Source organism: Umezawaea sp. NPDC059074 (assembly GCF_042738955.1).
Taxonomy (GTDB): Bacteria; Actinomycetota; Actinomycetes; order Mycobacteriales; family Pseudonocardiaceae; genus Umezawaea.
Genome location: NZ_JBHYHC010000039.1, coordinates 1 through 57,671 on the forward strand (window position 1 = coordinate 1; position 57,671 = coordinate 57,671).

49 protein-coding genes and 2 tRNA genes (1 of these 51 running past the window's edge) are annotated in these 57,671 nt (G+C 70.2%); 23 read left to right on the plus strand and 28 right to left on the minus strand.

Going from position 1 to position 57,671, the window contains the following annotated elements; translation table 11 throughout:
• Positions 1-121 precede the first annotated feature (121 nt).
• The 5 genes from ACFWW9_RS19355 to ACFWW9_RS19375 all read right to left on the minus strand — a co-directional run bounded on the left by ACFWW9_RS19355 (position 122) and on the right by ACFWW9_RS19375 (position 9,429).
• A complete protein-coding gene (locus tag ACFWW9_RS19355) occupies positions 122-1,558 on the minus strand; it encodes a DHA2 family efflux MFS transporter permease subunit (RefSeq protein ID WP_390379257.1) in 1,437 nt (478 codons plus the stop codon).
• Positions 1,559-1,622: 64 nt separating this feature from the next.
• Positions 1,623-2,096, minus strand: coding sequence for a MarR family winged helix-turn-helix transcriptional regulator (locus tag ACFWW9_RS19360; protein ID WP_390379260.1), 474 nt, complete (start codon positions 2,094-2,096; stop codon positions 1,623-1,625).
• A gap of 84 nt (positions 2,097-2,180) precedes the next feature.
• Entirely contained in the window at positions 2,181-2,417 is a 237-nt protein-coding gene (locus ACFWW9_RS19365; RefSeq protein ID WP_390379263.1) for an AbrB/MazE/SpoVT family DNA-binding domain-containing protein, read from the minus strand.
• Between the two features lie 77 nt (positions 2,418-2,494).
• A complete protein-coding gene (gene pulA / locus ACFWW9_RS19370; RefSeq protein ID WP_390379266.1) occupies positions 2,495-8,041 on the minus strand; it encodes a pullulanase-type alpha-1,6-glucosidase in 5,547 nt (1,848 codons plus the stop codon).
• A 113-nt stretch (positions 8,042-8,154) separates the two neighbouring features.
• Positions 8,155-9,429, minus strand: coding sequence for a hypothetical protein (locus ACFWW9_RS19375; protein WP_390379268.1), 1,275 nt, complete (start codon positions 9,427-9,429; stop codon positions 8,155-8,157).
• 122 nt (positions 9,430-9,551) lie between these two features.
• Between ACFWW9_RS19375 and ACFWW9_RS19380 the strand changes: the two genes are divergently transcribed.
• Positions 9,552-10,175, plus strand: coding sequence for a hypothetical protein (locus ACFWW9_RS19380; RefSeq protein ID WP_390379271.1), 624 nt, complete (start codon positions 9,552-9,554; stop codon positions 10,173-10,175).
• A complete protein-coding gene (locus ACFWW9_RS19385) occupies positions 10,172-11,320 on the plus strand; it encodes a PrsW family intramembrane metalloprotease (RefSeq protein ID WP_390379273.1) in 1,149 nt (382 codons plus the stop codon). The genes ACFWW9_RS19380 and ACFWW9_RS19385 overlap by 4 nt, the downstream gene beginning before the upstream one ends.
• Here the strand turns inward: ACFWW9_RS19385 and ACFWW9_RS19390 are convergent, their stop codons facing one another.
• The 4 genes from ACFWW9_RS19390 to ACFWW9_RS19405 form a co-directional block, all read right to left on the minus strand.
• Positions 11,321-12,844: an alkaline phosphatase D family protein gene (locus ACFWW9_RS19390; RefSeq protein WP_390379276.1), complete on the minus strand. Its 1,524-nt coding sequence runs from the start codon at positions 12,842-12,844 to the stop codon at positions 11,321-11,323.
• A gap of 63 nt (positions 12,845-12,907) precedes the next feature.
• Positions 12,908-13,297, minus strand: a complete 390-nt coding sequence (locus tag ACFWW9_RS19395) for a DUF4233 domain-containing protein (RefSeq protein WP_390379279.1) — start codon at positions 13,295-13,297, stop codon at positions 12,908-12,910.
• Positions 13,294-14,658, minus strand: a complete 1,365-nt coding sequence (locus ACFWW9_RS19400; RefSeq protein ID WP_390379282.1) for a bifunctional folylpolyglutamate synthase/dihydrofolate synthase — start codon at positions 14,656-14,658, stop codon at positions 13,294-13,296. Before ACFWW9_RS19400 ends, ACFWW9_RS19395 begins: the two co-directional genes overlap by 4 nt.
• Positions 14,655-17,291 carry a valine--tRNA ligase gene (locus ACFWW9_RS19405; RefSeq protein ID WP_390379284.1) on the minus strand — a complete coding sequence of 879 codons (2,637 nt, stop codon included), beginning with the start codon at positions 17,289-17,291 and terminating at the stop codon, positions 14,655-14,657. Before ACFWW9_RS19405 ends, ACFWW9_RS19400 begins: the two co-directional genes overlap by 4 nt.
• A 107-nt stretch (positions 17,292-17,398) precedes the next feature.
• Here ACFWW9_RS19405 and ACFWW9_RS19410 point away from each other — a divergent pair, with 107 nt between their 5' ends.
• Together ACFWW9_RS19410 and ACFWW9_RS19415 are read left to right on the plus strand one after the other, a co-directional pair.
• Positions 17,399-18,340 carry a hypothetical protein gene (locus tag ACFWW9_RS19410; RefSeq protein ID WP_390379287.1) on the plus strand — a complete coding sequence of 314 codons (942 nt, stop codon included), beginning with the start codon at positions 17,399-17,401 and terminating at the stop codon, positions 18,338-18,340.
• Between the two features lie 283 nt (positions 18,341-18,623).
• On the plus strand, positions 18,624-20,915 hold the full coding sequence (locus tag ACFWW9_RS19415) for an FdhF/YdeP family oxidoreductase (RefSeq protein WP_390379290.1): 2,292 nt from the start codon (positions 18,624-18,626) through the stop codon (positions 20,913-20,915).
• A gap of 9 nt (positions 20,916-20,924) precedes the next feature.
• On the opposite strand, the gene ACFWW9_RS19420 is transcribed toward ACFWW9_RS19415, so the two are convergent.
• On the minus strand, positions 20,925-22,898 hold the full coding sequence (locus ACFWW9_RS19420; protein ID WP_390379293.1) for a tetratricopeptide repeat protein: 1,974 nt from the start codon (positions 22,896-22,898) through the stop codon (positions 20,925-20,927).
• 92 nt (positions 22,899-22,990) lie between these two features.
• Between ACFWW9_RS19420 and ACFWW9_RS19425 the strand changes: the two genes are divergently transcribed.
• From ACFWW9_RS19425 to ACFWW9_RS19435, 3 genes are read left to right on the plus strand one after another with little or no spacing between them, the layout of a single operon-like run.
• Positions 22,991-24,031: a hypothetical protein gene (locus ACFWW9_RS19425; protein WP_390379296.1), complete on the plus strand. Its 1,041-nt coding sequence runs from the start codon at positions 22,991-22,993 to the stop codon at positions 24,029-24,031.
• Positions 24,028-25,134, plus strand: a complete 1,107-nt coding sequence (locus tag ACFWW9_RS19430) for a hypothetical protein (RefSeq protein WP_390379299.1) — start codon at positions 24,028-24,030, stop codon at positions 25,132-25,134. The genes ACFWW9_RS19425 and ACFWW9_RS19430 overlap by 4 nt, the downstream gene beginning before the upstream one ends.
• 41 nt (positions 25,135-25,175) lie before the next feature.
• Complete coding sequence (locus ACFWW9_RS19435) at positions 25,176-25,829, plus strand: DUF2238 domain-containing protein (protein WP_390379301.1); 654 nt, start codon at positions 25,176-25,178, stop codon at positions 25,827-25,829.
• Between the two features lie 282 nt (positions 25,830-26,111).
• Here ACFWW9_RS19435 and ACFWW9_RS19440 read toward each other — a convergent pair whose 3' ends face one another.
• Positions 26,112-27,635 (minus strand): phytoene desaturase family protein, encoded by a 1,524-nt coding sequence (locus ACFWW9_RS19440; RefSeq protein WP_390379304.1) that lies wholly within the window; start codon positions 27,633-27,635, stop codon positions 26,112-26,114.
• 324 nt (positions 27,636-27,959) lie between these two features.
• On the minus strand, positions 27,960-29,303 hold the full coding sequence (locus ACFWW9_RS19445) for an OFA family MFS transporter (protein ID WP_390379307.1): 1,344 nt from the start codon (positions 29,301-29,303) through the stop codon (positions 27,960-27,962).
• A gap of 128 nt (positions 29,304-29,431) precedes the next feature.
• Here ACFWW9_RS19445 and fdhD point away from each other — a divergent pair, with 128 nt between their 5' ends.
• The gene (fdhD, locus tag ACFWW9_RS19450) at positions 29,432-30,256 is read left to right on the plus strand and encodes a formate dehydrogenase accessory sulfurtransferase FdhD (protein ID WP_390379310.1); all 825 of its coding nucleotides are present in this window, start codon (positions 29,432-29,434) and stop codon (positions 30,254-30,256) included.
• 136 nt (positions 30,257-30,392) lie between these two features.
• A complete protein-coding gene (locus tag ACFWW9_RS19455; protein ID WP_390379313.1) occupies positions 30,393-31,295 on the plus strand; it encodes an alpha/beta hydrolase in 903 nt (300 codons plus the stop codon).
• On the opposite strand, the gene ACFWW9_RS19460 is transcribed toward ACFWW9_RS19455, so the two are convergent.
• The 5 genes from ACFWW9_RS19460 to tig form a co-directional block, all read right to left on the minus strand.
• Positions 31,292-31,870, minus strand: coding sequence for an RBBP9/YdeN family alpha/beta hydrolase (locus ACFWW9_RS19460; protein WP_390379316.1), 579 nt, complete (start codon positions 31,868-31,870; stop codon positions 31,292-31,294). The genes ACFWW9_RS19455 and ACFWW9_RS19460 overlap by 4 nt on opposite strands.
• 72 nt (positions 31,871-31,942) lie before the next feature.
• Entirely contained in the window at positions 31,943-33,223 is a 1,281-nt protein-coding gene (gene clpX / locus ACFWW9_RS19465; protein ID WP_106192775.1) for an ATP-dependent Clp protease ATP-binding subunit ClpX, read from the minus strand.
• 191 nt (positions 33,224-33,414) lie between these two features.
• Complete coding sequence (locus ACFWW9_RS19470) at positions 33,415-34,044, minus strand: ATP-dependent Clp protease proteolytic subunit (protein WP_259621740.1); 630 nt, start codon at positions 34,042-34,044, stop codon at positions 33,415-33,417.
• Between the two features lie 26 nt (positions 34,045-34,070).
• Positions 34,071-34,649, minus strand: coding sequence for an ATP-dependent Clp protease proteolytic subunit (locus tag ACFWW9_RS19475; RefSeq protein ID WP_372506589.1), 579 nt, complete (start codon positions 34,647-34,649; stop codon positions 34,071-34,073).
• A 182-nt stretch (positions 34,650-34,831) separates the two neighbouring features.
• Positions 34,832-36,190 carry a trigger factor gene (gene tig, locus ACFWW9_RS19480; protein WP_390379321.1) on the minus strand — a complete coding sequence of 453 codons (1,359 nt, stop codon included), beginning with the start codon at positions 36,188-36,190 and terminating at the stop codon, positions 34,832-34,834.
• 184 nt (positions 36,191-36,374) lie between these two features.
• On the opposite strand from tig, the gene ACFWW9_RS19485 reads away from it, so the two are divergent.
• The 5 genes from ACFWW9_RS19485 (at position 36,375) to ACFWW9_RS19505 (ending at position 41,430) form a co-directional block, all read left to right on the plus strand.
• Complete coding sequence (locus tag ACFWW9_RS19485; RefSeq protein ID WP_390379324.1) at positions 36,375-36,944, plus strand: hypothetical protein; 570 nt, start codon at positions 36,375-36,377, stop codon at positions 36,942-36,944.
• Between the two features lie 902 nt (positions 36,945-37,846).
• Positions 37,847-38,752 (plus strand): LysR family transcriptional regulator, encoded by a 906-nt coding sequence (locus ACFWW9_RS19490; protein WP_259621736.1) that lies wholly within the window; start codon positions 37,847-37,849, stop codon positions 38,750-38,752.
• 102 nt (positions 38,753-38,854) lie between these two features.
• Complete coding sequence (locus tag ACFWW9_RS19495; protein ID WP_390379327.1) at positions 38,855-39,388, plus strand: CGNR zinc finger domain-containing protein; 534 nt, start codon at positions 38,855-38,857, stop codon at positions 39,386-39,388.
• Positions 39,389-39,407: 19 nt separating this feature from the next.
• Positions 39,408-40,625, plus strand: coding sequence for a threonine synthase (locus tag ACFWW9_RS19500; RefSeq protein WP_390379328.1), 1,218 nt, complete (start codon positions 39,408-39,410; stop codon positions 40,623-40,625).
• A 7-nt stretch (positions 40,626-40,632) separates the two neighbouring features.
• Complete coding sequence (locus ACFWW9_RS19505; RefSeq protein ID WP_390379331.1) at positions 40,633-41,430, plus strand: alpha/beta fold hydrolase; 798 nt, start codon at positions 40,633-40,635, stop codon at positions 41,428-41,430.
• Here ACFWW9_RS19505 and ACFWW9_RS19510 read toward each other — a convergent pair.
• Positions 41,427-42,440 carry a LacI family DNA-binding transcriptional regulator gene (locus tag ACFWW9_RS19510; protein WP_390379334.1) on the minus strand — a complete coding sequence of 338 codons (1,014 nt, stop codon included), beginning with the start codon at positions 42,438-42,440 and terminating at the stop codon, positions 41,427-41,429. The genes ACFWW9_RS19505 and ACFWW9_RS19510 overlap by 4 nt on opposite strands.
• 97 nt (positions 42,441-42,537) lie before the next feature.
• Here ACFWW9_RS19510 and ACFWW9_RS19515 point away from each other — a divergent pair, with 97 nt between their 5' ends.
• From ACFWW9_RS19515 to ACFWW9_RS19540, 6 genes are all read left to right on the plus strand, one after another.
• The gene (locus ACFWW9_RS19515; RefSeq protein WP_390379337.1) at positions 42,538-43,812 is read left to right on the plus strand and encodes an ABC transporter substrate-binding protein; all 1,275 of its coding nucleotides are present in this window, start codon (positions 42,538-42,540) and stop codon (positions 43,810-43,812) included.
• Positions 43,791-44,681 (plus strand): carbohydrate ABC transporter permease, encoded by an 891-nt coding sequence (locus ACFWW9_RS19520; RefSeq protein ID WP_390379340.1) that lies wholly within the window; start codon positions 43,791-43,793, stop codon positions 44,679-44,681. Before ACFWW9_RS19515 ends, ACFWW9_RS19520 begins: the two co-directional genes overlap by 22 nt.
• Entirely contained in the window at positions 44,678-45,484 is an 807-nt protein-coding gene (locus tag ACFWW9_RS19525; RefSeq protein WP_390379343.1) for a carbohydrate ABC transporter permease, read from the plus strand. Before ACFWW9_RS19520 ends, ACFWW9_RS19525 begins: the two co-directional genes overlap by 4 nt.
• A gap of 11 nt (positions 45,485-45,495) precedes the next feature.
• Complete coding sequence (locus ACFWW9_RS19530) at positions 45,496-46,629, plus strand: glycosyl hydrolase (RefSeq protein WP_390379346.1); 1,134 nt, start codon at positions 45,496-45,498, stop codon at positions 46,627-46,629.
• The gene (locus ACFWW9_RS19535; RefSeq protein ID WP_390379349.1) at positions 46,630-49,554 is read left to right on the plus strand and encodes an alpha-mannosidase; all 2,925 of its coding nucleotides are present in this window, start codon (positions 46,630-46,632) and stop codon (positions 49,552-49,554) included.
• A 136-nt stretch (positions 49,555-49,690) separates the two neighbouring features.
• Positions 49,691-49,822 carry a hypothetical protein gene (locus tag ACFWW9_RS19540; protein WP_390379351.1) on the plus strand — a complete coding sequence of 44 codons (132 nt, stop codon included), beginning with the start codon at positions 49,691-49,693 and terminating at the stop codon, positions 49,820-49,822.
• Positions 49,823-49,869: 47 nt separating this feature from the next.
• On the opposite strand, the gene ACFWW9_RS19545 is transcribed toward ACFWW9_RS19540, so the two are convergent.
• Positions 49,870-49,943 (minus strand) — tRNA-Pro (locus ACFWW9_RS19545).
• A gap of 61 nt (positions 49,944-50,004) precedes the next feature.
• Here ACFWW9_RS19545 and ACFWW9_RS19550 point away from each other — a divergent pair.
• Positions 50,005-50,075, plus strand: a tRNA-Gly gene (locus tag ACFWW9_RS19550).
• A 94-nt stretch (positions 50,076-50,169) separates the two neighbouring features.
• Here ACFWW9_RS19550 and ACFWW9_RS19555 read toward each other — a convergent pair.
• The 8 genes from ACFWW9_RS19555 to ACFWW9_RS19590 all read right to left on the minus strand — a co-directional run bounded on the left by ACFWW9_RS19555 (position 50,170) and on the right by ACFWW9_RS19590 (position 56,580).
• Positions 50,170-51,336, minus strand: coding sequence for a tyrosine-type recombinase/integrase (locus ACFWW9_RS19555; protein ID WP_390379354.1), 1,167 nt, complete (start codon positions 51,334-51,336; stop codon positions 50,170-50,172).
• Positions 51,336-51,530 carry an excisionase family DNA-binding protein gene (locus ACFWW9_RS19560; RefSeq protein ID WP_390379357.1) on the minus strand — a complete coding sequence of 65 codons (195 nt, stop codon included), beginning with the start codon at positions 51,528-51,530 and terminating at the stop codon, positions 51,336-51,338. The genes ACFWW9_RS19555 and ACFWW9_RS19560 overlap by 1 nt, the downstream gene beginning before the upstream one ends.
• Before the next feature lie 16 nt (positions 51,531-51,546).
• A complete protein-coding gene (locus ACFWW9_RS19565; RefSeq protein WP_390379360.1) occupies positions 51,547-53,160 on the minus strand; it encodes a replication initiator in 1,614 nt (537 codons plus the stop codon).
• A 71-nt stretch (positions 53,161-53,231) separates the two neighbouring features.
• A complete protein-coding gene (locus ACFWW9_RS19570; RefSeq protein ID WP_390379363.1) occupies positions 53,232-54,722 on the minus strand; it encodes an FtsK/SpoIIIE domain-containing protein in 1,491 nt (496 codons plus the stop codon).
• Positions 54,722-54,940 (minus strand): hypothetical protein, encoded by a 219-nt coding sequence (locus ACFWW9_RS19575; protein WP_390379366.1) that lies wholly within the window; start codon positions 54,938-54,940, stop codon positions 54,722-54,724. The genes ACFWW9_RS19570 and ACFWW9_RS19575 overlap by 1 nt, the downstream gene beginning before the upstream one ends.
• Before the next feature lie 497 nt (positions 54,941-55,437).
• Positions 55,438-55,833 (minus strand): helix-turn-helix domain-containing protein, encoded by a 396-nt coding sequence (locus ACFWW9_RS19580; protein ID WP_390379369.1) that lies wholly within the window; start codon positions 55,831-55,833, stop codon positions 55,438-55,440.
• Positions 55,830-56,156 carry a hypothetical protein gene (locus tag ACFWW9_RS19585; RefSeq protein WP_390379372.1) on the minus strand — a complete coding sequence of 109 codons (327 nt, stop codon included), beginning with the start codon at positions 56,154-56,156 and terminating at the stop codon, positions 55,830-55,832. The genes ACFWW9_RS19580 and ACFWW9_RS19585 overlap by 4 nt, the downstream gene beginning before the upstream one ends.
• Before the next feature lie 10 nt (positions 56,157-56,166).
• Positions 56,167-56,580, minus strand: coding sequence for a hypothetical protein (locus ACFWW9_RS19590; protein WP_390379375.1), 414 nt, complete (start codon positions 56,578-56,580; stop codon positions 56,167-56,169).
• A gap of 162 nt (positions 56,581-56,742) precedes the next feature.
• On the opposite strand from ACFWW9_RS19590, the gene ACFWW9_RS19595 reads away from it, so the two are divergent.
• Positions 56,743-57,186: a GntR family transcriptional regulator gene (locus ACFWW9_RS19595; protein ID WP_390379377.1), complete on the plus strand. Its 444-nt coding sequence runs from the start codon at positions 56,743-56,745 to the stop codon at positions 57,184-57,186.
• A 74-nt stretch (positions 57,187-57,260) separates the two neighbouring features.
• Here the strand turns inward: ACFWW9_RS19595 and ACFWW9_RS19600 are convergent, their stop codons facing one another.
• Entirely contained in the window at positions 57,261-57,518 is a 258-nt protein-coding gene (locus ACFWW9_RS19600; protein WP_390379380.1) for a hypothetical protein, read from the minus strand.
• 134 nt (positions 57,519-57,652) lie between these two features.
• Between ACFWW9_RS19600 and ACFWW9_RS19605 the strand changes: the two genes are divergently transcribed.
• A protein-coding gene (locus ACFWW9_RS19605) for a helix-turn-helix domain-containing protein (protein ID WP_390379383.1) crosses the window boundary here: on the plus strand, positions 57,653-57,671 show its 5' end (the start). Its footprint extends 1,187 nt past the window's final position; 19 of the gene's 1,206 nt are visible here — the first part of the coding sequence; it begins with the start codon at positions 57,653-57,655; its stop codon lies beyond the right edge, outside the window.

A 57,671-nucleotide genomic window follows, 5' to 3' on the forward strand; every position in this document is an offset into this window, starting at 1 on the left:
CGACTACTACGTCGTGGACACCCAGCCCGGCTTCCTGAAGGTGCTCGGGGCCGAGGACCGGAAGTTCGAGATCCTCCGCGACGACGAGGTCCGGTCGCGGGTGGAGCTGACCGAGCACTAGCTAGTGGAACGCCATCGGCCGGGGCGCGTCGGCGGTGACCGCGACCGGGCGGACGACCGTGACGGCCACGACCAGCGCGAGGGCAACGAGCCCGGCGGCGATGCCGAACGCGAGGTGGAAACCGCTGGTCAACGCCTGCGCCGTGGGCACGCCCTGCGCCAGCAGCGTGGACGTGCGCGAGGTGGACGTGGTCGCCAGCACCGCGAGCCCGAGCGCGCCGCCGACCTGCGCGGTGGTGTTGACCAGCCCGGACGCCAGGCCCGCGTCGCTCGGCGTCGCGCCGGACATGGCGAGCGTCATCAGCGCCGGGAACGACAGCCCCACGCCGATGCCGAGCGGCAGCATCACCGGCAGCAGGTGCTCCAGGTAGGTCCCGTCCACCGGCGCGCGCATGAACAGCAGCAGGCCGACGAACACCAGGCCCAGGCCGAACAGCAGCACGGTGCGCTCGCCGAAGCGGGCGTTGAGGCGGGCCGAGAAGCCGACGGACAGCGTGCCGATGGAGACCGCGACCGGCAGGAACGCCAGCCCGATGCGCAGGGCGTCGTAGTGCAGCACGAACTGCATGTACAGCGTGCCGAGGAAGAACATGCCGAACATGCCCGCGACCATCAGGACCTGCACGGCGTTCGCGCCGGTCACGTTGCGCGAGCGGAACACCCGCAACGGCAGCAGCGGGTTGGCCGCCGTCGCCTGGCGCACCACGAACCCGACCAGCAGCGCCACCGCGATCACGCCCTGCACGAGGGGGTTGCCGCCGGACTCGGAGCCGACGATCGTGAAGACGCCGAGCATCACCGCGCCCGTGACCAGCAACGCCCCGAGGATGTCCGCGCCCTCGCCGAGCCCGATGCCCGGTTCGGTGCGGATGAGCCGTAGCGCGAACAGGACCGCGACGACGCCGATCGGCACGTTGACGAAGAAGATCCAGTGCCAGGTGAGGGCCTGGGTCAGCACCCCGCCCAGCAGCAGCCCGATCGACGCGCCCGCGGCGGCGACGAAGCTGAAGACGCCGATCGCCTTCGCCTGCTCCTTGGGCTCGGGGAACATCTTCACGATCATGCCCAGCGTGACGGCCGTGGACAGCGCGCCGCCGACGCCCTGGACGAACCGCGCGCCGATCAGCAGTTCCGGGGTCGTGGACAGGCCGCAGAGCAGCGACGCGACGGTGAACCCGACCAGGCCGATCACGAACACGCGCTTGTGGCCGATCAGGTCGCCGAGCCGCCCGGCGAGCAGCAGCAGGCCGCCGAAGGCGATCAGGTAGGCGTTCACGATCCACGCGAGGCCCGCCTGGCTGAAGCCGAGGTCGGCCTGGATCGCGGGCAGTGCGACGTTCACGATCGTCTGGTCCAGCACGATCATCAGCATTCCGGCGCACAGGACCACGAGCGCGAGCCATCTCGAGTCCGCGGTCCGCCGGGTGGTGTCAGTCATCGGTCCCCCTGGTTCGTCGATACCAGAAGCGACCGTAGCAGATAGTTCCGAACGGGACTATCTATTACTGGACGACAGCCTTGACCGCACGGCGGCGCGGCGGGTGCTCGCACTCCACCTTCTCCGCCAACCGCCCGTTGAGCAGGCACGACAACCCGTCCACCAGACCTTGCGCGTCGGGCAACGACCCCAGGACCTCGCCGTACAACCCGTCGACCACCTGGCGGGCCTTCGCCACGACCTCGCGCCCCGCGTCGGTGACCACGATGATCCGCGCCCGCCGATCCGTGCTCGACAACCGCCGCTCGGCCAACCCGGCCTTCTCCAGGGCGTCCATGGTCACGACCATCGTGGTCTTGTCCAGGTTCGACAGCTCGGCCAACTCGCTCTGCGTCCGCTCGCCCCCGAGCGCGTTCGTCAGCACGCACTGCGCGCGCGGCGTGAGCCCGACCGCCGCGAGCCGCACCGACAACTCGGTCTCCAGCGCGTGGCCGGTCACCTTCAGCAGCATGAGGAGGTCGACGCTCTGCGGGGTCATGCGGTCCAGCATAGCGGAATAGTCCGGAGCGGAACTATTCTTTCGCGGAACGTTCCGATGACCATCGGTTTCAGCGCACGACGATCACGCGTCGGGCGCCTCGCAGCGGTGATTCCCGTCCGTCGCCAGGTCGACGTCTCCCTCACCCAGCAGGGACTCGGCGATCAGGCGGCCTCTCCCCAGCCCGCCGACGGACTTCGCAATCCGGATGCAGCCGGCTTTCCGGTCGACGACGAGGGCCACTTCGTCTCCGGGATGGAGGTCCAGCGAACGCCGGACATCGATCGGGATCGTCACTCGTCCCCTGCTGCTGATGCGCACGAGTCAGGAAAGATACGCACTCCCTTCCGGCTGGCCAACTCCGTCTCTACCGCGCTGGACCGCAGGTCAACGGCCTGTCAGCGCACCAGCACCACCACCGAACGGGCGGGCACGGTCGCCGTTCCGGTGGTGAGCAGGGTCGACTTGGCGTCGGTGCTGAGCGGGTGCGCCGACCAGCCCGTGCCGGGCAGGGTGATCGGCTTTGGCTGGGGGTACGGGTTGATGATGACCAGGAGGCCGCGGTGGGCCGGGTCCGTGTCGGGGCCGACCGTGTCGTCGAGGTGGGCCACCACGATGCCGGGTTCGGCGGCGGGGAACGTGAGCTTCTGCTGGACCAGAGCGGCGTTGTTCAGGGTGAACAGCGGTGAGGACTGGCGGATCCGCAGGAGTTCCAGAGTGCCGTCCAGGGCGGTGCGCTGGTCGGTGGACGACGGTCGTAGAGCCGGGTTGGCCAGCAGGGGTTGGGAGTAGGGCCACTTGGCCTGGTTGTCCGGGGCCGGGGGGAGGCCCGCGGCGAAGCCGTTGCCGCGCAGGGACGGGTCGTAGCGGTTGAACCAGTCGCCGGAGTCGTAGCTGTTGCGGTCCAACGACTTGGAGCGGAGGAACTCGGTGCCCGCCAGCAGGAACGGCTGGCCCTGGCCGAGGAGGACCGGGGCGAGGGCGACCTTCTGCATGCGGACGCGGTCGGCCATCGTCGTGGCGGGCGGGAGCTTGAACGCCTGGGCGTCGTACAGGGTCTCGTTGTCGTGGGCGTCGACGTACGTGATGGCCTCCGCGGGCGCGCCCGTGTAGCCCGCCGGGCTGCCGTTGTAGCCGACCTGGCGGCCGGTGGTGTCCGGGCCCGCGGTGGAGCGGAAGCGGAAGTCGGCCATGTTGCCCGCCATGCCGAGCTTCACCAGGTCCGAGTAGTTGAGCAGCCTGGCCTGCACGTCGCCGTTGTTCGGCGAGGCGTTCAGGTCGCCCGCGAGGCCGGAGCCGAGGCCCTGGACGCGCGGGTCGTCGTCGAACGGGCCGCCGCCGCGGACGGCGTCGCGCAGGCGGTCGCTGAACGTGCCCACGCCGGTGCCCGCCATGTTCGCCTGGGTGGCCTGCACGAACCGCGCGTTGCCCGCGACCTCGCCGAAGTCCCAGCCCTCGCCGTAGAGCCGGATCTTGGTGCCGTCCACGCCGTCGCGGGCGACGGTCAGGGCGTCCAGCGCGGCCCGCACGGCGAGGATGTTCGCCTTCGGGTGGTGGCCCATCAGGTCGAACCGGAAGCCGTCGACCTTGTACAGCCGCGCCCAGCGGACGACGGAGTCGACGACGAGCTTGCCCATCATCGCGTTCTCCGGCGCGGTGTTCGCGCAGCACGTGGAGTTCGCGATCGAGCCGTCGGCGTTGAGCCGCTGGTAGTAGCCGGGCACGACCTTGTCGAGCACGGACGTCGGCGCGTCGCCCGCGGCGGCCGTGTGGTTGTAGACGACGTCGACCACGACCCGGTTGCCGTTGTCGTGCAACGACTTCACCATCTCGCGGTACTGCTTCGACCGGGCCCAGCCGTTCTGGGCGTCGGCCGTCGCGTACGAGCCCTCCGGGACGTCGTAGTGGAACGGGTCGTAGCCCCAGTTGAAGCCGTCGCGGGCGGCGGTCGCGGCCACGCACTCCTGCTGCGCCGGGGAGTCCGGCGGCAGCGACGCCAGGTCGCAGGCCGGGACCTGCTGGTCGGCCCGGCGCTCGGGGATGGTGGCGATGTCGAACGTCGGCAGCAGGTGCACGGTGTCCAGCCCCGCCTTCGCCAGGTCGCGCAGGTGGGTCATGCCGGTCGACTGGGCGTAGGTGAACGCCTTGTACGTGCCGCGCGCGTCCGCGGGGACGGACTGGTCGCCGATGGAGAAGTCCCGCACGTGCAGCTCGGTGACGCCGTGCTCCGTCGGGTCGCCGTCCAGCCCCCGCGCCACGTCACGGCCCCAGTTCGCGGGCATCGTGCGCGGGTCGGCGAGGTCGGCGAACTGGGAGTGCGTCGAGTCCACCGACAGCGCCACGGAGTACGGGTCGGTCACCACGACCGTGCGGCGGGCGTCGGTGACCTCGAACTGGTAGTAGCGGTCCTTGAAGTCGCCCGACAGCGACCACGAGCCGGACGCGTCGTCGCGGCGCAGGTCCAGGACGCGGGTCGGCTCGCCGGACGGCGTGGTGAACAGCCGCAGCCGCACGGACTTCGCGGTGGGGGCCCACAGCCGGACGCTCGCGCGGCCACCCGTGAACGTCGGACCGTAGGTCAGCTTCGCCGCCTCCGCGGCGTACCGGTCGTCCAGCACGCCCGCGATCTGCACGCCGGTCCGGTGCCGGATCGCGCCGGACGAGTCCACGTGCACGGCCGACAGCTTCTCCCGCACGGCACTGTCCACATCGGACGACAGCACGCGGTACACCGGTTTCCCGGCCAGGTGCGGGAACTTCGCGGGCACGGGCGTCGAGTCGGGCACCATGCGGAACTGCCGGTCGCCGTAGCGGAGCTGGTAGCCGTCGGTCGACACCGCGGGCACGTCCCACACCACGAGGTCCTTGGTGATCCAGATCGCCTTGGACTTGGTCAGGTCGTCGTCCGCGGCGGGGGCGACCGAGGGCGGCAGCACGTAGGAGGCGGAGCCGTCCGCCTTGGCCGAGCCGGACACGAACCACACCTCGTTCCCGGTGCCCGCCACGTCCAGGAACTGGTCCGCGCCGGGGTCCTTGGTGTCACCGCGGTGGATGATGTTGCTCAGCCCCGGCGCTCCCGGAGCCAGCGGGACCGACCAGTACGCGCCGAACCCGTCCGACCCGTCCGGCACGCGCGACTGCGTCCAGCCCGGACTCGGTTCGAGCGACCCGGTCCAGTGGTAGAGCGTCCAGTCGGTGTAGTCGCCGTCCGGCCGGTGGTAGTGGATGACGGCCCGGTTCTCCGCCGCCGCGAGCGACGGGAACACCTTGCCGCCGTCGACCCACACGGACCCGGCGTTGCGCCCGGTCACCTCGGTCGTTCCCCCGCGCACCAGCGAGAACTCCACGGGCGCGGTCGCCGGGATGGCCGCCACTCCCCCGGAGAACGGCACGTCCACGCCGCCCGCGCGGGCCACGAGCCCGGTGGTGTCCCCGGCGTAGTGCACGACGGCCTGCCCGGTCGCCGCGACCTCGGACGCGAACACGGTCGTCTTCCCCTGCCCCAGCCACACCTGCGGCGTCACGCTCGGATCGACGAACCGGTCGCCGTCGGTGTCCTTCTCGTCGCCCTTGTGCGCGATGAACCCGACCGACCGCGCGCCCGGCTTGAGCTTCACCCACGCGAACCGGCCGTACCCGGTCTCCCCGGCGAACGGCAGGGGCGCGTCCCACGTCGGCGCGTCCACGACGTCGCCCCACACGTGCAGGCCCCAGCCGTCGTAGTCCCCAGCGGGGCGGTTGTAGTGCACGACCAGCCAGTCCGGGCTCTGCGCGCCACCGGGTTCCTCCACGGGCGGCGCGGCGGCCAGCGTCACGGTCGCGCCGTCGGCTCCGAGCCGACCGGCGGCGTCCTTGGCCACGACCCGCAGCTCCACCTTCTTGCCCACGGCCGCGCCGGGCAGCGTCGACAGGTCGGCGAACACCCGGTACGGCGCGGCGTCGTCCGTGCCGAGCGCCGTCCACTCCCGCGCGCCCTCGACCTTCGCCACGAAGCTGGCCTGCGCGAACGGCGAGGTGATCCCGTCGGCCCGCAGTTCCACGCGCTGGTCCAGCACCGTTCCCGCGGCCGGGGCCACCAACGTCGGGGTCGGCGCGCTCGCCGCGAGCTTCCCGGTCGCCTTCAGCACCAGCGCGGACAGCGGCGGCACGGTCACCCGCACCTTGCCGTCCACGCGCGTCGGACCAGGTCCGGCGGCGGGCCACACCGTGCGGAACGCCGACGCGGCCACCGGCACGTCCACGGTCGTCGCGGTCAGACCGGCGTTCGCGACCACCACGTGCTCGGTCTGCTCGGCCGCCCCGATCCGGCTGAACGCCACCACGTCACCCTCGGCGTACCGGAGCACCTGGTTGCCGTCGCGCCACACCGGGTCGGCGTCCACGAACTTCGCCAACGACGCCAACTGCCGGTAGAGCGGCGAATCCGTGCGGAAGTTGTCCTGCGCGCCCGTCCGGTCGCTGCCGATCAGGTCCTCGGCCGCGTACTCCGGCGTCTTGCTGGCGAACAGGTCCTGCCGCGCCAGCTTGTCCCCGCCGCCGCCCGCGAACCCCTGCTCGTCGCCGTAGTAGACGACCGGGTTGCCGCGCCACAGGTACAGCAGGGCGTTGCCCAGCTCGAGCCGGTTCAGCAGCTCGTCCTCGCCGACGCCGGGGCGTTCGGTGCGCAGCATCCACGCGACCCGCCCCATGTCGTGGTTGCCGAGGAACGTCGGCAGGGAGGACGCGTTGGAGTCGGCGTCGGTGTACCGGTCGTCGGCCAGCAGCACCTCGCCCAGGCGCGCGGAACCCTTGCCCGCCAGGAAGCCCAGCGCGCCGCTCTGGAACGGGAAGTCCAGGCTCGCCTGCATCCGCCCGGTCGTCGTGTACGAGGAGGTCAGCGCCGGGTCGGAGCTGAAGACCTCGCCGAACACGAAGAAGTCCTTCTTGCCCTTCCTGGCCGCGTACGCCTTCACGTGCGGCGCGAGCGCCTGCCAGAACTCCATGTTGACGTGCTTGACCGTGTCGACCCGGTAGCCGTCGATGTCGAGGGTGTCGATCCAGCTGGTGAAGATCCTCTCCATGCCCTCGACGACCTTGGGGTTCTCCGTCATGAGGTCGTCCAGGCCGGAGAAGTCGCCGTACTCGCTGGACTCGCCGCTGAACGTCGAGTCGCCGCGGTTGTGGTAGAGCGTCGGGTCGTTGAGCCAGTCCGGCGTCTTGCGCACACCCGACTTCACGACCGGCGTGTACGGGAACGACTTCGCCGCGTCCAGCTTCGGGAAGTCCGCCTTGCCCGCCAACGCCTTGATGTCGACCGGCTTGCCGGAGGCGTCCAGGTAGGGCACGGCCCCGGTGCTCACGTACTCGTGCTTGCCCTCGGCGTAGTCGATGACGTCGGCCGTGTGGTTGGCGACGATGTCGAAGAACACCTTGATGCCGCGGCGGTGCGCGTCGGAGATGAGCCGCCGCATGTCCTGCGTGGTGCCGAAGTGCGGGTCGAGCCGGGTGAAGTCGGTGGTCCAGTAGCCGTGGTAGCCGGCGGAGGCGTCGGCCCCGCTGCCCTGCACCCACTGGTTGGCGAACACCGGGGTCATCCAGATCGCGGTGATCCCCATGTCGTCGAGGTAGCCGAGCTTGTCGCGCAGTCCGGCGAGGTCACCACCGTGGTAGAAGCCCTTGTCCGTCGGGTCGAACCCGGACTTCATCCGGTCGTCGGACTGCCCGGCGCGGTCGTTGCGCGGGTCGCCGTTGGCGAAGCGGTCGGGCATGACGAAGTAGAACCGCTCGCCGGACAGGTCGTCCCGCAAGGCGTTGCGCGCCAACCGCACGTCGCCGCTCCGCACCCCCGGCGCGATGTCCCCCACTGCTCCGATCGCCAACCGGGACACCGCCGGGGCGGCGGCCGAAACCAGTGGCGTCAACGGGATGAGCAGCAACGACACCAGCGCAACGAAAACCCGGCGCACGGCGACCTCCTTGTCGCAAGAACTTGCAGCCAAACCCGCACAGAGTCAGGCGAAAGCACCACACCACGACAGGATTGGGCCGACAAGCGCCGACGGGCTGCAAATACTTGCGACTACGGGATCGCCTGCGGGTTCGGGCCGAAGGACAGGCACAGCCTCGACGGGTGCAGGTCCCACGTCGTCGTCGCGTACATGGCGAGCAGACCACCGCCGCGAATGGTCTCGGGCGTCGCCGGGCCCGCCATCGTCTGGCCGGTCGCGGCCTCGTGCACGAGCTGGTCGTGCCAGATCGGCGCCTCGTCCGGCACCGGCGACGTCTCCACGACCGAGAAGCGCTGGCCGTTGTGCTGCTTCACGATCATCAGCACGTACGGCTTCTCGCGGTAGGTCACACCGCCCGCCTCGACGGCCACGTACTCGCCGCGGTCGGCCGCCGCCTCGGACGCGAGGCCGACCCAGCGGAACGCCTCCAGCACCGTCTCGGCGTTCACCGCGGCGCGGGCCTCGTTCTCGGGCACCCGGACCAGCGGCGTCGACGGGCCGCTCACGCCGCCGTCCTCGTCGCGGTACCGGTTGGCCAGCATGATCGTCGAACTGGCGGGGTCGAGCGCCACGACGTCGCGGAACCTGTTCTCCAGCACCGGCGTGCGGGCCAGCGCGCCCTGCCCGAGCGTGCCGAGCACGGACTCCGGGTCGCTCATCCGCCAGTAGCTCACGTCCTCGTCGTCCAGCCACAGCGGCAGGTAGCCGCCGATCGGCAGGCCCGGCACGACGGTCGCCAGCGTCGACCCGACCTCGGGGGCGGGCTCGAACGCGGGCTGCGCGGCGAACCGCGGGTCGACCTGGCCGGTGCGCGCCACGCGGTGCGCCCACGCGCGGGCCCGTGACAGCGGGTGCTGCGGGAACTGCGGGTCCCAGCGCGGGTCGTCGCCGACGTGGAACGGCAGCTTGCCCTGGACCTCGGGGGCGTACGGGTGCGGCTGGACCCAGTTCTCGAAACCGACCTGCGCCATCAGCGCGGCCTCGCGCATCCCCGTCATGCCCTGCTCGACGGCCTGGAACTTCAGCACCGCGCTCGCGTTCGCCCTCGGCACGGTGAAGGACGCGAGGAACGCCTGCCCGCTCGGCTGGTTCGGCAGCGGCAGCTTGACGATCTGGAACAGCGTCGGCTCGCCGCCCAGGTGCACGATGTGCGCCTCCACCAGGCACCCCACCTCGGCTGTCAGGTGCGCGAGCCCGCGCCGCAGCTCTGTGACGTCGTCCAGCGCCGCGGGCAGGTCGGGCGCCTGCTCGAAGTAGTTCAGGCTCACCTGGTCGTTCGTGGTGGGGTTGAACCAGGTGGTCTGGTCGTGCTGCTGGAAACCGGTGGTGTCGAACGCGATGGGCACCCGAACACCCTATGTGCCCGTTCAAGAGGGGGGCAGGGGTCCGTCCGGACGAGCGGGATCCGATCACCGTGCATAAGGTCGACTCGCCGTTCCCGCGCACCGCGAAAGGGGTTTCGTCGACCGTGAGCTCCCCCCAGGGGTGGGTCCCCGTCGAGCACCGGTTCCTCGGGCTCGACCGGCGGACGTTCCCACCCGCGCTGATCGCCCTCGCCGTGGCGCTGCTGCTCCTCTACGGGCTGCCCGCGCTGAACTCGGCCATCCCGTGGAACAACGAGATCCGGGCCGGTGACGTGCTGGACCTCGGCGACGGCGCGACGGCCGTGCCCCCGGTCGGCTGGCAGTTGGAGGACGGCACGCTGGTCGGCGGCGCCGGGGCGAGCCCGACGAGCCTCCAGGTCATGCTCGCCTCCAGCGGCGCGACCGTGCAGCTGCGGGGCTCGTCGTTCGACGGGACCGCGGACGCGTACCTCGACCAGGTGCGGCGCTCGGAGGGCGACAGCGCGCCGGGCGTGGACGGGGAACGCCGCACGCTGACGACGGGCGCGGGCGTGGTCGGGGTGGCGCAGAGCACGACCGGGCCGAACGGCGACGGGCTGGACGTCGCGTTCAAGGTCGGCGTGGGCTCGGCCGTCGAGTCGGCTCCCGCGCTGCTGGTGCGGGTCCGGACCACGCCGGGCCAGTTCGAGCAGCACCAGGACGAGGTCGCGGCGCTGCTGCGCAGCATCACCCCCGGAGGCGTCCGATGAGCGACCTGGCGAAGCGGGCGCAGCTCACCGCGATCGAGCAGTCCGGCTGGGGACAGCCGTTCCGCCTCCTCCAACCGCACAACGCGTCGTTCTGGGTCTACGCCGTCGGCGTCGGCGCGGGCGCCGTGAGCATCGCGCGGTACTTCGGATCCGGCGGCGCCTTCTACGCGCCCGCGATCGTCGGCGGCGTGCTGCTGTTCGGGCTGTACCTCGTGCCGTGGCTGCTGCTCCTGCGCCACCACAACCGCTTCACGTCGCAGCCCGCGGGCCTGCTGGCGACCGCGTTCTTCTGGGGCGGGGTCGCGGCGACGTTCTGGATCGCGCTGCCCGCGAACGGCGCGCTGCTGGAGATCTGGGCGAAGGTCGGCGGCACGTCGTTCGCCGCGAACTGGGCCGCCGGGCTGACCGCGCCGATCAACGAGGAGTGGGGCAAGGCCCTGGGCCTGGTCCTCCTCATCGGCCTCGCCCCGCGCCTGGTCCGCAGCGCCTACGACGGGTTCATCATCGGCGCCTTCATCGGCCTGGGCTTCACGGTGTTCGAGGACGTCCTGTACGTCTACAACGGCGCGGCGCAGGGCTTCGGCGTCGACCAGCTCGGCACGACCGTGCAGATGTTCGTGGTCCGGGGCGCGTCGGGGATCGTCTCGCACGCCCTGTTCAGCGCGATCTTCTGCGCCGGGCTGATGTGGGTGCTGGGCCGGACGCCGGGCGAGCGCAACGTGGTCGGCGGCGTCCTGGCGATGCTGACCGCGATGGCGTTCCACTTCGCCTGGGACGACATGGGCGGCCTCAGCGGCGGCGGCCCGCTGATCACAGTGCTGCCGTTCGCGATCGGCGTGGTCGAACTGGTGGTCCTGTTCTTCGTGCTGCGGCACGCCGCGAGCCGGGAACGCGCGTGGACCAGGGACCTCCTCGGCCCCGAGGTGGAGTCGGGCGTCGTCGACCCGCCGCTGCTCGACGCGGCCAGCGGCTTGCGCAAGCAGCGCAAGGCGTACCGCAAGAGCCTGCACAGCCGCCGCAAGGCCCGTCGCCTGCTCGAGGGCACGGGCGACCTGGCCCACGAGATCGCGAGGGCGGGTGGCGCGGACACCCCGAGGGTCGTCCACGCCCGCAGCGAACTGCTCCGCCTCCGCGACCTGGCCTGATCAGCTCGGGGACAGGGTCTTCGTCCACAGGGCCCGACCGGTGGCGTCCCGCAGCCACACGGTCAGCTCACCGCTGCGACCGTCCACGGCCACCTCGCCGAAGTGCTGGAACCCGTCCAGCGGCGAGGTGTTCGCGGCGGGCGGCGCGTGCACGAACACGGCTTCCGGCCCGAACGTGGGATCGAGTGCGTTGGGGCCGAACGCGCCCGCGTGCAGCGGACCGGACACGAACTCCCAGAACGGGTCGAAGTCGGCGACGGCCGCCCGGTCCGGCGAGTAGTGGTGGGCGGCGGTGTAGTGCACGTCCGCGGTCAGCCACACGACGTTGCGGACCTTGCGGCGCTTCAACTCCCGCAACACCCAGGCCAGTTCGTGCTCACGGCCGCCTGGCGCGCCGGGCAGACCGTTGGCGACGCCCTCGATGTCCGCGCCGTCCGGCACGGTCAGCCCGATCGGCAGGTCGGCCGCCACGACCTTCCACGTCGCCCGGCTGCGCGCCAGCGAGTCGACCAGCCACCGCGCCTGCCGGTCGCCGAGGATGTGGCCGATCCCGTCGCGCGTCGCGGTGTTGGCGTCCTTGTAGGTGCGCATGTCCAGCACGAACACCTCGACGCGCGAGCCGTGGGCGAACCTCCGGTACACCCGGCCGTCGACGGCCTTGCGGGGGTCGACGGGCTGCCACTCGTGGAACGCCCGGAACGCCCTCGCGGCCAGCACGTCGACGCGCTTCTCGGTGTACTGCGGCAGGTCGAGGATCTCGCCGGGGTACCAGTTGTTGGTGACCTCGTGGTCGTCCCACTGGACGATCATGGGCACCTTGCTGGCGAAGTCGCGGTACTTCGGGTCGAGCAGGTTGTAGGCGAACTGGCCGCGGTACTCGTCGAGCGTCTCGGCGACCTTCGACTTCTCCGGGGTGACGACGTTGCGCCAGATCCGGCCGTCGGGCAGCACGACCTGCGCGGCCAGCGGGCCGTCGGAGTAGACGGTGTCGCCGCTGTGCAGGAAGAAGTCCGGGCGGCGGTCGGCCATGGCGCCGAAGATCGGCATCCCGCCGAGGTCCGGGTTGCTGCCCCAGCCCTGGCCCGCCACGTCGCCCGACCAGGTGAAGCGCACGTCGGCCCGGCCCACGGGCGCGGTGCGGAACACCCCCGTCACGGCCTCGCCGCGCGTGCGGCCGTCGAGGTCCTCGGCGACGACCCGGTAGTGCACCTCGCGACCCGCGGGCAGGTGGTCGAGGCGCAGCTTGCCGGTGCCACCGGTGTCCGGCGTGAGCAGCGGGCCCCGCACCCGGCGGACGTGCCGGAACGACGGGTCGGAGGCCACCTCCACGACCATCCGCGACGGGCGGTCCGCGCGCGTCCACACCAGCGCGCCGTCCGTGGTCACGTCGCCGGTCTGCACGCCGTGCGTCAGGACCGGCCGGTCCGTCCGCGCCAGCGCCACGCCCGGCAGGAACGCCCCGGCGACCCCGAGTCCTCCGGCGCGCAGCAGCGTCCGCCGGTTCACCGCCCGCTCATCGGTCATGCCGGTGTTCTAGCGCGCCAGGACCGACGACGGCCGAACACCGGCTGACCGGTGGGTGAACGCTCAGACCTGCTGGCTGGGCAGGCGGCCCTCGGCCATGCGCTTGGCCAGGTCGCGGCGCATCCAGAAGATGCACGCCCACACCAGGCTGAAGACCGCGCCGACCGCGCCGAGGGCGGTCAGCGCGAGCCAGGACGCGACCATCAGCACGTGCAGGCCGACGATCAGCCAGACGCTCCAGCTGTGCTTGAGCAGCGCGCACGTGGCGATGAGGCCCGCGATCAGGACGAACGCCAGCACGCCCGCCGTGGTGGTGAACCCGCCGCCCAGCTTGGCGATCACCGGCAGCGCCAGCGCCACCACGATCACCTCGATGATCAGCGTGCCCGCGGTGATGCCGCGGAACGCCTTCATCGGGTCCTTGGGCGGTGGCTTGACCGGCGGGGTGGTCATGACGGCTCCTTGCCGAACAGCGCGCGGGCTTCCCCGGCCGTGACGACGGAGCCGGTGACGATCACGCCGCCGCCGGACACCGAGCCCTCCTCGTCGTCCTCCTCGGTGCGCAGGACGGCCTCCTCGATGGCGTCGGCCAGGGAGGGCTGCACGAACACCCGCTCCTCGCCGAACACCTCCATCGCCAGGTCGCCCAACGTGTCCGCGTCCATCGCGCGCGGCGAGGAGTTGCTGGTCACCACGATCTCGTGGACCACCGGCTCCAGCGCCGCGAGCATGCCCGCCGCGTCCTTGTCGTCCATCACGCCGACGACGGCGATGAGCTTGCGGAAGCCGAACTCGTCGCGCAGCGCGGCGGCCAAGGCCTGGGCGCCGTGCGGGTTGTGCGCGGCGTCGACCAGGACGGTCGGGGCGCTGCGCACGCGTTCCAGCCTGCCGGGCGAGGTCACGGACGCGAACGCCTCGCGGACCGCCTCGACGTCGAGCGGCTGCTCCTTGCCCGCGCCGAAGAACGCCTCGACGGCGGCGAGCGCCAGGGACGCGTTCGACGCCTGGTGGGCGCCGTGCAGCGGCAGGAAGACCTCGTCGTACACGCCTCCGAGGCCTTGCAGCTTGAGCATCTGCCCGCCGACGGCCACGTCCTGTTGCAGCACCCCGAACTCGAGGCCCTGCCGGGCGACCATGGCGTCCACCTCGGTCGCCCGCTCGATCAGGATCCGGGCCACCTCGTTGGTCTGCTCGGCGAGGATCGCGACGGAGCCGGGCTTGATGATCCCGGCCTTCTCCCGCGCGATGCCCTCGATGTCCGAGCCGAGGTACTCGACGTGGTCGACGCCGATCGGGGTCACCACGGCGATGCGGCCGTCGGCGACGTTCGTCGCGTCCCAGCCGCCGCCCATGCCGACCTCGACGACCGCGACCTCCACCGGGGCGTCCGCGAACGCCGCGAACGCCATCCCGGTGAGGACCTCGAACTTCGTCATCCGGACGTCGCTCTGACCGTCCACCATGGACAGGTACGGCTCGACGTCCTGGTAGACCTCGACGTACCGCTCGGGCGTGATCGGCTCGCCGTCGACGCTGATCCGCTCGGTCGCCAACTGGAGGTGCGGGCTGGTGTAGCGGCCCGTGCGCAGCCCGATGCGCGACAGCAGCGCGTCGATCATCCGCGACGTCGACGTCTTCCCGTTGGTCCCGGTGATGTGGATGACCGGGTACGAGTGCTGGGGGTCGCCCAGCAGGTGCGTCAACGCCTTGATGCGGTCGAGCGACGGGCCGATCTTCGTCTCGCCCCAGCGCTTGTCCAGCTCCGACTCGACGGCGCGGAGCGCGTCCAGCGCCGCCGGGTCGGCCGGGCTCACTTCGCCTCCGGGAGGGCGGCGATGCGCGCGTTCAGGCGCTCGATGTCGGCGTTCGCGGCCGCCAGGCGGGCCTGGATCTTGGCCACGACGTCCGCGGGCGCCTTGTCGGTGAACGAGGGGTTGTTGAGCTTGCCCTCGCACTGCGCGCGGTCCTTCTCCGCGACCGCCAGGTCCTTGGTCATCCGCTTGCGCTCGGCGACCACGTCGATCGTGCCGGACGTGTCCAGCTCGACCGTCACAGCGCCCTTGGGCAGGCCGACCTCGATCGACGCGGACACGGCGAAGTCGTCGCCGGGCTCGGTCAGCCTGGTCAGCGCCTTCACCGACGGCACCTGGTCGAGCAGGTCGACGCAGCACGCGCCGCGCACCTTGCCCGCGACCTTCTGCGTCGGCCTCAGGCCCTGGTCGGAGCGGAACCGCCGGATCTCGGTGACGAGCTTCTTCAGCCCCTCGATCCGCTCGGCCGCCACGAGGTCGCGCTCCGCGCCGGTCGCCTTCGGCCACTCGGAGACCACCAGCGACTCGCCGCCGGTCAGCGTCTTCCACAGCGTCTCGGTGATGAACGGCGTCAACGGGTGCAGCAGCCGCAGCACGACGTCGAGCACGTGCCCGAGGACCGACTGGGTCGCCTCGGCGCGCTCGCCGCCCTCGGCGATCTGGACCTTCGCCAGCTCCAGGTACCAGTCGCAGAACTCGTCCCAGGTGAAGTGGTAGAGCGCCTCGGACAGCTTGGCGAACTGGAACGCCTCGAACTGGCCGTCCACGTCGGCCACCAGGCCGTCGAGCAGGTCCAGGATCCAGCGGTCCGCGTCGGTCAGCGCCTCGCGGGCGGGCAGCGGGCGGTCGACCGTCGCGCCGTTGGACAGCGCGAACCGCGTCGCGTTCCACAGCTTCGTGGTGAAGTTGCGGGCGCCCGCGGCCCACTCCTCGGCGACGGCGAGGTCCGAGCCGGGGTTCGCGCCGCGCAGCAGCGTGAACCGGGTGGCGTCGGCGCCGTAGCTGTCGATCCAGGCGAGCGGGTCGATGCCGTTGCCGCGCGACTTCGACATCTTCTTGCCGTTGGCGTCGCGGATCAGACCGTGCAGGTAGACGTGGTCGAAGGGCTGGACCTCGTCCATCGCGTACAGGCCGAACATCATCATCCGGGTGACCCAGAAGAAGAGGATGTCGTAGCCCGTGGACAGCACGGAGGTCGGGTAGAACTTGGCCAGGTCGGCGGTCTTGTCCGGCCAGCCCAGGGTCGAGAACGGCCAGAGGCCGGACGAGAACCACGTGTCGAGCACGTCCTCGTCCTGGCGCCAGCCGTCGCCGGACGGCGGCTGCTCGTCCGGTCCGACGCAGACGACCTCGCCCGCCGGGCCGTACCAGACCGGGATGCGGTGGCCCCACCACAGCTGGCGCGAGATGCACCAGTCGTGCAGGTTGTCGACCCAGTCGAAGTAGCGCTTGCCCAGCTCGGCGGGGTGCACGGTCGTGCGGCCGTCGCGGACCGCGTCACCGGCGGCCTTGGCGATGCCCTCGACCTTCACCCACCACTGGAGCGACAGGCGCGGCTCGACGACCGTGCCGCAGCGCTCGCAGTGGCCGACGGAGTGCACGTACGGCCGCTTCTCGGCGACGATCCGGCCCTGGTCGCGCAGCGCGGCGACGATGGCGGGGCGCGCCTCGAACCGGTCGAGGCCCAGGAACGGGCCGTTGACCGTGATGACGCCCCGACCGTCCATGACGGCGAGGTTCGGCAGGTCGTGGCGACGGCCGATCTCGAAGTCGTTCGGGTCGTGCGCGGGCGTCACCTTCACGGCGCCGGTGCCGAACTTCGGGTCGACGTGGGTGTCGGCCACGATCGGGACGCGGCGGCCGGTCAGCGGCACCTCGACCTCGGTGCCGATCAGGTGCGCGTACCGCTCGTCGTCCGGGTGCACGGCGACGGCCGTGTCGCCCAGCATCGTCTCGGCGCGCGTGGTCGCCACGACGATCGAGGCCGCGCCGTCGCCGTAGCGGATCGACACCAGCTCGCCGTCGTCGTCGGAGTGCTCGACCTCGATGTCCGACAGGGCCGTCTGGCAGCGCGGACACCAGTTGATGATGCGCTCGGCGCGGTAGATCAGGCCGTCGTCGAACATCTTCTTGAAGATCGTCTGGACGGCGCGGGACAGGCCCTCGTCCATGGTGAACCGCTCGCGGCTCCAGTCGATGCCGTCGCCGAGGCGGCGCATCTGGTCGAGGATCTTGCCGCCGTACTCCTCCTTCCACTCCCACACGCGCGCGACGAACTTCTCGCGGCCGAGGTCGTTGCGGGAGAGCCCGTTGTTCGCCAGGTCGCGCTCCACGGCGTTCTGGGTCGCGATGCCCGCGTGGTCCATGCCGGGCAGCCACAGGACCTCGTAGCCCTGCATCCGGCGCCTGCGGGTGAGCGCGTCCATGACGCTGTGGTTGAGCGCGTGGCCCATGTGGAGGCTGCCGGTGACGTTCGGCGGGGGCAGCACGATCGTGAACGGCGGCTTGTCGCTGGTCACGTCGGCGGTGAAGTAGCCGCGGTCGACCCAGCCCTGGTACAGCTCCGCCTCTACCTCGGACGGCTGCCACGCCGCGGGGAGTTCAGGACGCTGTGGAGTGGTGCTGGATTCGGTCACCCCCCAAGTCTACGAACCCCGCGCTATCGACTTACCCCGACATACCTGCTAACGCCCGCGCCCCGCCGTCCGATCGACCAAGAGCGGGTGGCTACTGGGGAGTCGGCATGAGAACGCAGCAAGTGGAAGGCCACCCGGCGTGGCTCCGAGCGGCGAGCACGCGCGTCGCTCGGGAGATCCGCCGGACGCGGCGAAGAACGTGGCTGAACCGCCACGGCAACAAGGTCGTGTCCGGGTTGGCGCTGCTCGCGATAGCCGCGCTGGCGGTGGGCATCTACGCGACGCGGACGCCGGTCGTCGAGCCCGCGCCCGCCGCCGCGCCCACGACGATCACGCGGGTCGACCTGGCGGACCCGTTCCGCGGGACACCGGCCGAGAGCTGGGCGGACGGCGAGGCGGGCCTGGTCGTGCCGAAGGCGGCGGCGGTCGGGACCTTCACCGAGGAGCAGGTGGCGAGCGCGTACGACCGCGCCCGCGCCGCCGTGGTGGCCGCTCGCCTGGACCGGCGGGTGCTGGAGGGGCGCGACCTGGAACCGCTGCTCGGCCTGTTCGCGGCGGACGACCAAGCGGGCCTGCGGCCGCTGTTCGCGGGCGGCCGCGACGACGAGGCGGGCCTGGTCGCGACGCGGATCGCGCCGGGCACGAGGCTGCTGCCCGTCGAGCCCAAGGTGGACGGCGGGATGACGGTCGAGGCGAGGAACGCCGGTGAGCTGGTCGTGCACACCGACTACGTGTTCGCCTACGCGTTCGCGACCGACGACGTGGAGAAGCTGCACGGACCGATGGACATCGTCGCCGTGACCCGGATCCAGTACGACTACATCATCCGGTCCGGGCCCACGTTCCGGCCGGAGAGCCAGGGCCTGTGGTCCGGGCCGTCCACCGGCCACAGCTACTCGATCGGCTGCACGGCGTCACGCGAGGGCTTCCTCGCGCCCTCGTTCGTCGAACCGCAGACCAGGCGCGGCTCGACCCAGGAGGAAGGCAGGCCGGAGGACTACTTCGACCCGTCGAAACCCATGCCGACGATCAACACCTGCCCGGAGTGAGGGTCACCCGAACGCAGGCTGCTTTCCGAAAGTGACGCAGTTCACAATGAGCGGGATTGGCCAGCTCAGCGGGCGTCGAAGTCGGATTCACGGACTCTCCCGAAACCCCTCGGAGCCCGTGACAGCGGTCCGCTCCGCCCCTGGGCGAACCAGTCGCGGCGCCCATCGTCGCGCCCTCGCGAAGCGCGGCGGTGGGGGTCCGCCGTCTCGCTTGGTCGACACATCAACCGAAATCACGTCCCACGACCCTGTCCGCTCGATCGGACGGGGAGATACTGGGGCCATGACCACGAAGCCTCCGCAGCAGGACGTCGACGAGTCGCAGCTCGACGTGACCAAGCCGAAGGGGTGGGCCGCGGGCATCCCCGGTGTCGCGGTCTCCCTGAAACGCGGCGTGGATCAGATGGGCGTGACCCGGACGGCCAAGACGCTGCGGCTGCTGAACCAGCGCGAGGGCTTCGACTGCCCCGGTTGCGCGTGGCCGGAGCCGCAGGGGCACCGGAAGCTGGCCGAGTTCTGCGAGAACGGCGCGAAGGCCGTGGCCGAGGAGGCCACCCGGCGGCGGGTGGGGCGGGAGTTCTTCGCCGAGCACCCGATCGACGAGCTGCGCGGGAAGACCGACTACTGGCTCGGCCAGCAGGGGCGGATCACCGAGCCGTTCGTGCTGCGCGAGGGCGCGACGCACTACGAGCCGATCGCGTGGGACGCGGCGTTCCGGCTGGTGGCCGAGCACCTCAACGGGCTGGCGAGCCCCGATCAGGCCGTGTTCTACACGTCCGGCCGCACCAGCAACGAGGCCGCGTTCCTCTACCAGCTGCTGGTCCGCTCCTACGGCACGAACAACCTGCCGGACTGCTCCAACATGTGCCACGAGTCCTCCGGCGCGGCGCTGAGCGCGACCACCGGCATCGGCAAGGGCTCGGTCAGCATCAACGACATCCACGAGGCCGACCTCATCGTGGTCATGGGCCAGAACCCCGGCACCAACCACCCGCGGATGCTGTCCGCGCTGGAGGAGGCCAAGGGCAACGGCGCGAAGATCGTCGCGGTCAACCCGCTGCCCGAGGCCGGGCTGATGCGGTTCAAGAACCCGCAGAACGTGCGCGGACTGGTGGGCAAGGGCACGCCGCTGGCCGACGAGTTCGTGCAGATCAGACTGGGTGGCGACCAGGCGCTGTTCCAGGCGATCGGCAACCTGCTGCTGTCGTGGGGCGCCGAGGACCGCGAGTTCATCGACAGGTACACGCACGGGTTCGAGGACTACCGGGCGCACGTCGCCGAGGTCGACTGGGCGTCCGTCGACACCGCGACCGGCCTGTCGCGCGAGCAGATCACCAAGGTCGCGCGGATGTTCGCCGACTCGGAGCGGACGATCGTGTGCTGGGCGATGGGCCTGACGCAGCACAAGCACTCGGTGCCCTCCATCCAGGAGATCACCAACGTGGTGCTGCTGCGCGGCATGATCGGCAAGCCCGGCGCGGGCCTGTGCCCGGTGCGCGGGCACTCGAACGTGCAGGGCGACCGGACCATGGGCATCTGGGAGAAGATGCCGGAGAAGTTCATGTCCGCGCTGGAGCAGGAGTTCTCCATCCGGGTGCCGCGCAAGCACGGGTTCGACACCGTGGCGGCGATCCGGGCCATGCGCGACGGCGACGCGAAGGTGTTCTTCGCCGTGGGCGGCAACTTCGCCTCCGCCTCGCCGGACACCCCCGTCACCGAGAAGGCGCTGAGCGGCTGCGACCTGACCGTGCACGTGTCGACCAAGCTCAACCGGTCGCACGTGGTCACCGGCAAGGTCGCTCTGGTCCTGCCCACGCTCGGGCGCACCGAGAGCGACCTCCAGCACTCCGGCGAGCAGTTCGTCACCGTCGAGGACTCGATGTCCGTCGTGCACCGGTCACGGGGACGGCTGGCGCCCGCGAGCGACCACCTGCTGTCCGAGGTGTCGATCGTCTGCCGCCTGGCGCGCGAGGTCCTCGGCGGCGAGCACCCGGTGCCGTGGGAGGCGTTCGAGAAGGACTACGACCAGATCCGCGACCGGATCGCCAACGTCGTGCCGGGGTGCGTCGACTACAACGCGCGGGTCCGGCAGCCGGACGGGTTCGTGCTGCCGCACGCGCCGCGCGACGCGCGGGAGTTCAACGCCACCAAGTCCGGCAAGGCGAACTTCACCGCCAACGAGCTGACCGTGCTGCGGGTGCCGGAGGGCAGGCTGCTGCTCCAGACCATGCGCAGCCACGACCAGTACAACACCACGATCTACGGCCTGGACGACCGCTACCGCGGCGTGAAGGACGGGCGGCGGGTCGTGTTCGTCGCACCGGACGACCTGACGTCGCTCGGCTTCGCCGACGGCGAGGTCGTGGACATCGTCAGCGAGTGGCCGGAAGACCCGACCGGGGTCGTCGAGCGGCGCGCCGAGTCGTTCCGGATCGTGTCGTACCCGACGGCCGTGGGCTGCGCCGCCGCGTACTTCCCGGAGGCGAACTCGTTGGTGCCGCTGGACTCCCAGGCCACCACGTCCGGCACGCCGACGTCGAAGTCGATCGTCGTGCGGCTGGAGCACCGGGCCTAGGACCGCTTTTCACGACAGCGCGCCCATCGCCTCGGCGAAGCGCGCCTTCGCCCTGATCGCGGCACCGTGCCTGCCCGCCGCGGTCAGGGCGTCGACGAGGTCGCGGTGGGCCTGCTCGTCGTAGGGGTCCTTGGCCAGCAGGCGTTGCAGGTAGTACCCGGCCTCGTCGACGTCGGCCGCGCCTGCGGCCAGGGTCCGGGCCACCCGCAGGTAGACCACGCGGATCTCCTCGCGCAGGGCCACCGCCCAGTCGTCGTACGGCTCGTCCTCGAACAGGTCGCCCGTGTACGCGGCCTCGGCGGCGGCCAGCACCTCCCGGTCGCCCGTCCGCAGGCCCTCGTGGGCGGCGGCGAGGAAGTCCTCCAGGTCGATCGCGGCCCGGCCCGCGTCCAGCGCCACGGTGTGCTGGTCGGCGAGCACGAGGTCGCCCGCCGGGTCGAGCGCGGAGCGGACCGTGGACAGCGCGACGGACAGCCGGTGCCCCACCCGCCCGGAGTCCTCATCCCACAGCAGGCGGGCCAGCTCGTCGCGGGCGATCCCGCGACCGCGCCGGACCACCAGGATGCGCAGCAGGTCCCGCGCCTTGCGCGACTGCCACACCGACCGGGGCAGCGGCTCGCCCGCCACCCGGACCTCGAACCGGCCGAGCGTGCGGATCTCCACGGGCTCGACCGGCGCGGGCACCCCTCGTGACGCCAGAGCACGACGGGAGACCCGTGCTTGGGCGCGTTCCTCGGCCGACGCGTGCGGCAGCGCGCCCAGCAGCACGGTGACCCGGTCGGCGTCGACCGCGGCCCCGGTGTCCCGGCAGATCGTCCTCGCCTCCAGCAGCGCGGCCCTCGCCTTCGCGGGCCGGGCCGCCGCCAGGAGTTCCAGCGCCTCGGCCAGCCGCGCGCGGTCCCGGTGCAGGCGGGCCTTCTCCGCCGCCAACGCGGCCGTCCCCGCCGCGCGCTCGTGGTCGCCGCGCCCGTGCTGCACCCAGCCGAGCGCCAACAGCGTGCGGATCGCGGCCGGTCCGACGGCCGCGCGGTGCGCCCGTTCGGCCAACTCGGCCGCCGCCGCGAGGTCGTGGCCCACCATCAACCGGGCCAGGCCGACCAGCGCGGGCACCAGGCCCTGCCGGTCGCCCTCCGCGCCGCACACCCGGATCGCCTCCTCGTAGGACGCCCGCGCGAGGCTGGTCCGACCACGCAGCTGGTGCACGTCCCCCAAGCCCGCCAACGGGTACGCCAGTCGCTGCGACCCCACCGTGTGCTCCACGGCCAGCGCGCGCTCGAAGCGGTCGCACGCCGCGTCCAGGTCGCCCAGCCGCAGCAGCGCGTCGCCGCCGTTGCACAGCGCGATGCCCAGCACGGTCAGGTAGCCGACCTCCTCGGCCTGCGCCACTGCCAAGTCGGCCAGCTCGGCGGCCTCGGCGTACCGCGCCTCGCCCAGCAGCCGCGACGACAGGTTGGTCCGCATCCGCGCCGACTCGACCCGGTCGCCCGCGGCCTCGGCCAGCGCCAACGCCTTCTCGTAGTGGTGCTGCTCGGCGGCGCAGTCGCCGACCATCTCGGCGGCGAACCCGAGCGCCACGTGGCCGGCCACCAGCGCCCGCTGGTCACCCGCCTCCACGGCCGCCCGCCACGCGCGGTCCGCGTGGTCGCGGCACGCGGCCTCGTCGCCGATCGCCCAGTGCGCGGTGGCCGTCCACGCCAGTAGCAGCCCGTCCGGCGTGCCCTTGGCGTACCACTCCAACGCCTGCCGCGGCCTGCCCCGCCGGTACTCCAGGTGCCCCAGCAGCCGGGCCACGTCGGCGGAGCCGCTCGCGGCCAGCGGCAGGCAGATCGCCGCCGCCGCGTCCAGGTCCCCCGCCAGAGCCAACGCCTCGGCGTGCAGGCAGTGCACCTCCACCGACCGCTCGGCGGCGGGCACCCGTTCGACCCAGTCGAGCGCGGCGCGCACGCCGTGGCGCGCGAGCAGCCGCCTGCCCTCCGACTCCACCTGTCCCCCAAGACCTTGAGCCGACGTTGATCCCACCCTGACACCCGTGCGGAGTCTGGTGGCGAACCGGAAATACCGCTGGAGGAAACCCCGTGAGACGTGTGCTCGCCGCCCTCGTGGGGCTGCTGCTGGGTCTGGTGGCCGCGCCCGTTCCCCGCGCGGTGGCGGCGGTGGACGGCTACGGCTGGGTGTGGGCCGACCAGGCGTCCCACCGGGTCGGCGAATGGTACCGGCCGGACACCGGCTACCAGTACGGCTTTCCCGGCCCTGGCCACGAGAACCTGGTGCGGCACGAAGGCCCCGGCACGTACACCGTGTACTTCGACGGCGTGCTGCGCGCGGGCGTGGGCCACGTGAACGCCTACGGCGGGGACACCCGTGCCCGCTGCAAGATCGCGAGCAGGGCCCCCGGCATCACCGGGGAGTACCTGGTCGTCCAGTGCCACTCCTTCGGCGGCGCGCTCGTGGACAGCATGTTCACCGCCTCGTTCACGAACGTGCGCACCAGGAACCACCCGTTCGCCTACCGGGCGTCCTACGGCGGGACGGTGGTGCAGCACAACTCCTCGTTCGGCGCGGTGACCTCCACGCGGGTCGAGGCGGGCACGTACCGCGTGGCGTTCAAGGGACTGCCCGAGCGGGGCACCGTCCTGGTCACCGCCACCGGGCCGGACGCCGTGTGGTGCACCAACGGCCGGGCCGCCCTGGACGGCCTTTCCCTGGTGGTGTGGGTGATCTGCCACTCGCCGGTCGACGGGTCGCGCGCCGACTCCGAGTTCGACGTCACCTACGCCGTGGGCGGAGGCGTCACTGGCGCGCCGGAACCGGTGGCGGGCTACGCGCTCGTGACCTCGACTCCCGGCCTGCCCATCCCGTTCCAGTTCCCGGAACCCCGGTGGCGCTTGGAGAACCCGGAGCGCGGCGTGTGGGTGATCACGCCGTGGCGGCCGGTCGACCGGGGCGCCTACCAGATCACCGTGGACGACGCCCAGCCGAACACCTGCGTCACCGCGGGCTGGTACGCGTCCCTGACCGTCCGGTGCTACGACCTCGCGGGCGCGCCGCTGGACACCGGCCTCTACGTCTCCTACCTGGGCACACCCGAGCCCCTTCGCGATGGAGGAACCCCTTGAGAGCGAACAGATCCGCCCTGCTGACCGGCGTCGTGCTCAGCCTCGTCACAGCACTGGCCCCGACCGCGCACGCCGCGCCGGACTGCTCGGTGCCCGACGGCCGGATGAAGTCCGCGGTCTGCGAGATCAGCGCCGCCGCACCGCCCGACGGCTACGGCTGGGTGTGGGCGAACGACGCGGAGCACGCGGTCGGCGAGTGGTACGCGCCCAGCACGACGTACCAGTACAGCTCGGTCACGAACCTCCCGACCAACCAGGTCCGGCACGTCGGGACCGGCACCTACACGGTGTTCGTCGACGGCGTCTCCCCCACCGCTGGCGTCACGCACGTGACGGCCTACGGCTGGGAGAACCGCGCCCGCTGCAAGAACACCGTCACGACCCCCACCCTCGGCGGCCAGTACCTCACCGTCCGCTGCTACGCGTTCGACGGCACGCTCGTGGACAGCCAGTTCACGGCGTCGTTCACCAACCTGCGGACCCGCTACTACGACTTCGGCTACCGCGCCGTCAACAACAGCACGGTCACCACGCACAACTCCACGACCGGCGCGGTGCTGTACGCGCGGGAGGCGTTGGGGCAGTACAGGGTCTCGTTCAAGTCGCTGGGCGGCAGCCCCGGCGGCACGGTCCAGATCACCGCCACCGGCCAGACGGACGTGTGGTGCAAGACGGCGGACTGGTACCCGGACGCGGTCTACCACCACGTCCTCGTCCGCTGCTTCACCCCCGCCGGAGCCGCGGCGGACAGCGAGTTCAACGTGACCTTCGTCCGCAAGGGCAACATCCTCGGCGACAAGAACCCCACCCCCGGCCTGGAATCTGCCTACGGCTGGGTCACCTCGGGCACCAGCGCCCCCGACACGTGGGCGTTCCCCCTGCCGACCTGGACCGTCACCAGCCTCGGCACCGGCATCCGCGACGTGGCCCCGGCGCAGCCGTTGAACGGCGGCGACGTCCAGATCACCGCGTACGACGCCACCACCAACTCCTGCGCCATCGCCTACTGGACCTGGGCATCGGCCACCGTCCAGTGCTACACCACCACAGGCGCCCTGGTAGACTCCCCGTTCGACATCTCCCACGTGGGCAAGCGCACGTAAAACCACCGTGCGGCCGGAGATCACCCGCTACCGTCCCGATCATGACCCGGTGGCACTGGTGGACCCTGACCGCGTTCGCCGCCCTCGTGGCCGCCACCTGGTGGTCCCCGCTCTGGCCGGGCGAGCAGGCCCTGCACACGTCCCTGACCGTGCTGGCCCTGCTCGCCCTGGCGTGGGTCCAACGCCGCCACCCGCTCCCACTCAGTTCCTGGCTGCTGGTCCTCCTCTTCCTGTCCCTGCACACGATCGCCGCCCGCTGGCTGTACTCCGCCGTCCCCTACGACGACTGGACCCAGGCCGCCTTCGGCATCCGCCTGTCCGACGTGTTCTCCTGGCACCGCAACCACTTCGACCGCCTGGTCCACTTCACCTACGGCCTCTGCCTGGCGGGCGTCCTCCACCGCCACCTCGGCTGGTGGCGCTCGGTGGAGGTCGTGGTCTCCACCAGCGCCCTGTACGAGTTGTTCGAGTGGGCCATCGCCATGACCCTCGCCCCAGACCTGGCCGAGTCCTACAACGGCCAGCAAGGCGACATGTGGGACCCCCACAAGGACATGGCCCTGGCCCTGCTGGGCGCGGTGGTCATGGTCGCGCTCCAGGCACTCACGAGCCGCCGAAAAGCCCCGACGGACACCCCACGCCCCGAACCGTCAACGAGCACGACCGAAACCGAGCCCGCCACTCACCAGGCCTGAACCCGGACACGGTGGCTCGCCACCCGATACCGGTTGGTTGTCGGCTGGTTGGTGTCAGCCGGGTGGTGTCAGCGTTGCCCCAGCCGGGCCTGGCCTGCCGTCAGCGGGCGTGGCGGCTCGCCGGCCAGCACCGATCGACGTCAGTCGGGTAGGTGTCGACGTTGCTCCAGTCAGGCCTGACCCCGGCCGTGAACGGCGTGGTGGCTCGCCGGCAGGCACCGGTCGGTGTCGGCGCTGTCAGCCGGTTCGTACCGGCGTTGCTCCAGTCGGGCCGGCCGACCTTCAGCGGGCGCGGTGGTATGCCAGTACGGCCATGGCCGCGTTGTGGCCGCCCAGTCCGCTGACGCCACCGCCTCGCCGAGCGCCCGCGCCGCAGACGAACAGGTTGGGCACGTCCGTCTCCACGCCCCACGCGCCCACCTCGGCGTCGGTCTCGGCGAACGGCCAGGACAGGTCGCCGTGGAAGATGTTGCCGCGTGGCATCCCGAGTTCCGCCTCCAGGTCGAGCGGGGTGCGGGCCTCGATGCACGGGGCACCGTCCGCGTCGACGGCCAGGCACGACTCGATCGGGTCCACCAGGTACCGGTTCAGCCCGGCCAGGTAGCGCTCGACCAGCGAGTCGCGCAGGGTGTCGTTGCGCCCCTCGAACAGGGCCGCGGGCAGGTGGAGGCCGAACAGCGTCAGGGTGTGGTGGCTGGCCAGGGACGGTCCGAGGATCGACGGGTCGGTCAGCGAGTGGCAGTACATCTCGCCGGGCAGCACCGTCGGCACCTCGCCCGCCGCGCTCTCCGCGTACGCCCGCTCCAACTGGTCGTAGGACTCGTCCAGGTGGAACGTCCCGGCGAACGCCACCTCCGCGGGCACGCCGGAGCGCAACCGGGGCAGCCTGGTCAGCAGCATGTTGACCTTGAGCTGACAGCCCTCACCCCGTGACACCACCTCCTTCCCCCGCAACGAGTCCAGCACCGCGGGCCCCACGCCCGCCAGCACGTACCGCGCCCGCACCTCCCGGCCGCCGAAGACCACCGCCCCGGACTCGCCGTCGGCCGACACCCGTGTCACCTCGGCCCCGGTGACGATCTCCACGCCTGCCTCGGACGCGACGCGCAGCAGCTCGGCCGTCACCGCGCCCATGCCGCCGACCGGCACCCGCCACTCCCCCGTGCCGTTGCCGATCACGTGGTAGAGGAAGCACCGGTTGGCCGCCAGGTCCGGCGACTTCAGGGACGTGTGCGTGCCGATCAGCCCGTCGGTCGCCACGACCCCGCGCACGACGTCGTCCGGGAACAGCTCCTCCAGCGTCGCGCCGAGCGGCCGCTCGAACACCGGCGTCCACGCCGGGCCCGCCAGCCGCGCGAACTCCGCGCGCGACAGCAGCGGCTCCAGCATCGTCGGGGCCAGCACGCCCGCCAGGGTGTCCAGGGACGCGTACCAGCGCCGCCACGCCCGCCACGCCTCGTCCGACCCCGTGAGCGCCCGGAACGAGGCCTCGGTGGCCGGACCGGGGTCGCGCTCGACCAGCAGCCCGCCCTCGCCCCACGGCGTGTACGACGACGCGGCCCGCGACCGCAGCTCCACCCGCAGCCCGAGGTCGGCCACGATCCGGTCCGGCAGCAGGCTCACCAGGTAGGAGAACCGCGACAGCCGCGCGGGCACCCCCGCGAACGGGGACGCGCTCACGGCCGCCCCGCCCACGTGGTCCAGCCGCTCCACCACCAGCGTCGACAGCCCGGCCTTCGCCAGGTACGTCGCCGCTACCAGCGCGTTGTGCCCGCCACCCACCACCACGACGTCAGAGGAGTCCACCCGGCCAACCTAACGCCGCCGAGGCGGATCGCGGCCTACGAAAAGCCGCACCACGAACCCACCGCGCCCGAGCACGGGAACGACCCCCGCCGGGACGCGCGACGCGAGAGCCGCCGACGCGTCCCGGAGCAGGAGCCAGAAGAAGACGAGTGCCATGCGACGAGTACACCGGCGAGCACCGACAAAAACGGGGCCTCTACCGTCACTCGATCGGGTGGAGCACTCAGCTGCTGAACAACGGGATCACCTTGCGGACCAGTTCCTCCAGCCCGTAGACGAGCGGAAGACCCACCCACAGCCACGCGAACACGATCAACGGTCGCCTCATCGGGACGCCTCCTCCAGCTCCGCGGCCTCGTGGAACCTCGCGGCGACCGGCTTCACCAGCTCGTTCGCCACGAGACCGATGACCAGCAGCGCGATCATGATGTAGAGCGAGTTCGTGTACAGGTCCGGCCCCGACTTGCCCGCGGCCTTCTGACCGTCCGCGATGGCGTTGACGATCAGCGGCCCGAGCACACCGGCCGTCGACCACGCCGTGAGCAGCCGACCGTGGATCGCGCCGACCTGGTAGGTGCCGAACAGGTCCTTCAGGTACGCCGGGATGGTCGCGAAACCGCCGCCGTAGAACGACAGGATCACCATGGCGCACACCACGAACAGCGCCGTGGACACGTTGCCCGCCAACGCGATCACCAGGTACATGAGCGCGCCGACACCGAGGTAGATCCGATAGATGTTCTTGCGCCCCAACAGGTCCGATGTGGACGACCAGACGATCCGGCCCGCCATGTTCGCCAACGACAGCAGGGCCACGAACCCGCCCGCCGCCGCGACCGCGACCGGCGTCGCCGTGCCGGAGAAGAAGTCGACGATCATCGGCGACGCCTTCTCCAGGATGCCGATGCCCGCGGTGACGTTGAAGCAGAGGATGATCCACAGGAGCCAGAACTGCGGCGTGCGGATCGCGTTGCGCGCGGACACGTTCGCCGTCGTGATCATCTTGTTGACGACCGCCGCGGCCGGTTCCCAGCCAGGGGGCCGCCAGCCCTCGGCGGGCACGCGGATCAGCAGCACGCCCAGCGACATGAACACCGCGTACACGACGCCGTGCACCGCGAACGACTCGGCGATGCCCGTGTGGTCCTTGCCGAACGACTTGAGCATCTGCGTCGACCACGGCGACGCGATCAGCGCGCCGCCGCCGAAGCCCATGATCGCGATGCCGGTCGCCATGCCCGGCCGGTCGGGGAACCACTTGATCAGCGTCGACACCGGCGAGATGTAGCCGATGCCGAGCCCGATGCCGCCGACGAAGCCGTAGCCGATCACGACCAGCCAGAACTGCGACGTCCACGCCCCGAGCGCCGAGATCAGGAACCCGGAGGAGAAGCACACCGCCGACACGAACATCGCCCAGCGCGGGCCGTTGCGCTCGACGAGCGTGCCGCCGAACGCGGCCGACAGCCCCAGCATCACGATGCCCAGCTGGAACGGCAGCGCGCTCTGGGTGCCGCTCAGACCGAGCGCGCCCTCCAGGGGCGACTTGAAGACGCTCCACGCGTACGCCTGACCGATGGCGAGGTGGACCGAGAGCGCCGCGGGCGGGATGAGCCAGCGGTTCCAGTCCGCGGGTGCGACTGTTCGGGAGCGGTCGAGGAAACCCACTGTCCGACACCTCCGTAACCTGGTTGGTGACCACCGGAACTTATTGCCCGCCGATGGTGTTCGCACGAACAAGCCGGCCGAGCGGTAGGTCATTGGCGGGGAGCGGCACGAAGTTAGGGGTTGTGGGCATGGGACGGGTCACGGTTCGACGCCCGGTGATCAGCTTCTCGCCGCGCGGGGAGCGCAGGAAGATCGACGCGCTGGCGGCCGAGGAACCCCTCGAGGTGCGGGTGAACGGCCGCGCGCTGGCCGTGACCATGCGCACCCCCGGCCAGGACGTGGAGCTCGCGCACGGCTTCCTGCTCAGCGAGGGCGTGATCACGAACCTCGAGGACATCTCCACCGCCCGGTTCTGCGAGGGCACCGGCCCGGACGGCGAGAACACCTACAACGTGCTGGACCTCGCGCTCGCCCCCGGCGTGCCGCCGCCGGACGTGGGCGTCGAGCGGAACTTCTACACGACCTCCTCCTGCGGGGTGTGCGGGAAGGCCGCGCTGGACGCCGTCCGGCTGAAGACGTCCTTCTCCCCCGCGGGCGACACGACGAAGGTGCGCGTGGACGTGCTGACGACGTTGCCGGACGCGCTGCGGACCCAGCAGAAGGTGTTCGCGTCGACCGGCGGGCTGCACGCGGCCGGGCTGTTCACGGCCGACGGCGAGCCGCTGGTGGTGCGCGAGGACGTGGGCAGGCACAACGCGGTCGACAAGGTCCTCGGCTGGGCGCTGATGAACGACCGGATCCCGCTGCGCGGGCACGTGCTGATGGTGTCCGGGCGGGCGTCGTTCGAGCTGGTGCAGAAGGCGGCGATGGCGGGCATCCCGGTCCTGTCCGCCGTGTCGGCCCCGTCGTCGTTGGCCGCCGAACTGGCCGAGGAGCAGGGCATGACCTTGATCGGTTTCCTGCGGGGCGACTCCCTGAACGTCTACTCGGGAGCCGAACGAGTGCAAAGCTGACCACGGGCCGCACACGGGCGGTCACGCTGCGGCGGAAGGCGGGGACGTTCGGGCAAAACCCTGTGGGGTACCCCCTGTCTTTGTGGCGAAACACCGCCTTGCCGGCGCACGATGTGTCGTGCGGAGGGCGGGGGACATGGAAGACGACAAGCCACGGGCGGCTGTGCACCGGCGAACGGTGCTGGCCGCTTTCGGCGCCGCTGGCGTGACGGCGGCGGGCCTCGGGGTGGCGTTGAACGGCTCGGCGCCGCTGGGCGAGGCCCTGCGGCTGGCCGTCGGCATCGCCGGACCCAAGCCCGCGGGCAAGCGCGCGGTCGTGAGGGTGGACCGGGTCCACTCGGCCGCCAGGGGCCGGGACGTCGACCTGGTGACCATCGTGCCGCCCGGTCCGACCCCGAAGAACCTGCCCATGTCGATCCTGCTCCACGGCCTGCACGGCAACGCCCGGTACGCGGCCGTCGGCGGGATGGTCGAGGTGTACACGTCCGCCGTCGTGCGCGGCGCGGTGCGGCCGTTCGGGTACGTCGCGGTCGACGGCGGCGACAACTACTGGCACGAGAACGTCCCCGGCGACGACCCGATGGCGATGCTGCTCGAAGAGGTCCCCCGCTGGCTCGCCGAACGCGGCCTCGGGCCCCAGCCGTTCGCCGCAACCGGCGTGTCCATGGGCGGCTTCGGAGCCCTCCTCTACGCCCGCCGCCGCAACGAGCGCCGCGACCCCCTCAAGGCCGTCGCCACGATCGCGCCCGGCCTGCTCACGTCGTGGCCGGAGATGGCAAAGCGCAAGGCGTTCGCGAACGCCGACCAGTGGGCGTCCCTCGACCCGCTCAAGCACCAGGCCGAACTCGGCGACGTGCCGGTCGGCGTGTGGATCGGGGACAAGGACCGGTTCATCGTCGGCGCGCGGCAGTTCATCAAGGAGAAGAAGCCCGTGGTCGGCTCGATCGGCCCCGGCGGTCACGACGACCGCTTCTTCCGCCGGGCCGTGCCGGACGTGGTCCGGTTCGTCGGCAAGCGCGTGCCGAAGTCCAGCGCCTAGCGCGGCGTGAGCGGCGCCCGGTCGCTGCGGACCCACTTGAGGACCGCGCTCCACGGCCCGTAGCCCGCGTCGACGTTGAGGTGGCCTCCGCCGACCACGACGTCCAGCTCGATCCTCAGTGACTCCGCGAGGAGCTTCGCCTCGGCCACCGTGCAGTACGGGTCGCCCTCGCCCGCGACCAGGCGGGTCGTCCCGGCGGCCCTGCGGAGGCCGTCCACGTCCGCGGGGACGGGGATGAAGGAGGCGATGAGGGGCTCGTCGATCGTCGGGCTCGGCGGGGCCACGAGGAGGACCCGGTCGAAGCGCAGCGCGGGGTCGGGGTCGCTCGCGGCGTGGTGCAGCCACAGCAGGCAGCCGAGGGAGTGCGCGACGACCACACGTTCACCCGTTGTGGGGGCGGCCATCAGGTGGGAGCGCAGCTCGGCCAGCCACACGTCCAGCGACGGGTGGTCGGGCTCGGTGAACGACGGCAGGTCCACCTGGGCCCCGTGGTGGGCCAGCTCGCCCGCGAGCCAGTTCTGCCAGTGCGTCGGACCCGACCCGTTCAGGCCGTGCAGCAGCAGGACGTAGGGCATCGACACGGATTTCCTCCAGACGCACGAGCGGGCGCACTCCGGACCGGAGTGCGCCCATCCGCGATGGTGCTCCTAAGCCGACTTCTCGCGGCGTTCGCGCCTGCTGGGCTGCCGGGCGACGATCGTCGGGTTCACGTTCTCCTTGACCGTCTGCTCCGTGATGACGACCTTGGCGACGTCGGTGCGGCTCGGGATGTCGTACATGACGGGGAGCAGCACCTCCTCCATGATCGCCCGGAGCCCACGGGCACCGGTGCCGCGGAGGATCGCCTGGTCGGCGACGGCCTCCATGGCGGTCTTGGTGAACTCGAGCTCGACGCCGTCCATCTCGAAGAGCTTCTGGTACTGCTTGACCAGCGCGTTCTTCGGTTCGGTGAGGATCTTGACCAGGGACGGCTTGTCCAGGTTCGTGACGCTCGCGACCATCGGGAGACGGCCGATGAACTCCGGGATGAGGCCGAACTTGATCAGGTCCTCGGGCATCGAGTCGGCGAAGTAGTCCGCCGCGTCGACCTCGGCCTTGGTGCGCACCTCGGCGCCGAAGCCGAGCCCGCGCTTGCCCACGCGGTCCTGGATGATCTTCTCCAGGCCCGCGAACGCCCCAGCCACGATGAACAGCACGTTCGTCGTGTCGATCTGGATGAACTCCTGGTGGGGGTGCTTACGACCGCCCTGCGGGGGCACCGAGGCCGTGGTCCCCTCCAGTATTTTGAGCAGCGCCTGCTGGACGCCCTCACCGGACACATCACGGGTGATGGACGGGTTTTCACTCTTCCGGGCGATCTTGTCGACTTCGTCGATGTAGATGATGCCGGTTTCGGCGCGCTTCACGTCGTAGTCGGCTGCCTGGATGAGCTTCAGCAGGATGTTCTCGACGTCCTCGCCGACGTAACCGGCCTCGGTGAGGGCGGTCGCGTCCGCGATGGCGAACGGAACGTTCAGCATCTTCGCCAGGGTCTGGGCGAGGTAGGTCTTGCCACACCCCGTCGGCCCGAGCATCAGGATGTTCGACTTCGCCAGCTCGACGCCGTCGTCCCTGCCCTCGCGCCCTCGATCACCCGCTTGGATGCGCTTGTAGTGGTTGTAGACCGCCACCGCGAGAGTCCGCTTCGCCTCACTCTGACCGATGACGTACTGGTCGAGGAACTCGTGGATCTCAGACGGCTTCGGCAACTCATCGAGCTTGACGTCGCCCGCTTCCGCGAGCTCCTCCTCGATGATCTCGTTGCAGAGGTCGATGCACTCATCGCAGATGTAAACGCCGGGGCCAGCGATGAGTTTCTTCACCTGCTTCTGGCTCTTTCCGCAGAAAGAACACTTCAGCAGGTCGCCGCCGTCACCGATACGCGCCATGACCGCTGACCTCTGTCCCCTCCGGCGCACACCCTGATGTGCGGCGCCTGATCGTGTGGCGAGACCCGTTGGACACGAGTTCCGCCCATTCCTCTCGACGGTACCTGGCCAACCCGTCCAAGCGGGAGGACCAGCGTCCCCCGGACCCGCCGAGCTGACCGGTAGGCCCGGTCAGCTCGGCGTGTCGGGCGTCACTTGTTGGCCGAGAGCTTCCGGTACGGGAGGACGGCGTCGACGATGCCGTACTCCTTCGCGGCGTCCGCGGTCAGGATCTTGTCACGTTCGACGTCGAGCCGGACCTGCTCCGGGGAGCGGCCCGTGTGGTGCGCCAGCGTGGTCTCCATGAGGCGGCGAACGCGCTGGATCTCGTTGGACTGGATCTCGAGGTCCGACACCTGACCGTAGACGCCCTCGGTCGAAGGCTGGTGGATCAGGATCCGGGCGTTCGGCAGCGCGTGCCGCTTGCCGGGGGTGCCCGCGGCGAGCAGGACGGCGGCGGCCGAGGCGGCCTGGCCGAGGCAGTACGTCTGGATGTCCGGGCGGACGAACTGCATCGTGTCGTAGATGGCCATCAGCGAGGTGAACGAGCCACCGGGCGAGTTGATGTAGAGCAGGATGTCGCGGTCCGGGTCGTCCGACTCGAGGCACAGGAGCTGCGCCATGACGTCGTTCGCCGAGGCGTCGTCGACCTGCACGCCGAGGAAGATGATGCGTTCCTCGAACAGCTTGTTGTAGGGGTTGGACTCCTTGACCCCGTAGCTGGTGCGCTCGACGAACGACGGCAGCACGTACCGGGACTGAGGCGCGTAGGACTGGTCCACTTGAGGTCTCCTGGGTTGTGCCGCGGTCAGGCGTTCGAGACGCGGGTGGGGCGGGTGATCACCTTGTCGACGAAGCCGTACTCGAGGGCCTCGGCCGCGGTGAACCAGCGGTCGCGGTCCGAGTCGGCGATGATCCGGTCCACCGGCTGCCCGGTGTGCTCGGCGATGAGCTCCGCCATCTCGTGCTTCGTGCGGGTCAGCATGTCCGCCTGGATCGCGATGTCGGCCGCCGTGCCGCCGACGCCCGCGGACGGCTGGTGCATGAGCACGCGCGCGTGGGGCAGGATCGAGCGCTTGCCGGGGGCGCCCGCGGAGAGCAGGAACTGGCCCATGGACGCCGCGAGGCCCATGGCGGTGGTGGCGACGTCCGGCTCGATGAGCTGCATCGTGTCGAAGATGGCCATGCCCGCGGTGACCGAGCCGCCGGGCGAGTTGATGTAGAGGGTGATGTCCTTTTCAGGATCCTCAGCGGCCAGCAGGAGGAGCTGCGCGGTGATCTGGTTGGCGATGCCCTCTTCGACCTGGGAGCCCAACACGATGATCCGCTCTCGGAGCAGCCGCTCGAAAACCGAGTCGTTGAGGTTCATCCCCGCGGACGACCGCATCTCGGGCGTCGGGAAGGAGTGCTGCGTCACGTCTGCCTGCCTTACTCCAGGAGGAACGGGGAGGACTGCTCCGCCGTGGCTTGACTCTGTTGCTGATCCCGATCTGCCGGAATCCCTACGAGCGACCTTAACGAAGACGGGCGGTGTCAACTTCCCGACACCGCCCGTTTTCGCTCAGGGCTTTACTGCTCGGCGGATTCCCCGGTGGAGTCGTCCGACTTGGACTCGCCGAACAGCTCGTCGAGGTCCAGGGTGTTGCCGGTGGCGTCGGTCACAGTCGCCTGGCGGACGACGGCCGCGAGGGCCTTGCCGCGGCGGACGTCGGCGAAGATCGCGCCGAGCTGGCCCGACTGCTGCGCGCGCTTGACGTACTCGTCCGGGCTGATGCCGAAGCGCTGCGCCTGGTAGATGATCCGCTCGGTGAGCTCGGCGTCGGTGACGCTGATCTCCTCGGCGTCGGCGATCGAGTCGAGCACGAGCTGCGTCTTCACGGCCTGCTCGGCCGCGGTGCGCACCTCGGTGTCGAACTCCTCCTGCGTCTGGCCCTGCTCGGTCAGCCACTCGGCGAAGCGGGCCTCGTCGTGGTCGAACGAGTGCACGGCGTCGTGCTTGCGCGCGTCGACCTCGCCCTGGACGACGGCCTCGGGCAGCGGGACCTCGGTGGTCGCGAGCAGCGCCTCGAGGACCTTGTCGCGGGCCTCGACGCCCTGCTGCATCTTCTTCACGCGGCCGAGGCGGGTGCGCAGGTCGCCCTTCAGCTCGTCCAGCGTGTCGAACTCGCTGGCGAGCTGGGCGAACTCGTCGTCCAGCTCGGGGAGCTGGCGCTCCTTCACGCTGCTGAGCACGACGCTGACCTCGGCCTCGCGGCCGGAGTGCTCGCCGGCGACCAGCGTGGTGGTGAAGGTCTTGGTCTCGCCCTCGGAGGCGCCGATCAGGGCCTCGTCGATGCCCTCGACGAGCTGGCCGGAGCCGATCTCGTAGGACAGGCCGGAGGTCTTGGCCTCGTCGACCTCCTCGCCGTCCACGGTCGCGGACAGGTCGACGACGACGAAGTCGCCCTCGGCCGCCTCGCGCTTGACGCCGGTCAGGGTGCCGAAGCGGGCGCGCAGCTCGTCGAGCTGCGTGTCGACGTCGGACTCCTCGACCTCCTGGTCCTCGACGCTCACCGACAGCTCGCCGAACGCGGGCACGGTGATCTCCGGGCGGATGTCGACCTCGGCGCTGAACGCGAGGGAGTCGCCGTCGGCGATGTTCGTGACCTCGAACTCGGGGCGGCCGAGCGTGCGCACCTCGCCGCTGTTCACGGCTTCCAGGTACTTCGCGGGGATGGCCTCCTGGACGACCTCGTCCAGTACGGCGCCGCGGCCGATGCGGCTCTCCAGAACGCGTGCGGGTGCCTTGCCAGGACGGAAGCCGGGGATGCGCACCTGCTTGGCAAGCTTGCGGTAAGCGCGGTCGAAGTCCGGCTTGAGCTCGTCGAACGGCACCTCGACGTTGATCCGGACCCGCGTCGGGCTCAGGTGCTCGACGGTGCTCTTCAACGTGGTCTCCTCGTAACGAACATGACGTGCGGAACACCCCGAAACACCACGACAGGCGTCGGGATTCCCGTCGAGTCTAGGTGGTCGGCCCGCCGCGCCGACCTGCCGGGGGTGCGCTGACCCCCTATCCGGCGCGACCCCGAACCCCTACCGTGAGGGGTCTAGACCAATGTGAGGTGGCGGAATGCGCGTGCGCGCGATGACCCTGGCGTTGACCGGTCTGGCCCTGCTGGCCGCGTGCGCGCCCACCGATCCCCTGGCCGACCCCCACGCCGGCCACCACCCCGCGACCGCCAAGGTGATCGCCCCCGCCGGGCCGTTCACCACCCTGGAAGAGGTCGTGCGGTGGACGCGCGGGGCGAGCGGCGGCCAGTGCGCCGACGCCAAGACCGGGACCACCGAGGAGTTCTCCTCCTACCTGGGGGCCGACCGGGCGAAGCTGTACGAGCCGTTCGTGGCGTCATGGGCCACCTGCTCGGTGCCGCCGTTCGCGAAGGTCGGGCTGGTGCTGTTCAAGCCGGACGGCGCGCGGAAGCTCCAGGAGTTCTGGAAGGCGGGGCTGGCCGCCGGGACGCTGACCGAGAACCCGGACTTCAGCTTCGGCGACGGCTTCGCGCTCACGTCCGAGGAACTGGGCACCGACGACCTCGGGTTGCGGCACCTCTGGTGCAAGCCCGTCGAGGGCACGAGCGCCGTGACGGAACCGGCGGGCGTGGACGGCTGCGTGTACGCCAAGACCGAGGGTCACCACTGACGCGCTGAGCCCGCCGCGAGCGGAGGGGAACCGGACGCCGGTCGACGACGTCGGACGAGTGCGTCACGGCGTCCGGTGCGGCGCTGGGCCGTTCAGGGGGTTCACCGCGCTGACCACGGGAAAGTGGATCAAGCGCGGAAGCGCTCCGAACGGTCGACGCGCGTGCGGACAGCGGACGGGGTTCGACCGGCCGGCCTATGCGGTACTAGCCGGTTCAGCAGCAGATTAGGCCATTCGAGTGGCAATCACATCTGTTGACTCTCCGAAGCCGTACACAGGACGCCCTGCTTACCTAGAGTTGCCCGAGTAACACGTGTGTCGCAGTCGAGACTCACCGAACGCGACCGAAACCAAGGGGGGTTACGCACAACGAGTGAATAGAGGCCAACCGGAGCAGTGCCTCATGGAAAACTTTCACTTGTTGAGATGACTCCACTCGCCGTAGTCCATTCGTGTGCAGGTCAGGTAGCGTGACGCGCGAGCCTGGGACCACCTTGCTCAACCGATGAAAGTTGCCGGACGTTCTGGGGGGACCAGCAGCGGACGCAACCGGTAACGGGACGCAAGAAACGAGCGAGACAATGTCATCGAGCTTTTCAACCACCTACCAGACAAGGTGTCGATGACCCGATGAGATCCATTCCGCCGCTGTCCCCGAGCCACCGCGCGCTCACCCCTGCCTCCGACACCCCCTTCGCCACACGGGTCCAACGCCCCGTTCCGCTGTGGTTCTACCAGTTCCTTTCGGCGCACAGCACGGTCGCCCGGCGATGTTGACGCCCCAGCCGACCTGACCGCACCTACCCGCAGCCAGGTCAACTGCCGCCAACGCACCGGTCCCCACGACGCCGTCCTACCCCGGCGTTCGTGGATCACTCTTTTACGCACCGTTGGGGAGCTCCATGGAGACGCGTCAGCTTTTGGCGTTCACAACTGTGGTTCAAACGGGAAGTTTTACGAAGGCCGCCGCCACTCTGAATTGCTCGCAGCCCACGATCACTACCCGTATCAAGGCACTCGAGGAGACACTCGGGGTCTCGTTGTTCCGACGCCTTCCCCGAGGCATCCAGATGACGTCCGCGGGCGTTGAGCTCCTGCCCTTCGCGCGCAACATCATCACCCTTACCGACAAGGCCAGAAAAGCCATCACGATGAACGGCGAGCCGCACGGCAAGCTGGTCATCGGCAGCGCACAGAGTCTGACCGACTACCGGCTGTTACCGCTCATCGAGTACATGTGCTGGCGCTATCCGAGCGTCCAGATCTCGCTGCACTCGAGGAACACGCAGTCGAACCTGTCGTCGGTCCGGGAAGGCCGCCTCGACTGCGCGTTCTTCATCGGGCCGATCGAACCCCGCGAGGGGTTGGAGTCGACGGTGCTCTGCCCCGAGCCGCTGGTCATGGTCAGCGGGCCGACGCACGCCCTCACCAGGCGGTCGGTGATCACCGAGGACGAGCTGCGCGGCAGCACGCTGGTCAGGGCCGAGAACGGCGCCAGCTACTACGAGCAGTTCGAACAAGCACTGGGGTTGCACGACAGCGAGTCGAGGTCGCCGGTGCTGGCGCTCGACTCGATCGACGCCGCCAAGCGCGCGGTCGCCTCGGGTCTGGGGATCTCGCTCGTCCCCGAGGTCACGGTCGCCGCGGAGCTGGCGGACGGCAGGCTGCGCAGGCTGCCCTGGGTCCCCCCGTTCCGGGTGTACACGCAGTTCGCGTGGCGCCAGGACAACTCGGGCAACCCGTCGGTGACCGCGCTGGTCTCCGCCGCCGCCCAGGTCGTCAGCGAGCAGGTGGCCACTCCCGCTTGAGACGGGACCGTTCTTGGGCTCTTCGGGCGCGAAAGCGTCCAAGAACGGTTCCGCCGGTACCGTGGGTGGCGGATAACCACCCAACGCGTTTGGCGGGTAGTCATGATCGAGCCGTCGGCCGACGCCGAGCTGGTCCGGGCGTTCACCAACACCGTCGACCTCGACGACGAGACGGACGAGTTCGCCACCACCGCCGCGGCGGGCGAGTGGCTGCTGGCCCTCAAGCTCCTCGACCGGCCCGCCCAGCCCACCGCCGCGGACCTGCGGTCGCTGGTCGACCTGCGGACCGGCATCCGCGAGGCCCTCGCCGTCGACGGCCCGGCCTCACCCCACCTGCTCGCCGTCGGCGAGGCGGTGCTCCGCTCGCTGCCGCTGCTCGCGAGCCTCTCCCCGCAAGCCCCGCTCCAGCCCTCCCCCGGTCTCGCCGGGGTGCCGCGCGCGCTGGCGACCGTGGGCGTCGCGTGGTCGCGCCTGGTCGTGACGGGGCAGTCGGCGCGGCTCAAGCGGTGCCCGGCCGAGACGTGCGGCTGGGTGTTCTGGGACGTGTCCCGCAACAACAGCAGGCGCTGGTGCACGATGCGGGTCTGCGGGAACCGCGCGAAGGCCAGGGCGTTCGCCGCCCGGCAGCGGGGGTGATCGTGGTTGGCTGGAGGGCATGACCTACAGCCGGTTGACGCACCTGGACTGCGCCCGCTGCGACCGCCGCCACGACGCCGACGCGCTCGCGAACCTGTGCGAGTGCGGGTCGCCGCTGCTGGCCCGCTACGACCTGGCCGCCGTGCGGGACTCCGTGACGCCCGCGGACCTGGCGGGCAGGCCGCCGTCGCTGTGGCGCTACCACGAGGTGCTGCCCGTGCGGGACGAGGCGAACGTGGTCAGCCTGGGCGAGGGGATGACGCCGCTGCTGCCGCTCCCCCGGCTCGGCGAGGCGCTGGGCGTGCCGGGGCTGCTGATGAAGGACGAGGGGCTGGTGCCGACCGGGTCGTTCAAGGCTCGCGGCGCGGCGGTGGGGGTGTCGCGGGCGGCGGAACTGGGCGCGAAGGCGATCGCCATGCCGACGAACGGCAACGCGGGCGCGGCCTGGGCGCTGTACGCGGCCCGTGCGGGGCTGCGCAGCGTGATCGCCATGCCGGTGGACGCTCCCGAGATCACCCGCGCCGAGTGCGCGGTCAGCGGCGCGGACCTGTACCTGGTCAACGGCCTCATCGGCGACGCGGGGAAGATGATCGGCGAGCTGGTGTCCTCTTCGGACGGTGAGCTGTTCGACACCTCGACGCTGAAGGAGCCCTACCGCATCGAGGGCAAGAAGACGATGGGGTACGAGATCGTCGAGCAGCTCGGCTGGCGGTGCCCGGACGTGATCCTCTACCCGACCGGCGGCGGGGTCGGGCTGATCGGGATCCACAAGGCACTCCTGGAGATGCGGGAACTGGGCTGGATCACCGGGAAGCTGCCCCGGCTCGTCGCGGTGCAGGCCGCCGGGTGCGCGCCGATCGTGAAGGCGTTCGAGGCGGGCGAGCGGACCGCGGAGCCGTGGCCGGACTCGAAGACCGTCGCCTTCGGCATCAACGTGCCGAAAGCGCTGGGGGATTTCCTGATCCTCGACGCGCTGTACGAGACTGGCGGCACGGCGATCGCGGTGGACGACGAGGCGTTGCTGGCCGCGCAGGAGCTCTGCGCGCGGTTGGAAGGCGCGTTCGTCTGCCCGGAGGGCGCGGCGGCGTTCGCGGCGGTCAGGTTGCTGCGCAAGGAAGGCTGGCTCCGTGAGGACGAGGACGTGGTCGTGCTCAACACCGGGGCGGGCATCAAGTACCCGGACACGGTGACCGTCACCGTGCCCACCCTCGACATCGGTGAGAAGTTGCCGCGCTAGGAGAGACATGGTCAGCGTCAACGGACTCGAGATCGCCCACCGGCAGAGCACGGGGACCGGGCGACCGGTCGTGCTGGTGCACGGGAACTCGTCGTCGTCCCGGACGTGGCAGCCGCTGCTGGACGGGCCGTTCGGGCGGCGGTTCCGCTGCCTGGCCCCGGACCTGCCGGGCCACGGCGGGTCGCAGCGCCCCGACGGCGGCTACTCGATGGCGACCTTCACCTCGGTGGTGGCCGGGTTCGCCGAGGTGGTGGGCGCGCTGGACGCGGTGTTCGTCGGCTGGAGCCTGGGCGGGCACATCGTCCTGGAGGCGAGCCCCCAACTCCCGGACGCGGCGGGGTACGCGGTCTTCGGCACGCCGCCGCTGCCCGACCCGAGCGCGATCCCGCTGGGCTACCTGCCGAACCCGGCGGTCGGCGTCGGGTTCGTCGGCGAGGTGAGCGAGGCCGACGCCGAGGCCTACGCGTCCGCCCAGCTCGCACCGGGGTCGTCCCGGTCGCTGCACGGAGCCATCGCCGACATCCTGGCCACCGACCCGGCCGCCCGCGAGGGCATCGGCGCGGCCATCGGCACCGGCGCGTTCGCCGACGAGGCCGCGATCGTGGCGGGCTTGGACAAGCCGCTGGCCGTGCTGCACGGCCGCGAGGAGCAGCTGGTGTCGCTGGACTACCTGCGGGGGCTGAAGATCCCGACGCTGTGGCGCGGCGGGGTGCAGGTGCTCGACGGCGTCGGGCACACGCCGCACGAGGAGGACCCGGAGGCGTTCGCCGCGCTGCTCGCGGAGTTCGTCGACGGCCTGGACTAGCGGGGAGGGCCGGTGCTGCCGCGCGCGACCAGCACCGGCACCTGGTCCTCGACGTCCGCGGGCGGCTCGCCGTCCAGCACGCTCAGCAGCGCTTCCGCCGCGCGCCCGCCGAAGGCGAACGTGTCCCGCGCCAACGCGGTCAGCGGCGGGTGCAGCAGCCTGCACAGCGGTGAGTCGTCCCACGCCACCAGCGACACGTCGTCCGGGACCGCGACCCCCAGCTCGGCGGCGACCGCCGCGCCCGCCACGGCCATCACGTCGTTGTCGTAGACGATCGCGGTCGGCGGCGTCGGGCCGGTGAGCAGGTCCCGCGTGGCGCTCGCGCCCTGCTCGTCGGTGTAGTCGGTGGCGACGCACTCGGCCGCGGTGATGCCCCACGCGGCGGCGGCCTCGTGGAACGCGGTCGTCCGGCGCTCGGTGTGCAGCAGCCCCGGCAGCCCGGCCACCCGCGCGATCCGCCGGTGCCCCAGCGCGCCGAGGTGCTCGATGATCGACACCATCGCCTTGGCGTCGTCGGCCCACACGCTGGCCAGCCCGCCGTGGTGGCCGGGGCCGCCGATGACCACGGCGGGCAGCCGCAGCCCCTCGACGAGCGCGATCCGCGGGTCGTCCACCCGCAGGTCGACCAGGAACACCCCGTCGACCCGCTGCTCGGACGACCACCGCCGGTACAGCTCGACCTCCGCGGCCTGGTCCTCCACGACCTGGAACAGCAGCGCGACCGACCGCGTCGACAGCTCGGCCTGCAAGCCGGAGATGAGCTGGAAGAAGAACGACTCGACGCCGAGCGTGCGGGCGGGGCGGGCGAACACCAGCCCGACCGCGTCGGCGCGAGCGGCGGACAGCGCGCGGGCGGCGCTGTTCGGCCGCCACGCCAGCGCGTCCGCGACGGCGAGGATGCGCTGCCGGGTCGCGTCGGAGACACCCGGTCGGCCGTTGAGCGCGAGCGAGACCGCGCCTTTCGAGACCCCCGCGCGCAGCGCGATATCTCGGATCGTCGGACGTTTCACACGCACCAGCCTGTCCGGAAGTAGACAAGTGAATCGATTGAGGGTGGCTACAGCTATACCGGTTTAGCTACGGTCGGGACAACACGGAGGTGCGCTGATGCGGACGACTCGACGCGTATTCCTGATGGGCTTGGCGGCGGCGACCCTCGCGGGTTGCGGACTGTCCGGGACGAGCCAGGAGGGAGGTGCGGTCGGCGGCGAGGTCACGGGCGGGATCACCTTCCAGACGTGGGCGCTGAAACCCAAGTACACGGCGTACGTGGAGGGGGTCATAGCCGATTTCCAGCGGGAACACGCCGGAACGACGGTCAAGTGGATCGACCAGCCCGCCGACGGGTACCTCACCAAGGTACTGGCCGACGCGTCCGCGGGCTCCCTGCCGGACGTGGTCAACGTGCCGCCGGACCTGAGCTACCCGCTCGCCAAGGCGGGTCAACTGGTCGACCTGGACCAGGCCGCGGCGGACGCGAAGGCCGATTACCTCGACAACGCGTGGTCGGCCTACGCCATTCCGGGTAAAGCGGGCACGTACGGATTCCCGTGGTACCTGAACACCGGACCGGTGTTCTACAACAAAGCGCTGTTCACCGAGGCCGGGTTGAACCCGGACAAACCTCCGACGACGTTCGCCGAACTGGAGAGCGCCGCGCTGGCCATGGCGCAGAAGACCGACCGCAAGGTCGCGATGCTCGGCCAGACCCCGTCGATCGCGGACTTCGGGCTCTACGGCGTGGAGATGATGAACGCCGACGGCACGAAGTTCACCTTCAACTCGGCCAAGGGCGTCGAGCTGGTCGACAGCTACAAGCGCATGTACGACGGCGGCGGGCTGGTCGCGGAGGCGCTGACGCAGAACTACACCGGGTCCGGCGCGAAGTTCATGGCCCAGCAGACCGCGTTGACGCCCGGCTCGGCCTACGACCTCGGCAAGTTCAAGACCGACGCGCCCTCGCTGTACGCGAACATCGGCATCACCAAGCCGATCACGAACACCGGCAAGGCCAACATGTTCGTGCACGGCGTCTCGGTGCCGAACTCCAGCAAGAACAAGGCCACCGCGCTGGCGTTCGGCCGGTTCGTGACGAACGCGAAGAACCAGCTCGCGTTCGCCAAGATCGCGACCATCTTCCCGTCGACCCGCGACGGCATGAAGGACCCGTACTTCACCACCGAGGACGGGACGGACGAGGCCAGGGTGCGGGTCGCGGCGGCGAGGCAGCTCGGCGACTCGATCAACTACACGCCAGTGCAGTTCAGCCAGCAGATGCAGGACTCCCTGCGGCAGAACCTCGCGGACGCCATGCTCGGCAAGAAGTCCGCGAAGCAGGCGTTGGACGACACGGTCGCCGAATGCGATCGTCTGCTCGGGTGACCCGCTGGTACACCCCCTGGCTGTTCCTGCTGCCGGGACTGGCCGTCGTCGTCGCGTTCAGCCTCGCGCCGTTCGTGAACATGATCGTGCTGGCGTTCACCGACGCCACCGCGCTCGGCGGCGGCCGGTTCACCGGGCTCGCGAACTTCCAGCGGATGCTCGACGACCCGAAGTTCTGGCTGGCGCTGCGCAACAGCTCGCTCTACCTGGCGTGCATCGTGCCGCCCCTGGTGGTGTTGCCGCTGCTCATCGCGCTGCTGGTGCAGAAGAAGCTGCCGGGCATCACGTTCTTCCGCACGGCGTTCTTCACGCCGGTGATCGCGTCGGCGGTGGTCGTGGGGCTGATCTGGACGTGGCTGCTGGACAGCCAGGGGCTGGTGAACAACGTCCTGCGGGCGTTGGGGTGGATCAGCAGGCCGGTGCCGTTCCTGACCGACGAGTGGCTGCTGCTGTTCAGCGCGATGCTCGTGACGGTCTGGAAGGGCCTCGGCTACTACATGATCATCTACCTGGCGGCGCTGGGGAACGTGCCCAACGACCTGCACGAAGCTGCCCAGGTGGACGGCGCGGGGCCGGTCCGGCGGTTCTTCGCCGTCACGGTGCCCGCGCTGCGGCCGACGATGGTGCTGGTCGCGGCCCTGTCGGCGGTCAACGGGTTCCGGGTGTTCTCCGAGATCTACCTGCTGTCCGGCGGCTCCGGCGGGCCGGGCGGCGCGGACACGTCGCTGGTGATGCTGATCCAGCAGACCGGCACCGGCCTGACCGGCAACGTCGGCTACGCGTCCGCGCTGAGCCTGGTGCTGTTCGTGATCACGCTGGGGCTGCTGCTGGTCACGTTGCGGCTCAACCGGCGGGAGGAGGCACTGTGAAGCGGGTCGCGCGGTACGCGTTGCTGCTGCTCGTGCTGGCCATCACCATCGGGCCGTTCCTGTGGCAGCTCTCCACGTCGTTGAAGGGCGCGGGCGAGGACGTGTACGCGCCGGACTTCGTGCCGTCGCAGCCGACGTTCGCGAACTACGCGGGCGTGGCCGAGGCCGTCCCGGTGTGGACGTTCGCGCTGAACTCGTTGCTGGTGGCCGTGGTCAACGTGGTCGCGAACTGCGTCGGGGCGTCGATGGCCGGGTACGCGCTGGCCCGCCTGGAGTTCCGCGGCCGACGGCTGGCGGCGCTGGTGTTCGCCTCGGGCATCCTGGTGCCGTTCGAGGTCATCCTCATCTCCCTGTTCCTGGTGATGCGGTCGTTCGGGCTGACCGACACGCTCGCCGCGGTCGTGCTGCCCGGCGCGATCGGCGCGTTGAACGTCCTGCTGATGCGCAACGCCTTCCTGGCGCTGCAACGGGAGGTCGAGGAGGCGGCCGTCATCGACGGCGCGAACGCGTGGCAGCGGTTCTGGCGCATCGCCGTGCCGTCCGCGCGCGGCACGATCCTGGTGGTCGCGCTGTTCTCGTTCATGTTCAGCTGGGACGACTTCCTGTGGCCGCTGGTGGTGCTCAGCGACCCGGACAACTACACGCTGACCATCGGCCTCGCGTACCTCCAGGGCACGTTCTTCCAGAACCAGCGGCTGGTCGCGGCGGGCACGATCATCGCCGTCGCACCGCTGATCGTGTTGTTCATCAGCCTGCAGAAGCACTTCTTCCGCGGGGTCGGCGAAGGTGCCATCAAGGGCTAGAGAGGAACGCCTTGCTGCGATTCGGTGTCAACTACACCCCGTCCTCAGGATGGTTCCACCACTGGCTGGACTTCGACCTGGACGCCGTCCGGGCCGACTTCGCCGCGATAGCCGGGCTGGGCGTGGACCACGTGCGGGTGTTCCCGCTGTGGCCGGTGTTCCAGCCCAACCGCGGGCTCGTGCGGCCGCGGGCCGTGGAGCAGCTGGTGTCCGTGGTCGACGCGGCTCTCGAACACGGCCTCGACGTGCAGGTCGACGCCTTGCAGGGCCACCTGTCGAGCTTCGACTTCTACCCGTCGTGGGTGCAGACGTGGCACCGCCGCAACGTGTTCACCGACCCGGACGTGGTGTCCGGCCAGGTGTTCTACCTGCGGACGCTGCTGGAGGCGCTGCGGGACCGGCCGAACTTCCTCGGCATGACCCTGGGCAACGAGACCAACCTGCTGGTCGAGTCGAACCCGCTCACCCCGCGCGAGGCGTCCCGGTGGCTGGAGTCGCTGCTGGCGGTGTGCGACGAGACCGCTCCGGGGCTGCCGCACGTGCACTCGGAGTACGACGCCGTCTGGTACGAGGACGGGCACCCGTTCCAGCCGTCGCACGCGGCGGGGCTCGGCGCGATGACGACCGTGCACTCGTGGGTGTTCAACGGGACGGCGCAGCGGTACGGGCCGTTGAGCGTGGAGAGCACGCACCACGCCGAGTACCTCGTGGAACTGGCCAGGGCGTGGGGCACTCCAGGACGGCCGGTGTGGTTGCAGGAACTCGGGGCGGCCCAGCCGGAGATCAGCGCGGCGGACGCGCCGGAGTTCGCCGAACGGACCCTGGCCAACGTGCTGACCTGCGAGGACCTGTGGGGCGTCACGTGGTGGTGCTCGCACGACGTGGACCGGGCGTTGGTGGACTTCCCGGAGCGCGAGTACGACCTGGGGCTGCTGACGACGTCGGGCAAGGCGAAACCGCTGGGCGAGACCGTGGCGCGGATCGTGGCCCAGGCGCGGGAGACCCCACCTTCTCCGGTGGCGCGGACGGAGACGCTGAAATTGACTGGGGACCGGTCGACGTGGGGGCCGGGTGGCGCCTTCTTCGACGAGTGGATGGGCCTCGCACGGGACGGCGTGCGAGCGGCGATCGAAGTGGAGCGATAGGTGCACGACGAACGCGCGCTACTGGAAGAGCGGCTGAACCGGACCCTGCGCGAACGGATCCGGCCCGCGCTCTACAGCCACGCCACCCCGGTCGACCTGGCGGTGTGGCACGCGCCCGGCGAGCCGGTGTCGGTCGCCGAGGCACTGGCGGCTGAGTACGAACCCGCGCGGGTCGGGGACGCGTGGGGACCGCCGTGGAGCACCAGCTGGTTCCGGCTGTCGGCGCAGGTGCCGCCGGAGTGGGCGTCGTTGCAGGTGGAGGTCGTGGTGGACCTCGGGTTCACCCACCCCGGCCCCGGCTTCCAGGCGGAAGGCCTGGCGTACACCGCGGCGGGCGAGCCGGTGAAGGGCATCGAGCCGCGCAACACGCACCTGCCGGTGACCGGGTCGGAGGTCCTGTACTACCTGGAGGCGGCGGGCAACCCGACGATCCTGGACTTCGAGCCGTTCGCGCCGACCCCGTTGGGGGACAAGGCGACCGCGGGGACCGAGCCGCTGTACCGGATCCTGCGCGCGGACCTCGCGGTGTTCAACCCCGAGGTGTGGCACCTGATCACGGACCTCCAGGCGTTGCAGGGGTTGATGAACGAGCTGCCGTCGCACGAGCCTCGGCGGCACAAGATCCTGCACGCCGTGGACCGGTCGTTGGACCTGCTGGACTTCCAGGACGTGCCGGGCAGCGCGGGCAGCGCCCGGTCGGCGCTGGTGGACGTGCTGTCGCGGCGGGCGAACGCGAGCGCGCACCGGGTGTCGGCCGTGGGGCACGCGCACATCGACTCGGCGTGGCTGTGGCCGCTGCGGGAGACCGTGCGCAAGTGCGCGCGGACGTTCAGCAACGTGACGGCGCTGATGGACGAGTACCCGGAGTTCGTGTTCGCCTGCTCGCAGGCGCAGCAGTACGCGTGGATGAAGGAGCACCACCCGGCGGTGTTCGAGCGGATCTCCGCTCGCGTGGCGCGCGGCCAGTTCATCCCGGTCGGCGGCATGTGGGTCGAGTCGGACACGAACATGCCCGGCGGCGAGGCGATGGCCCGGCAACTGGTGCACGGCAAGAGGTTCTTCCTCGCCGAGTTCGGCGTGGAGACCGAGGAGGTGTGGCTGCCCGACTCGTTCGGCTACAGCGCCGCGCTCCCCCAGCTGATCAAGCTGTCGGGGTCTCGCTGGTTCCTGACGCAGAAGCTGTCGTGGAACCAGATCAACCGGTTCCCGCACCACACGTTCTGGTGGGAGGGCATCGACGGGAGTCGGGTGTTCACCCACTTCCCGCCCGTGGACACGTACAACTCGTCGCTGTCCGGCGAGGAACTGGCCCGTGCCAGCAGGCAGTTCGCCGAGCACGCCGTGGCGACGCGATCGCTGGTGCCGTTCGGGTACGGCGACGGCGGCGGCGGGCCGACGCGGGAGATGCTGGAGACGGCCAAGCGCGTGGCGGACCTCGAAGGCTCGCCGACCGTGACGATCGAGACGCCCGCCGCGTTCTTCCAGGGGGCGCAGGACGAGTACCCGAACGCGCCCGTGTGGGCCGGCGAGCTGTACCTGGAGAAGCACCGGGCCACGTACACGACCCAGGCGCGGACCAAGCAGGGCAACCGGCGCAGCGAACACCTGCTGCGCGAGGCCGAGCTGTGGGCGACGGCGGCCTTCGTCGACTCCGCGGTCCCCTACCCGTACGACGACCTCGACCGGCTGTGGAAAACCGTGCTGCTGCACCAGTTCCACGACATCCTGCCGGGCAGCTCGATCGCGTGGGTGCACCGCGAGGCGGAGGCGACCTACGCGCGGGTGGCGGTCGAACTGGGCGAGATCATCGACGGGTCGGTCGCCGCGCTGGCGGGATCCGGGTCGACGCCGCTGGTGTTCGACGCCCTGACGGCAAGCGCCCGCGCGGTGCCCGTGCCGCGGCCCGTCACCCCGGTCGACGGCGTGCTGGACAACGGGTTCCTGCGCGTCACCGTGTCCCCCAACGGGTTGCTGACGTCGGTGTACGACCTGGTGGCGTCCCGCGAGGTCCTGCCGCCCGGCGCGGTCGCCAACCTGCCGCAGCTGCACGCGGACACGCCGAACCAGTGGGACGCGTGGGACATCGACCCCTTCTACCGCAACAACCGCGTCGACCTCACCGACGGCGAGGTGACGGCGTTGACCGACGGTCTGCTGGTGCGGCGGGCGTTCGGCAAGTCGACGATCACCCAGACCATCCGCCTGCTGGAAGGCGCGCGGCAGGTGGACATCGACACCGAGGTGGAGTGGCACGAGGTCGAGAAGCTGCTGAAACTGGCGTTCCCGCTGGACGTGCGGGCCGAGGTGTCGACGGCCGAGACCCAGTTCGGCCACCTGCACCGCCCGATCCACGTCAACACCTCGTGGGAGGCGGCCAAGTTCGAGATCTGCGCGCACCGGTGGCTGCACGTCGGCGAACCGGGCTACGGCGTGGCGCTGGCGAACGACTCGACCTACGGCCACGACGTGACCCGCACGACCCGTGACGACGGCGGCACCACGACCACCGTCAGGCTCTCCCTGCTCCGCGCCCCGAGGTTCCCCGACCCCCAGACCGACCAGGGCACGCACCGCTTCCGCCACGCGCTCGTGGTCGGCGCGGGCATCCCCGAGGCGGTCGCCGCGGGCTACCGGATCAACCTCCCGCACCGCGAGGTCCACGGCCTCCAGGAGGTGCCGCCACTGGTGTCCGTGGACAACCCCGCGGTCGTGGTCGAGGCGGTCAAACTGGCCGACGACCGCTCAGGTGACGTGGTAGTCCGACTCTACGAATCCCTGGGCGGCCGAGCCCGAGCCACCCTCAACACCTCGTTCCCGGTGGCACACGTGGTGGAAACCGACCTGCTCGAACGCCCCCTGACAGACGCGTCCACCGACCTAGAACTACGCCCGTTCCAGGTCCTCACCCTGCGCCTGACCCGATAGCCCCTTACCCCGTGGACGCGGATCCCTTACCCCTCCGGGTGCGGGATCCGCGTCACCGAACCACGTGACCCTCCGATGCGACCCGGCCCTCCTCAGCACGACCGTGGACACCACACCACCAGAGGAGATGGGTCACATGGAGTGGACACCCGAGTCGCTCAAGGCAGAGGTCGAGTACCGCCAGTGCGCCCTGCGCACCGACGCCCGCCAGTCCAGGCTGCTGCGCAAACCCACCAGACCGTGGTGGCAGCGCCTGCTCCACCCGTAAGACGAAAAACGCCCCTGACCACCGTCATGGCTGGTCAGGGGCAACCGTCGGGGCGACAGGATTTGAACCTGCGACCCCCCGCTCCCAAAGCGGGTGCGCTACCAAGCTGCGCCACGCCCCGGTCACCCGTAGCTTAGCGCGACACGCTAAGCTATTTCCGCGCCCTCCCCCAGAGGGCGAACGCGGGTGTAGCTCAATGGTAGAGCCCCAGCCTTCCAAGCTGGTCATGCCGGTTCGATCCCGGTCACCCGCTCTTAGCTTGTCTTAGCAGGTCAGAAGGGGTGTCTCCCGATCTTGGGAGGCACCCCTTCCGCCGTCTTCAGACCCGCCGTGCGATTAACGTGCGATTAGCCACCTGCGTCTTCTCCGTCCGAGGCTTCCTGGCGTGCCCCTTCGCCGTCCCTGGCAGCCTGGACCCGAGCACTCAGCGAGTCGGCTATCTCCTGGTCACGCTCGCTTGTGGCGTGCTGGTAGATCAGCGCCGCCCTCATGCTGCCGTGCCCCATCCGGTGCATCAGCTCACGAGTACTCGCCCCGGAAGCCGCCGCCAGGTTGTTGCCCGTGTGCCGCAGGTCGTGGAAGTGGAAGCCCTTGGGCAACTCAACCTTGGCCACGGTCACGATCCACTTCACCGACTTGTGCCAGTTCCCCCGCTTCAGAGGTGCGCCCTTCTCCCCCGTGAAGATCAACGCTTCGGTCCCGGACAGCACGAACGCCATCAGGTGACGTCGAAAGTCGGGCACGATGATCGAGGGCATGGCCACGGTGCGGAACCCGGCAGCGGACTTGGTCGGCCCTTCCACGAGCTGCCCGGAATTGAGCTGCGCCAGCCGACGAGGCACCCGCACCGTGCCGGCGTCCAGGTCGACGTCACACCGCCGCAGCGCGATCAGCTCACCCCAGCGCAGCCCCGTGAACGCCGCCGCAAGGATGAACACCCGGAACCGTGGCGCGACAGCGTCCGAGAGGGCGAAAACCTGCTTCACGGTCGCGATCGGCCGTTCCGGAGCCTTCTCCTGGTCAGCACCCTTGATCCGGCACGGGTTGCGCTTGATCCGGTTGTCGTCGAACGCCGTGTTCAAAATCGCCCGAAGCAGCCGGTAGGCCTTTGCTGAAGTGCTGTCGGACCGCCCGTTGTCGAGCAGGTGACGCCGCCAGGACCGCACGGTCTCCGTGGAGATGTCTCCCAGCGCCTTGCCACCAAGGAAGGGATCAAGGTGGTTGCGGAACAGTCGCGCGTACTCCTCCCGCGTCCGGACGCCGAGCTGCCTTTCCTTGATCCACCGGATACCGAAATCGGCCAAGGTGATCTTGCCCATCATCGGGTCGATCCACTCACCACGGAGCAGATCAGCCTCCACAGTGGACAACCAGGCAGCCGCATCCGCTTTGGTGGCAAAGGTTTCCGGAGCATTGCGCCGCAAGCCATCCGGACCGAGGTAGCTGGCCTGGTACCGCCCGGACGGAAGCTTGCGGATGAACCCGAACTGACGGTGGTTCTTCTTGTTCGCCATCAGGCAGCCTTCCAACGTGTGACGGGCTCAACGCGGCCCGAATTGATGAACTGGTCAACATCGATCCGCTTCAGCCGGACGTGCCGCCCGAGGTGATGGAAAGCGATCCGCCGTTCCGCGATCAGACGCCGGACGAAGCGGACCGTGGTGTTCATGTACTCCGCCGCTTCCGGCACCGTGAAGTGCTCTTTCATGACACATCCCCCCTGTTCAGGCTGCTGCGGACGGAGTTGCTGAAACATCGGGCGCGGGTCGCGGCAGGACCGCTAGGACTTCCTGCGCCCGCGCGTATTCGGCCTTCCACGTGAGCCGTTGCGAGATCATTTGCATGAGCAGCTCGACCCGACTGGGGACGTGCGGGTCACCGGCCTGGACGGGTCCCCAGCGCAGTCGTGTGCGGTCCGGTTCGGGCTTGGACATTCCCGCGGCTTCCAGTGCTTCGCGGACGAACGCGGCCCGGTCCTGCTTGTGCTCGGCCAGGGTCTTGCCTGACCACCGCCGTGACACCAGCACCCGCCGACCGGGCAGGCCCAACGTGTCGCGACGGTGGGCCTTTCCCTTGCAGTGCCCCGGAGTCATCCGGGAGGTGACCTTGCGCGGCTGGACCCCGTAGAGCAGCCAGACCGCGCACCGTTCCGAGCACGGGGTAACGGCGAGTTCGGCCGCCAAGCGGTCGGCGTGGTCGGCCTGGCGAGGAGAGGCGTCGGTGTCGACGACTTCGGCGATGGACTTGGTCAGGTATTTCGTGAGGTAGCCGATGTGCCGTCCGGCTTCCTCGGTACCGCCCAAGATCCCTTTTGAGTGCACTTGGCGGCCGAACTCGACCACGTGTGCCGGTTCGTCTAGGGCGGCTACCGCGTCCTCCCATGTCGTCAGGGGTGCGTTGGTGTCGGGGTCGACGAACTGGGAGATCCGCGAGTCCCACACCGGCCGCTTCTCACCCGCGTACGTGATCTCGTCATGGGCGGGCCACCACACCTGGAGGTAGGTGGCGGCCGTGACCGCCTGGACGACCTTGTGCGGGATCGAGCCCCGAACGGCGAAGTGCGCGTGCGGGGTGATCCGCTTCTGCGGCTCCACGGTCCCGAAGTACTGCGCGTCGAAGCCCACGACCCGCCGCAGGTTCTGCCACCACCGGTCCACCAGTGACGCGAAGTGCACCGCGTCCCGAGCCGCCCGCCGGTAGTCATAGGTGCTCGGATCGACCGGGGTCGAGTCCGCGCGGACCTTGCCGTAGGTGTCGAGCGTGAGCGTGATGAAGGTCGACGGCCGGTACTTGCCCGCGAACTCCCGGCCAACCGTGCGCTTGTCGACCTTGCGCCGAGGCAGGTTCGGCGAGTCCTGCCGACGCTTGGTCGACCGATTCGCGGTGGACTTGGCCGGACGTTCGACGGCCGGGAGGTTGCCTCGCACGCCCTCGGTACGCAGGTCCGCGTCAGCGTCCCGGATGCCGTCGCGGAGGTCTTCCAGGAGCACCGGATCACCCCCGGCCTGTGCCTGGCGGTACTCGGTCGTCAGATCAGCCCGCACGGTCGCCACAGCGATCTGCGCATCGTTGGGCATCTCGCGTTCGGCCACCGGTTCAGCGTCGAGGTGCCAGCCTTCCCGACACTGCGCCATCCGAGACTTCCGGTTCCGATCCGCACACGCGGGGCACTTGGTCGCCTGCGTGGAGTTGCACCGCACGGCGACGATCCGGACCGCGTACGTGTCGAGGTCGACCACTTCCCGCATCACCGGCCGGGTACACACGCCGTGTGCCTCAGCGGCGGCCTTGACCACGTCCAGCGACAGCGGCAGCCGTGCCCGCTCAGCCGACGTCATCCCCGCGATATCGAGCGGGACGGCCGGAATCACAGTGATACCAACGTCTTCTATGTCCACAGTGGAGTCATTCACGCTGCTACACCTCCGCTCGTGTTGCCACCATCGGGACGGGACGGGAACGCGTGCACGGTCGCGTCCGGGGTCGAGAAGAACAGCGACAGCTCCACCAGATCGGAGTCGGTGACGTGGAAGGCCCGAGCCCGCTCCGGTGCGCCCTTGCCATCGGTCTTCACCCACGCCACGCCGGGGGTGTTCTCACTGATCTCATGAGCCGCAGCGCCCTTCTGCCGCACACCCTCGCCAAGAACCATGTCCACCTGCTGTGGCTCATCCAGCCGCAGCGCCACACGCGTCCCGAACAGGTGCCGGAACGCCACCACTTCCTTGCGCGGGTCCTGCACCAAGCCGAGGACCGCATAGCCGGGTGCACGCCCCTGCGAAGTGATCGTTTGCAGCGCCCGCACTGCCCGCTCTCGCAGGTTCTTGTCCGGCTGGTAAGCGACCAGGTCGGCCAGTTCGTCGATCACGATCAACGTGAACGGCTCACCGACGCCCCGAGCCCACAACCGCCGCACACCCCGATACCGCGCCGCCCGTTCCTTGACCTCACCGGCCAGGACTTCCAGCAGCTCGACCGCCTCCAGGCCGTTGTCGAAAACCAGGCGTTCGAACGCGTCCGGGCACTGGCCCAGCTCCATCCCACCTTTGGGATCGATGCCCACCAAGCGCACAACACCGGCCTTCACCGCAGGCGCCAACGCCCACACGATCGACCACAACAGCGACCCCTTACCGGCACCCTGCACCCCGACCCCAAGCAGCTGATTGCCCAGCAGCCGCAGCGACCACCGCTTGCCGGTCTCCGTGACGCCGACCTGGACTTTCTTGAGGTCAACCGCGGACTGACCCCCTCTGACCAGCGCGGGAACGCCAATCGGTCGTGCCAGCGGGTCGGAGTGCACGAAGTCCAGCTCCACCACGCGGGGCTTGAGCACCCGGACCCGACACGACTGGGCACCGAAGGCGTGGGCCAGGCCGTCACGGCGCAGCTCCCACACGTCCGGCGACTGGGCAGGGATCATCCGCACCCGAACCCGGTCCCACCACCCCTCCGAGCGCACACGACGCAGACGGGGTCGATGTTCCTTGCCGCGACTGGACTTCGTCAGATCCGCCAGCCGCACAGTGGTCCGCCATCGAGGCACATAGACCGTCGCCCGACGCCACTCCGTCAGCAGCCGGAACCAGCAGTGCCGCAGGAACGACGGCAGGTCGATCCCCGCCCACAACACCAGAGCGGCGACCAGCGCCAGCAGCGCCAGGACCAGCGGCGAGAGCCCGAACCGGCCGTAGAACCACAGCGCCGACAACGGCACCAGCGTGACCACCGGGTAGCGAACGACAACGAGCACCAGGCGCACGAGCACCCAGGCCGCGAGGAACGCCAGCATGAACGGCAACGCGATCCACTTGACCCGACCAGGCAGCAACGTCCACCACGGCACACGCGGCCGGTAGCCCTCGAACGGAGCCGGATCAACCCAACGGTTGCCGTTCATCAGGCATCACCGTCCAAGCAGGCCACGCACCGGAACACGCTGCCCGCCGAGGGAATGTGTCCGACCGGCCGGAAAGCTCCGGAACCCGTGGAGCACCGAGCCCGACAGCTCACGCACTCATAGCCCTCAGCCTGTGCCGCCGACAGCTCGACCGTCACCAGTTCGCCGCCGTCGAGCATCACCACGTAGGTGCTCACGGTCTGCTTGGCGGCGATCATCGATTCCCACGCCGCACGCTTCCACTCGGAAGTGCCAACGCGCGGACTTGACGTGCCACCCCCACCACTGACTACGCTTGACATGACGCGAACTCCCTTGTGTCCCAACGAATGCACGGTTGTTCGAGTCGACGAAGTCGCCGGGGAACAGTCAGGCCCGCCAAGACTTGGACTGTTCCCCCGCGACGACGTCAACGAGTTGTGTTCAGTTGTCGATCACGTTCAACTCAGGCGCGCTGCTCCTCGTAGGCCTTGCAGTACGGGCACAGCGAGCGGTATGTCGATCCGCATCCAGCCGCCGTCCGAGCACCACGAGCAGCGCAGCCACGTCACGCGAACCCGCCCGCTGTCCGGGTCCACCGCCGAACGTCCGTTCCTCCATTTCCAGCGAGCCACGCAGGCACGTAACCTCACTGGCACCACCTCCACTCACGTGGGTTGTGGGAGGTCCGGAGCGGGCGAGGCCCTCACGAAGTCACTCCCGCCCCGGACCGGCTTCATATCGACACGGCCTCCGAACTGGCCATTTCGACCGGCCCACCGGGCAAGCAGCCATCCGGAAGACCAGCGAACAAGGCCAGGCCGTCCATCCGCCGCAGGTACGCGGACACGGTCACCGCGCCGTCCGGGTTGCAGGCCCGCCGATGGGCTTCCCCGACCTCCGCCAACAGGTCGAGCATGTCCACCTCAAGCGCCTCGCAGAGTGCGGCCAAACTCTCCGCAGACGGTCCCCGAAACCCCTTCTCCACCTTGCAAACCAGGGCCGTGGACACACCAGACCGCCGCACCAGTTCCGTGCCCCGAAAGCCGCGCTGCTTGCGAAGTTCCCGCAGATGCGCACCGAGCACTTGCTGGTAGACGGCGCGTTGCGGACTGACGCTGGGCCGGATCACTGCCCGACCTCCGGACCGAATCCGCCCGCGCCGGACTGGCTGAACCAGCGCGTCAGCGTGCCTTGCGTCGGACCATCACCGTTAGCCCGCATCTCGCGAGTGGGCAGCGTCGGGTCCAGCGCCACCGCCAGCAGCGCCGTTTCCCTGGACAGCGCGGACATGAACACCGCCAAGTCGCGTGACCCGTCCGGACCAGCCGCAGCCGTGATCACCATGACGCCCGGATCAAGCTTGAGCCGCAACGCGTAGCTACCCGTGTCCGGATCACTGGCGATCTCGGCACGCGCCATCGGACCCAATTCGAACTTCGCCTTGAGGAACATCCCTGCCCCCTCAGGCCGCGTTCTGCGCGGGCTTGGACTCGGCCTTGACGCCACGGTTCGGAGCCAGCGCCGAGACCATGTCGTCGGCCCAGATCGTGTAGTTGACCCAGCCGTCCCGCACGTACGGCGTGACCTTCAAGCCGCGGAACGCCGCCGGCCGAAACGGCGTACCAGCCAACGTCTCCGGTGGAACCGGCTGGACAGCCGCAGCCATCTTCACGACCTGCCCTGTGTTCTTCCCCTTCGCCGACGGGTCGGTCCCCTGCACCGCCCACACCGGCAGCCCGGTGATCTTGCAAACGGCGGGCTTGCTCTTACCGCCCTCAGCCCAGTCCACCGCCCGATCCACGCTCATGACGAAGAACCCCTCGGGGAACAACTCGTCGAACGTGATCGGGAACCTGTGACCACCTGGGATAGCCATCCTGTGCACCTTCCGTTGATCTTCCGCTGCTCCCGCGTGGAGCCTGCCCACTCGGGCCATGTCATACATATTAACTATATGAGTTGTACTTGTGTTCCCAGTTTGCTTGCCCCGATCGGGTGACATCTATGTCTCAGACAGCTCTGTCGGTACAGTCACCGCATGAGCACCGACGCCGCAGACGCGCGTCCCGCGTACCAACGAGTCGCCGATGAGCTGCGCCACGCCATCGCCTCAGGCAAGTACGCGCCCGGCGACCAGCTCCCCACGTTGGCCGAGCTGGCCGAGCAACACGGCATCGCCGTCATGACCGTCCGCGAGTCGATCAAGATCCTCGTGACCGAAGGCCTGGTCGTGTCCCGACAGGGCAAGGGCGTCTTCGTGCTCCGCACCCCCACCGCCGAGGAGTCACCGGCGACCGGTGCCGAGATCCTCACGACGCTCCACAACCTGGAGAAGACGGTCCAGCACCTGGCCGACCGTCTGTCCGCTGTCGAGGCCCAGCTAGACGCGTCTCCACCACGTCCAGCCGAGCAGTCATGTCGTCCAAGCGTTCCGCGATGCGCGCCACCGCCGACCGGACCTCACGCCACTCGTCAGCGGTGAGCCGAGGCACGGCGTCCACCTGTTCCTTGCGCGTCATCGCTTCCCCTCCAGTGTCGATCACCCCCGCCGGTCGGTCAGTTCCGTTCGTCGGAACCTCCCGCGGACAGACCCACCGGAGCAGGCAGACAAGCCCGACACCGTTCAGCGAACCGCGCGGCGACGTCCGCCAGGCCCTCAGCCAACTGCGCGGCCAGCTCGACACTGCCCGGCTCCCCGTCCACCTGGACGACGAACAGCCCACCGCCGAACTCCACGACGAGCTGCGGACGCCCCGCCTCATCCACGGCAACCCGAGCCGCGTCCCCGAACCTCGGACGAACCACCACGTTCATGACCTTGACCCCTCCCTGCGCGCGGACAGGGTGAACCACCCTGCACCTCGAACTATCGGCGCTAGGGTGGCCAGGGAGTACGAAATGCGCGATGCGCGCATGACATGCGCATAAGCGCAGATGGGGGACGGCGGGTGGAGACGTTCGGCGACG

Bases quoted from the DNA above. Each gene is read 5' to 3' on its own strand.
- ACFWW9_RS19355 (WP_390379257.1), bottom strand. From the start codon at position 1,558: ATGACTGACACCACCCGGCGGACCGCGGACTCGAGATGGCTCGCGCTC.
- ACFWW9_RS19360 (WP_390379260.1), bottom strand. From the start codon at position 2,096: ATGACCCCGCAGAGCGTCGACCTCCTCATGCTGCTGAAGGTGACCGGC.
- ACFWW9_RS19385 (WP_390379273.1), top strand. From the start codon at position 10,172: ATGAGCGACCTGGCGAAGCGGGCGCAGCTCACCGCGATCGAGCAGTCC.
- ACFWW9_RS19390 (WP_390379276.1), bottom strand. From the start codon at position 12,844: ATGACCGATGAGCGGGCGGTGAACCGGCGGACGCTGCTGCGCGCCGGA.
- ACFWW9_RS19395 (WP_390379279.1), bottom strand. From the start codon at position 13,297: ATGACCACCCCGCCGGTCAAGCCACCGCCCAAGGACCCGATGAAGGCG.
- ACFWW9_RS19410 (WP_390379287.1), top strand. From the start codon at position 17,399: ATGAGAACGCAGCAAGTGGAAGGCCACCCGGCGTGGCTCCGAGCGGCG.
- ACFWW9_RS19415 (WP_390379290.1), top strand. From the start codon at position 18,624: ATGACCACGAAGCCTCCGCAGCAGGACGTCGACGAGTCGCAGCTCGAC.
- ACFWW9_RS19435 (WP_390379301.1), top strand. From the start codon at position 25,176: ATGACCCGGTGGCACTGGTGGACCCTGACCGCGTTCGCCGCCCTCGTG.
- fdhD (WP_390379310.1), top strand. From the start codon at position 29,432: ATGGGACGGGTCACGGTTCGACGCCCGGTGATCAGCTTCTCGCCGCGC.
- ACFWW9_RS19455 (WP_390379313.1), top strand. From the start codon at position 30,393: ATGGAAGACGACAAGCCACGGGCGGCTGTGCACCGGCGAACGGTGCTG.
- ACFWW9_RS19460 (WP_390379316.1), bottom strand. From the start codon at position 31,870: ATGCCCTACGTCCTGCTGCTGCACGGCCTGAACGGGTCGGGTCCGACG.
- clpX (WP_106192775.1), bottom strand. From the start codon at position 33,223: ATGGCGCGTATCGGTGACGGCGGCGACCTGCTGAAGTGTTCTTTCTGC.
- ACFWW9_RS19475 (WP_372506589.1), bottom strand. From the start codon at position 34,649: ATGCGGTCGTCCGCGGGGATGAACCTCAACGACTCGGTTTTCGAGCGG.
- ACFWW9_RS19485 (WP_390379324.1), top strand. From the start codon at position 36,375: ATGCGCGTGCGCGCGATGACCCTGGCGTTGACCGGTCTGGCCCTGCTG.
- ACFWW9_RS19490 (WP_259621736.1), top strand. From the start codon at position 37,847: ATGGAGACGCGTCAGCTTTTGGCGTTCACAACTGTGGTTCAAACGGGA.
- ACFWW9_RS19495 (WP_390379327.1), top strand. From the start codon at position 38,855: ATGATCGAGCCGTCGGCCGACGCCGAGCTGGTCCGGGCGTTCACCAAC.
- ACFWW9_RS19500 (WP_390379328.1), top strand. From the start codon at position 39,408: ATGACCTACAGCCGGTTGACGCACCTGGACTGCGCCCGCTGCGACCGC.
- ACFWW9_RS19505 (WP_390379331.1), top strand. From the start codon at position 40,633: ATGGTCAGCGTCAACGGACTCGAGATCGCCCACCGGCAGAGCACGGGG.
- ACFWW9_RS19515 (WP_390379337.1), top strand. From the start codon at position 42,538: ATGCGGACGACTCGACGCGTATTCCTGATGGGCTTGGCGGCGGCGACC.
- ACFWW9_RS19520 (WP_390379340.1), top strand. From the start codon at position 43,791: ATGCGATCGTCTGCTCGGGTGACCCGCTGGTACACCCCCTGGCTGTTC.
- ACFWW9_RS19540 (WP_390379351.1), top strand. From the start codon at position 49,691: ATGGAGTGGACACCCGAGTCGCTCAAGGCAGAGGTCGAGTACCGCCAG.
- ACFWW9_RS19555 (WP_390379354.1), bottom strand. From the start codon at position 51,336: ATGGCGAACAAGAAGAACCACCGTCAGTTCGGGTTCATCCGCAAGCTT.
- ACFWW9_RS19560 (WP_390379357.1), bottom strand. From the start codon at position 51,530: ATGAAAGAGCACTTCACGGTGCCGGAAGCGGCGGAGTACATGAACACC.
- ACFWW9_RS19565 (WP_390379360.1), bottom strand. From the start codon at position 53,160: ATGACGTCGGCTGAGCGGGCACGGCTGCCGCTGTCGCTGGACGTGGTC.
- ACFWW9_RS19570 (WP_390379363.1), bottom strand. From the start codon at position 54,722: ATGAACGGCAACCGTTGGGTTGATCCGGCTCCGTTCGAGGGCTACCGG.
- ACFWW9_RS19575 (WP_390379366.1), bottom strand. From the start codon at position 54,940: ATGATCGCCGCCAAGCAGACCGTGAGCACCTACGTGGTGATGCTCGAC.
- ACFWW9_RS19585 (WP_390379372.1), bottom strand. From the start codon at position 56,156: ATGTTCCTCAAGGCGAAGTTCGAATTGGGTCCGATGGCGCGTGCCGAG.
- ACFWW9_RS19590 (WP_390379375.1), bottom strand. From the start codon at position 56,580: ATGGCTATCCCAGGTGGTCACAGGTTCCCGATCACGTTCGACGAGTTG.
- ACFWW9_RS19595 (WP_390379377.1), top strand. From the start codon at position 56,743: ATGAGCACCGACGCCGCAGACGCGCGTCCCGCGTACCAACGAGTCGCC.
- ACFWW9_RS19600 (WP_390379380.1), bottom strand. From the start codon at position 57,518: ATGAACGTGGTGGTTCGTCCGAGGTTCGGGGACGCGGCTCGGGTTGCC.